This window comes from Streptomyces sp. F63 (assembly GCF_018070345.1).
In the GTDB taxonomy this organism is placed as follows: domain Bacteria; phylum Actinomycetota; class Actinomycetes; order Streptomycetales; family Streptomycetaceae; genus Streptomyces.
Genome location: NZ_JAGPXX010000043.1, coordinates 1 through 43922, shown reverse-complemented (window position 1 = coordinate 43922; position 43922 = coordinate 1). Strand labels below are relative to the sequence as shown.

Here is a 43922-nt window from a genome sequence, read left to right as displayed (position 1 = left end):
ATCGTGCGTGGCCCGACCCGCTGAGCCGGTACCGGCAACATCCCCTCACGGAACCAGCGATACGCGGTCTGCGGATGCACGCCCTGCGTCTTCGCCCATTCCGTCAGATTCACGCTCTGACAACGACACTCACTCATACATGGTTACGCTCACTTACCCGACTTCGAGGACCAGCAGATGGCGACCCCGGATAGGGGAGGAACGTCTGCATCCGGCACCTCGCCCGTCCCGCCGTGCCCCCTGCGGCGATCCTCCCAGCCCGCACCCCGTCCCGCACTTCGTCCCGCACCTCGTCCCGCACCCCGTCCCGCACCCCGTCCCGCGACCGCTCGCACCCGGCCCCGGGCGTGGTAACAAGAGCCATGCCGACCACACCGGACCCCACCGCACCGGACCCGGGCACCCCGGGGCCCACCGCCTCCTCCGGGGCCTTCCCCCTCTCCGGGCCCGCCGCCGCCCCGTCGTCCGCGCCGGTGCCTCCGGCCCGGGGCGCCTACGACGCCGTCATCGTCGGCGGCGGGCACAACGCCCTGGTGGCCGCCGCCTACCTCGCCCGCGCCGGCCGCAGCGTGCTGCTGCTGGAGCGGCTGGCCCAGGTCGGCGGCGCGGCCGTCTCCACCCGCCCGTTCGCCGGGATGGACGCCCGCCTCTCCCGCTACTCGTACCTCGTCAGCCTGCTCCCCGGGAAGATCGTCGAAGACCTCGGGCTGGACTTCGCGGTCCGCCGCCGCTCCGTGTCCTCGTACACCCCGACCGTCCGGGGCGGCCGCCCCACCGGGCTGCTCGTCGGGGGCGGCACCTCCCGCACCCGCGACTCGTTCGCCCGGCTCACCGGCTCCGACCGGGAGTTCGAGGCCTGGCAGCGCTTCTACGGCATGACGGGCCGGCTGGCCGGGCGGGTGTTTCCCACGCTCACCGAGCCGCTGCCCACGAAGGACGGATTGCGGGCCCGCGTCGACGACGAGGCTGCCTGGCGGGCGCTGTTCGAGCAGCCGCTCGGCGTGACGATCGAAGAGACCTTCGCCGACGACCTGGTGCGGGGCGTCGTCCTCACCGACGGCCTCATCGGCACCTTCGCCGACGCCCACGATCCGGGCCTGGCCCAGAACCGCTGCTTCCTCTACCACGTGATCGGCGGCGGCACCGGTGACTGGAACGTGCCCGTCGGCGGCATGGGCGCGCTCACCACCGCCCTGTCCGCCGCCGCCCGCGCGGCGGGCGCCGAGATCCGCACCGGACACGAGGTGACGCGCGTGGAGACGGACGGCATCCGCGCCGAGGTGACGTACCGCCACACGTCCGGAGAGGGCGCGGTGGCGGCAGGTCACGTCCTCGTCGGCGCCTCCCCCGAGGAACTGGCCCGGCTGCTCGGCGGGGAACCGCCCGCCGCGGACCGCGCGGAGGGCTGCCAGCTCAAGGTCAACATGCTGCTGCGCCGGCTGCCCCGGCTGCGGGATCCGCAGGCCGACCCGCGCGAGGCGTTCGCCGGGACGTTCCACATCGCCGAGGGCTACGGGCAACTGGCCGAGGCCCACCGGCAGGCGGCGGCGGGGGAGCTGCCCGGAGCGCCGCCCAGCGAGATCTACTGCCACTCCCTCACCGACCCGTCGATCCTCGGGCCGGACCTGGCGGAGAGCGGCCACCACACCCTCACCCTCTTCGGCCTGCACACCCCGGCCCGCCTCTTCGGCAGCGGCGGCCCGGCCGTGTCCGGCGGGGCCGGGGAATCCGTCCCGGACCGCCTGCTCGCGGCCACCCTCGCCCAGCTCGACGCCCACCTCGCCGAGCCGCTCGCCGACTGCCTCGCCACGGACGCCGAGGGACGGCCCTGTATCGAGGCGAAGACCCCGCTCGACCTCGACCGCGAACTCCGCCTGCCCCGGGGCCACATCTTCCACCGCGACCTGGCCTTCCCGTACGCCACGGAGACCACCGGCCGCTGGGGGGTCGAGACCCGGCACGCCAACGTGCTGCTGTGCGGGGCGGGCGCGGTGCGCGGCGGCGGTGTCAGCGGCATCCCGGGCCACAACGCGGCCATGGCGGCCCTGGGCCGCTGAACGGCGGCCCGCCGGCGGCCACGCCACCGCCCGGCGGCCGGCCGTCCCTGGGCGACGCCCGTCCGAAGCCTCTCCGGCGCACGGACGGCGAAGGAGGCGCACGGGTCCGGCCACGCTGCACCTTCCGTGCGTCCGTGCGCCGTTGACGCCTCCGGCGGCGCACGGAGGGGCATGGCCCGGCACGGCCGGGCGGAGACCTGCCGCCCGGCGAGGTCCGGCGCGGCCCGGTACGGCACCGCGCGGAAGCCGTCGGGGATTCCGCTTCCCGCCCCGGAGGGCGTCCGCCCGCGGTCCCGGCCCTCCCGTCCCGCGACTCCGGCCCGTTCATGACCTTCCGTGTTCAACTCGTCGCGTTCCGTTGGGGGTTCGGGGGGTTCACGCCCGGCCGGCACGGGCCCTTGCGTGCACCCCTCTGTGTGCGTGATCCCCCTGTGGACACTGCCGCCCGCGCGGTATCGGCCGTTCACTGGTAGCCAATGAGACGGCGGGCCGCACTCCGCCGGTGACCGAAGGGCAGGGCGATGAACTCGCGCGAGTTACGGGAGCCGCCGGTGTGCACGGCGCGGACGGCCTCCCCCGTATCCCGGGAGCCGCACGGCGCCCGGGCGGCCGTCCACCCGGCCGGGAGATGCCGGCGGATCGGCCTGGCGGCCGGTGCCCCGGAGTCGGTGGGGGCGGCGCGCCGGGCCGTGGCGGAGACGCTCCGGGCCTGGCACCTGTCGCCGCTGGCCGACGATGTGACGCTGTGTGTGTCCGAGCTGGTCGGCAACGCCGTGGAGCACGCCGCACCACGGGCCGGCTCCCCGGGGCCCGGACCGGGCGGGCACCCACCGGGCGCCGGCGGACACCACGGGATCGGCGTCACGCTGCGCGTCTGGCCGGAGTGGCTGTTCCTGGAGGTCTCCGACGGAGACCCCCGCCCGCCCGTCCCTCCCGCTGTCGCATGCACGCCGCACGACCTCCCCGCCGCACTGCCGGGCTTCCCGCTCGCCGACCGCGGCCGGGGACTGTTCATCGTCGGCACCCTCGCCGACGCCACCTGGTGGGCGCCCCGCGCGCGAGGCGGGAAGAGCGTCTTCTGCCGCTTCGATCTGCACGACAGGGCCGTCTGAGCGGCGGGCCCGGCCGGCGGGAACAGGAACCACCGCAGCGGTCCGGGCGGCCGGACAACTCCCGCGGCCGGATTCCCCGCGGCGGCGGGTCAGTCCGCCGAGAGGGTCCAGCCCACCGCCTCGATGCGTCCCGCGTCGGCCCGGCGGGAGCCGTCGAAGACGGCTCGCCCGCCGTCCGTCACCCGGATCCCGTCCGCGTAGACGCCGCGCCCCACGTACCGGGCGTCGGTCGCGCAGCGCCAGCGCAGTCGCACCGGGCCGCCCCGCCACTCCGCCAGGCCGGCCGACGCCCGGTGCCAGACCCGCCCCGACCAGCCGCCCACCGTGCCCTCCGGATGCTCCCGCGGGGCCCCGTCCCCGGGGCCCTCCGTGGTGAAGGGCACCGGCCGCCAGGTCTCGCCCCCGTCCGCCGACGCCTCCAGGTACAGCCGGTCGGCGTTCGGCTCGGTGTCCCACCACAGGGAGAAGGCGAGGCGGGGGGCGGAGCCGCCGAGCGTCAGCTCCGGCAGGGTGAGCGTGGTCGTCGCGCCGTTCTCCATGCCGGTGAACCACGCGGTGCGGCCCGCGGCGGGGCGCACGGGCACGGCCCGCGCCAGACGCGTCGCCGCCGCCACTCTCGGCGCGCTCCCGGAACGCCAGGTGCGCACCGGGTGCACGGAGTTGCCCAGCAGGACGAGGAAGGAGTCGGACACCGGGTCGAGCACGAGGGAGGTGCCGGTGAAGCCGGTGTGCCCGGCGCTGTGCGGGGTGGCCATCGCGCCCATGTACCAGTGCTGGTAGAGCTCGAAGCCGAGGCCGTGCTCGTCGCCGGGGAAACCGGTGTTGTAGTCGGTGAACATCAGCTCGACCGACTCCCGCTCCAGGATGCGGACATCGCCGTACGCGCCGCCGTTCAGCAGGGTGCGGCACAGCACGGCCAGATCCCAGGCGCAGGAGAACACCCCGGCGTGCCCGGCGACGCCGCCGAGGGACCAGGCGTTCTCGTCGTGCACCTCGCCCCAGACCAGTCCGCGGTCCAGGCCGCTCCACGGCGCCCGGGCGTCCTCCGTCGCGGCGATCCGCGGCCGCCAGGAGGCGGGAGGGTTGTAGCGGGTGCGGCGCATGCCCAGCGGGCCGGTGACGTCCCGCCGCAGCAGCGCGTCCAGCGGCCGGCCGGTGATCTCCTCCAGGACCAGCTGAAGGGAGATCAGGTTCAGGTCGGAGTAGGCGTAGGCGGTGCCCGGCGGCCGCACGGGCCGCTCGTCCCACAGCAGTTGAAGCCTTCCCTCCCGGGTGGGCTCCCGGTACAGGGGGATCCAGGGCCGCAGGCCGGAGGTGTGGGTGAGGAGCTGCCGCACCGTCACCTCCTCCTTGCCGCCGCCGGCGAACCGGGGCAGGTAGGAGGCGACGGGCGCCTCCAGTTCCAGCGCCCCGCGCTCGATCTGCCGCACCGCGAGGAGCGAGGTGAACAGTTTGGACAGGGAGGCCAGATCGAAGACGGTCCCGGCGGACATCGGGATCCGCTCGTCCGGGGGGAACTCCACCCCGGTGTCGGACTCCTCGTCGTACGCCGCGTAGCGGACCGCGTAGCCGACCGGCTCGTGCAGGGCGACCGTCCGGCCGCGCCCGGCGAGGACCACGGCCCCGGCGTACCACGGGTGCTCCGGGGACGGGCCGAGGAAGCCGCGGACGTCGTCCATCAGCCGGTCGAGGTGCGGCTGGAGCAGCCCCGCCCGCCGCGCGGGCCCCCGGCGCAGGACGGGGGCGTGGCGGCCGCCGGTGACGACGGGCGCGGCCTGGGCCGGTGCGGAGGCCAGTAACAGCGCCCCGCCGAGCGACAGCGCGCCACCCGCGAACCGCCGCCGGGAGAGCCCGCCGCCGTCCACCGTGTCGTCGGCCATCGCAGCTCCCTCTGGAAGAAATCTCCGGACAGTCCGCCACCGGGTGAAACTTTCTTCCCGTGTCCATGCCACTGTCAACCCCACCGGGAGCGCCCGCCGCGGAACGCGGGGCCGGCCCCGCCCCCATACTGGTGGCGACGGGGTCCCCCACGGGATCCCCGGGCGAGAGGGGAAAGGGCATGCCGCAGCCGGAGGGCGCTGAACTCCAAGCCATCCGAGACCGCCGTGAGGAACTGCGCAAACGCTGGCTGCGCGAGCCCGGCGACCGGCCGCGGGCCACGGCGCGCGGCATCCACCACGTGGCGTTCATCTGCCGCGACGTCGAGGAGACGATCCGCTTCCACCAGGAGTTCCTGGGCTTCCCCCTGGTCGAGATCGTGGAGAACCGCGACTACCGCGGCTCCACGCACTTCTTCTTCGACATCGGCCACGGCAATCTGCTGGGTTTCTTCGACTTCCCCGGCCACGAGCACCCGCCGGCCGCCGAGACCCTCGGCGGCATCCAGCACCTCGCCCTCTCCGTGGGCGACGAGCAGTTCGCGGCGGCCCGCGCGGCCCTGGACCGGGAGAACGTGGACTACGCGGGTCCCGACCGCGGTGTGGAGGAGAGCCTGTACTTCCGCGACCCCAACGGCGTCCCGATCGAGCTCTACCGGGAACGGCTCGGCGTCTTCGACGGCAAGCCGATCACCGGCCCGGGCGCGGTCTGAGCCCTCCGGCGGCGGCTGCGTCCTCACGTCCTCCCGCGGCTGTTTCGCCCGGATACGCCCGGGTACGCGGCGAGTGCACCACGCAACGCGACGCGATCATGCGAGAGGACGTGGAAAACGTGAAGGTTGCCTTCCTCGTGGCCACGGAGGGTGTCGAGCAGATCGAGCTGACGGAGCCGTGGCAGGCGGTGAAGGACGCCGGCTGGACACCGGAGCTGGTCTCCACCTCCTCCGGTGAGATCCAGGCGTTCAACCACCTGGACAAGGCCGACACCTTCCCCGTGGACAAGACCGTCTCGGACGCCTCGGCCGCCGACTACGCCGGCCTGGTGCTGCCGGGCGGTGTCGCCAACCCCGACTTCCTGCGGCTGGACCGGAAGGCCGTGGCCTTCGCCAAGAGCTTCTTCGACGCGGGCAAGCCGGTCGCGGTGATCTGCCACGGACCGTGGACCCTCGTCGAGGCCGGGGTGGTGCGCGGACGCACCCTCACCTCCTGGCCGAGCCTCAGGACGGACATCGAGAACGCGGGCGGCACCTGGGTCGACGAGCAACTCCAGGTCTGCTCCAACGGGCCGAACAAGCTGATCAGCAGCCGCAAGCCGGACGACCTCAAGGTGTTCTGCGAGGCGGTCGTCGACGAGTTCGGCAAGCCGGCGGACTGACCGGCGGCGGCCCCCGCCCCGTACACCGGTACGGACCGGCGGCCGCCGCAGCACCCCACCGCTGACCCCGGCGCCGGGCTGCCCCGCGGGCGGCCCGGCGCCACGGCGCGCGCTGTCCTCCGGTTCAGCGCCGGGCCCTGTCCGGCGCCGCCCGCCGTCGTTAGGCTGACCGGGTGAAACGGACCGGGAGGAGCAGGGGCATGGCGGACACCCCCACACGGCGGACGGCCGCGGAGCACCGGAAGCCCCCGCTCGACCTCGGCAACGCGGTCTGGCAGTCCAGCGGCCGGGGGACGGGCGATGTGCAGATCGCCTTCGTCGAGGGCTTCGTCGCGATGCGCGACCGCCGCAACACCGAGGGCCCGGCGCTCGTCTTCACCCCGGGGGAGTGGCGCGCCTTCGTCCTGGGCGCCCGCGACGGGGAGTTCGACCTCGGCTGAGAGCGGCGGGAACCGCCCCGGGCGGGCCCGGAGAGCGCCGTCCGGCCCCGCCGGGTGTCCACCCGCCGGTCCGCGGGGGAGCGGCGGGTCAGAGCAGGACCGCGCAGCCCCGCCCGGTGAGTTCCCGTACCACCGGGCTGCGCTCGTCGGCGCCGGTCCACCGCAGGTCCAGCTTCTCCAGGGACGGCAGACCGGTGAGCCACTCCGGCAGCTCGCGCAGCGGGTTCGAGCGCAGATCCAGCCGGCGCAACAGCGGCAGTCCCGCCATGCGGTCGGGGAGACCGGTGAGACGGTTCCCGCGCAGGTCGAGTTCCCGCAGTTCCTTCAAGCCGCCCAGGCTGCCCGGCAGTTCGGTGAGACGGTTTCCGCGGAGCCACAGCTCCCGCAGATTCCGCAGAGCCCCTGCCGATTCCGGAAATACCGTCAGCGCGCAGTGCTGTAGCCGCAGTTCGACCAGGCCGGTCAGGGAGCCGAGGTCCGGGGGGAGCGCGGTGAGGGGGTTCTCGCCGGCGTTGAGGTAGCGCAGCCGGGTCAGCCGGATCAGTGAACGGGGAAGCTCCGTCAGCCGGTTGTCGTGCAGGTACAGGAAGCGGGTCAGGCCGGTCAGCTCGCCGAGCTCCTCCGGCACGGCCGCGAGGGCGTTGTGCCCGAGGTCCAGGGTGTGCAGCCGGCGCAGTCCCGCGATCCGGGGAGAGAGCCCGGTCAGCCCGTTGCCGGCGAGGATCAGGACGCGCAACGCCGTACGGTCCCAGACCTCTTCCGGAACGGTGCCGAGTCCGCGGTTCCACAGGTTGAGCGACTCCGGGCCCCGTCCGGCCGGCTCCCCCACAGCCTCGGGCCCGGGGCGGGCAGCGGGCCGCCCCGGTGTCCAGCGGGTCGTCACACGCATCCTCCTGTTCCGGTGGCCACGGACACTACCGCCGGCCGCCACGGAGGATCAGCTCGTACCGGAGCCGCCGCCCGCCCCCGACACCTGCCGTCATCCGCCACCACGGGCACGTCGGCGCCGACGACCCGGGCACCCCCGGCGGCACCCCTGACGGCGCCCGTGACGCCGCGCCGGTCGGCTGCCGGAAGGCCGGAGGACCGGGTGCCGGGACCGGATGACGGCCGGCTCCCAGGGCGCGCGCCGGGTGACACGCGCCCCTCCGGACCGCCGCCCGCCTCCCGGCCCGGACCGCTGCCCCGCAGCCGCCGCCGCACCGCGCTGACAGCCGCCGCCGCGCCGCCCCGCGGTCAACACGGGGCCAACGCGCCGGGCCCGCACCGCCGCCCGGGCCGTGCATCATCCGTCCGGGCGGCGGGAGTGCGCCGGGGCGGCCGTCCGGGCCGTCCGCGGCGGCCGCATCCGGGCCGCCTGGCCCGTCCGGCGCGGCGGGTGGCCGGGCCGGCGGGCCCGCCCCCGGCACGCGGCGTCCGCCCCGGCCGCCCGCGCCGGGGCGGACGGCCGCCCCGTACCATGGCCGCATGTCCTTCCTCCGCCGCCGCAGCGCAGCCACGCCCACCGGACCGGACTTCGACGTCCTCGCGATGGATCCCGGTGACTGGCCGGGCAATCTCGGGGCCGGTCTGCTCCCGGCGCCGGACGGAAGCTGCCAGGGCGTCTTCCTCCGCTACGACCTGTTCGGCGGCCGCGGCCCGGCGATGATCATCGGAAACCTGCCGGAGGGATCCCCGGCCCGGGAGACGGGGGAGGACGAGGTGCCGTTCGAGGTGGTCCAGCTCCTTGAGGCGCTGGAGAACGACGAGCCCGTGCGGGTGACCGGCACCGAGGACACCCCGGTGATGCACGAGGACAACCTCCTCATCGTGCGCCGGCTCACGTTCTCCGAAAGCCGCATCTCCTGCGCGCAGTTCGACCGCAGCGACGGCGTGCTGGTCACCATCGCGAGCTGGGACCGGCCCATCACGGACGACCTCTACCGCCTCCTCAAGCCGCTGCCCGCGGAGATGTTCCAGACCGGCTGATCACGCCCCTCCGCGCCCCCGGTGTCCGCGGCTCCCGCCCAGGCGCGCGGGGCCGGACGCGTCGCGCGGACACCTCTCGCGGGCACCTCTCGCGGCCGCGGCCGCGCCCCGTCCGGCATCCGGCGCAGCGGTCCGCGGCGAGCGGCCGCACGGTCCCGGGAGCCGCGGCGCGAGGCCCGCCGGGCCGGCTGGCGCTCGGGTCGCCGCTCCGGGGCCGAGGGCGCGTGCCGGCGCACGCCGGGGGGACCGACGGGACGGCCGTCCGGCCCGCGCCGCGCGGCGGGGGCCCGCCCGCCCCGCCCCCGCTGCGCGCACTGTTGTCACCCACCACGCGGACCTCTAGCGTGGCCCGGCATGTCCCCAGGCGTGTTCCGGCCGCAGGGGCCCCAGGAGTCGCAGGAGCCCTCCGCCGCCCCAGGGGTCCCGGTCCGGCACGGCCCCGGCCCCGGCGGCCCCCGGGACCCGGCCGGGGACCCGGTCCTCCGGTACGACCGTCCCGCCGCCGACTGGGAGCGCGAGGCCCTGCCCATCGGCAACGGCGCGCTCGGGGCGATGGTGTTCGGAACCGTCCCCACCGAACGGCTGCAGTTCAACGAGAAGACGCTGTGGACCGGCGGCCCCGGTTCCCCCGAGGGCTACGACCACGGCAACGGGCCCCCACCGGGCCCCGGCGCGCTGGAGGACGTCCGGCGGCGGATCGAGGAGTCCGGCTCCCTCGGCCCCGAGGAGGCCGCGGCGCTCCTCGGCCGCCCCCGTCGCGGCTACGGGGCGTACCAGCCCTTCGGCGACCTCTGGATCGACCTGCCGCCCGGCGCGCACGGCACTCCGGACCACTACCGGCGCGCACTCGACCTCCGCACCGCCCTCGCCACCGTGCGCCACACCGACGACCGGGGCGTCACCCACCGGCGCGCGTTCTTCGCCTCCCACCCGGCCGGGGTGATCGTCGGACGGTTCGGCGCGGACCGGCCGGGCAGCACCCGCTTCACCCTGCGCCTCACCACACCGGGCGACGGCCGGGACGCCACCGTGGCCACCCGGGACGGGCGGATCACCGTACGGGGCACCCTCCGCGACAACGGCCTGCGGTTCGCGGCACAGCTCCGGGTGACCGCCGACGGCGGCACCCTCCGCGGCGGCGACGGCGGGCGGATCCGCGTCGAGGGCGCCGACAGCGCCTGGTTCGTCCTCGCCGCGGGCACCGACTACGCGGACGCCCACCCGCACTACCGGGGCGATGACCCGCACCCGCGGGTGACCGCTGCCGTCGACCGGGCGGCGCGGCGTTCTCCCGACGAGCTGCTCGCCGAACACATGGCCGACCACGGGCGGTTGTTCGACCGGGTGCGGCTCGACCTCGGCGGCCGGCTGCCGGAGGACGTGCCGACGGACCGGCTGCTCCGGGACTACACGGGCGGCCCCGGGACGGACTGCTCCCGCCCGCCCGCGGACGCGGGCCGGGCCGCCGGCGCCGCGGCGGCCCCCGTCCCGGCCGTCCGGCGCCCGCCGGCCCCGGGCGACGGCGGCCACGGCGCGGTCCACCGCGGCGCGACCGCCGGCGGTGCGACCCGGCCCGGCGCCACGGACGACGGCGGGAATCCGCACGGCCCGCACCGCCCCGGCCGGGACGGTCGCGGACCCGGTGGCGCTGCGGCCGACCGCCTCCATGCCGCCGAGGCCCCGGATGCGCAGCCCGGCGCCGTCCGCCCCGGCCCGGACCGCCCCGGAGCCGCCGGCGGCGAAGGGGCCGACCGCGCCGAGGCCGCAGCGGCCGACCGCGCGCTGGAGGCGCTCGCCTTCCACTACGGCCGCTATCTGCTCATCGCCTCCTCCCGCCCCGGCTCGCTGCCCGCCAACCTCCAGGGCGTGTGGAACGACAGCGCGGAACCGCCCTGGGCGGCCGACTACCACACCAACATCAATCTCCAGATGGCCTACTGGCCCGCGCACCCCGCCAACCTGTCGGAGACCGCCGAGCCGTACGAGCGCTTCGTGACCTCCCTGCTCCCGCCCGGCCGGTCCACGGCCCGGACGATGTTCGGCGCACCGGGCTGGGTGGTGCACAACGAGACCAACCCCTACGGCTTCACGGGCGTCCACGACTGGCCCACCGCCTTCTGGTTCCCCGAGGCCGCCGCCTGGCTCACCCAGCTCCTGTACGAGCGGTACCGCTACACCCCCGACACCCGGTACCTCCGCGACACCGCGTACCCGGCGCTCAAGGAGGCCGCCGTCTTCTGGCTGCACCAGCTGCGCACGGACCCCTCCGACGGCACGCTCGTCGTCTCGCCCGCCCACTCCCCGGAACACGGCCGCTTCACCGCGGGCACCGCGATGGCCCAGCAGATCATCCACGACCTGCTGTCGAACACCCTGGAGGCCGCCCGCGTCCTCGGCGACGACCCGGACTTCCGGGAGGACGTGCGGCGGGCCCTCGACCGCCTCGACCCCGGGCTGCGCACCGGCTCCTGGGGCCAGCTCCAGGAGTGGAAGGAGGACCTGGACGACCCGGAGGACCGCCACCGGCACGTCTCCCACCTCTTCGCCCTCCACCCCGGACAGCGGATCAGGCCCGGCAGCCGGTGGGCCGCGGCGGCCCGCACCTCGCTCGCGGCGCGCGGCGACGGCGGCACCGGCTGGAGCAGGGCCTGGAAGATCAACTTCTGGGCCCGGCTCCACGACGGCGACCGGGCCCACGCCCTCCTCGCCGGGCAGCTCCGGGAGTCCACCCTCCCCAACCTTCTCGGCACCCACCCGCCGTTCCAGCTCGACGGCAACCTCGGGGCCACCGCCGGCATCGCCGAGATGCTGCTGCAGAGCCACCACGGCGAGATCGAGCTGCTGCCCGCCCTCCCCGCCGCCTGGCCCGAGGGCTCCGTCCACGGCCTCCGCGCCCGCGGCGACGTCACGGTCGACCTGGCCTGGTCCGGCGGCAGGGCGCACACGGTCGTCGTGGCCGCCGGCCGCACCGGGGAGATCCCGCTCCGCGGCAGCCTCCTCGAAGGCCCCTGCACCGCCCGGGAATCGACCGGGAGAGGGGAGGCACAGACACGCCGGCGGGATGACGGGGCCACCCTGCTCCGGGCCCGCGCCGGACACCGTTACGTCATCACCGCACGGTGAAGCGGCCCCGCTGCCGGACGGCCGGCCGGGCGGCGGCTGTGCCCCGGAGACCCGTACCGCTCACCGGCCCGTCCCCACCAGTCCCGTGTCATAGGCGAGGATCACGAGCTGGACCCGGTCGCGGGCACCGAGCTTGGCGAGCAGCCGGGTCACATAGGTCTTGACGGTCGCTCCGCTGATGACCAGCCGCTCCGCGATCTCCCCGTTCGACAGGCCGCTGCCGATGAGCGTCAGGACCTCGCGCTCCCGCTGCGTGATGCCCGCGAGCGGGGACGGCACGGGCCCGCCGACGGCCCCGGGGGCGGGCGCGGGCCGGTCCGCGAACTCCCTGATCAGCCGCCGGGTGACACCCGGAGCGATCAGGCCGTCCCCGGCGGCGACGGCGCGTATCCCCGCGAGGATGTCGTCCAGCGCCATGTCCTTGACGAGGAAGCCCGACGCGCCGGCGCGCAGCGCCCCGTGGACGTACTCGTCGTCGTCGAAGGTGGTCAGCACGATGACACGGGCGCCGCCGGAGCCCGAAGTGATCAGCCGGGTGGCCTCGATGCCGTCCATGCCCGGCATCCGGATGTCCATGACGACGACGTGCGGGCGGAGTTCCGCCGCCAGCCGGACCGCCTCGGCACCGGTGCCCGCCTCCCCGGCCACCTCCAGATCCGGCGCGTCGGCGAGGACCATCCGCAGCGCCGTGCGGACGAGCGGCTGGTCGTCGGCGAGTACCACGCGGACCGTCACCGCGCCCCCGCCCGAACGGGCAGCCGGGCCGCCACCCGGAAACCACCGCCCGGGCGCGGCCCGGCGGCGAACTCGCCGTCCAGCAGCCGGACCCGCTCGCGCATCCCGGTCAGACCCCAGCCGGTGCCGCCCGCTTCCCCGGGGCGGCCCGCCCCGTCGTCGGTGACCTCGATGGACAGTCCGTCCGGCGCCCGGCCGACGGTCACCCGGCAGGAACCGGCGCCGGCGTGGCGGACGACGTTGGTCACCGCCTCCTGGACGATGCGGTACGCGGACCGGTCGATCTCCGGCGGCAGCGGGCCCGGCTCACCGCGCCACTCCACGTCCACCCGCACCCCTGCCGCCGTCGTGGCCGCGGCCAGCCGCCCGACGTCGGCGAGCCCCAGGCCGCCCGGCCCCAGCCCGGGGCCGGGCAGCGGCACGCGCGGCGCACCGGACCCGGGCTCGGACTGCCGGAGGGCCCCCATCATCCGGCGCAGCCCCGACAGCGTTTCCCGGCCGGAGGTCTCGATGGCGGCCAGCGCCTCCCGCGCGTCCGCCGGCCGGGTCTCGATGACCCGGCTCGCCGCGCCGGCCTGCAGAGCGACGATGCCGATGCTGTGAGCGACCATGTCGTGCAACTCCCGGGCGATACGGAGGCGTTCGGCGGTAATGGCCTGTTCGGCGGCCTGGGCGCGAACCCGGTCGGCGTGCTCCCGGGACTGGCGCGCCGCGTCACCGAGCAGCCAGGCCACGACGGCCGTCAGCGCCACGGACAGCTCCGCCGAGGTGCCCACCGACCAGCCGGACGACAACCGGACGGCCAGGTAGCCGGCCAGCACGCCCAGCGCCGTGCCGGTGGCCGCGATGCCGGTCCGGCGCGGCCGGGTCGCGGCGATGGCGTACAGCGCGACATCGACCGCGAGGAACTGTGCCAACGGGATCTCCGCCACGCTCAGTGCCGTGGACGCGATGACGGCCCCGGCAAGCATCAGCGCGAGCGCCACCGGGGGACGGCGGCGCAGCAGACCGGCGCCGGCCAGTGTCGCGGCGGTGGCCAGCGCCATCACCGTCAGGCCGTCCCAGCGGTAGAGGTAGACCCCGGGGTGGACGGTGGGCTCCGCCTCCCCGGGCAGCCGTACGCGGGACAGAAACGCGAAGGCCGTTCCCGCGCACCAGGCGAGAGCCGCCCAGGCGCCGGACGGCAGACGCCCCCAGCGGCGGAGGACCGGGGGGAGGAAGGCCCGGGCATGCGGGGTGCGGGAAGGCGGGACCGGCATGCGGGCGATGCTAACGACGGGGCCCCGGCCGGTCATCGGCCCGTGGTCGTACACCCGTGGCCGGCGTCCGCCGCGACGACTGTCCGCCCCGGGCCGACGACAGGCGCGGGTGCGCCCCGGCACCGTGGGCGAGGTGATCGAAGCCAATGAACTGACGAAGCGCTACGGCCGGACCACCGCCGTGGACGGCCTGGGTTTCACGGTGAGACCGGGGCGGGTCACCGGGTTCCTCGGCCCGAACGGCGCCGGGAAGAGCACCACGCTGCGGATGATCCTGGGACTGCACGAGCCGACCGGCGGGACCGTGACCGTCGGCGGCCGGCCCTTCCGGGACCGCCCTCGCGGCCTGCGCCACGTCGGCGCGCAGCTGGATGCGGGCGCCGCGCACGGCGGCCATCGCGCACGGGCGCATCTCGCCGTCCTGGCCCGGAGCAACGGCATCCCGCGCCGCCGGGTTGAGGCTGTACTGGAGCAGGCCGGACTCGCCGGTGCGGCACGGCGCCGCATCGGCGGGTTCTCGCTCGGCATGCGGCAGCGGCTCGGGATCGCCGCCGCGCTGCTCGGCGATCCACCGGTGCTGCTGTTCGACGAACCGCTCAACGGGCTCGACCCGGAAGGGGTGGCGTGGGTGCGCGGGCTGTTCCGCGAACTGGCCGCCGAAGGCCGCACCGTGTTCGTCTCCAGTCACCTGATGTCCGAGATGGAACACACCGCCGATGAACTGATCGTCATCGGCCGGGGCAAGTTGATCGCGGCGGAGGGCGTGCGGGACTTCGCGGCACGCGGCACCCGCCGGAGTGTGGTCGTGCGCAGCCCGGACCCGCGCGGGCTGGGAGCGTTACTGGCCGTCGAGGGAGCAGCCGTGCACCCGGAGGGCGGCGCGCTCACCGTGACCGGGATGACCGCGGAGCGGATCGGCGGGATCGCCTGCCGCCATGGCATCCCGCTGAGTGAACTGACCCCCCGGCAACCCTCGTTGGAGGACGCCTTCATGGAACTCACCGCCGATCACGTCGAATACCCCGCGCAGGAGAGCCGGTGACCACGGTGACCGGGACAGCCGCCGCCGGAACGCCGGAGACCGGGCCCCGCGGACGGTTCCGCGACCTCCTGGCCGCCGAGTGGCTCAAGCTGTGGTCGCTCCGCTCTACCCCGTGGAGCCTGCTCATCGGCGCGGTGGCCGTCACGGCGTTCAACGCGGGTGCCGCCTGGGACCATTACCGCTATTGGGACGTGTTGGACCCGGAGGCCCGCGCGGGCTTCGTGGCCGACGGCATACCGCTGCGCGACGCCTTCACCGCCAACGCCGCGCTGGTGCTGTTGCTGGCCGCCGGCGCCATCGGCGCCACCGCGGTCACCCGCGAGTACGGCACCGGAATGATCCGCGCCACCTTCGCGGCGGTCCCGGCCCGCCGCCCGCTCATGGCGGCCAAGGCGTGCGTCGTCACGGCGGTGGCCATCCTGTTCGGAGTGGTCGTCGCGGGAGGCTCGTTCCTCCTGACCCAGACGATCCTGGGCGCCCGGGACGCCGGGGTCTCCCTCGGTCACCCGGGTGCGCCGCGCGTCGTCGCGGCCTCCGCGCTGCTGGCACCGGTGGCCGCGCTCACGGGGCTGGCGCTCGGCGTCCTCATCCGGCACGGGGCCGCCACCACCGTCGCGTGTTTCGCGGTGCTTCTGCTGCTGCCCGCGGCCGTCCGGGAGAACCGCCACTGGGCGGCGGTTCTCGACCATGCGCTGCCCCTCGGCGCCTGGAACCGGCTGGCCGTCCCGGATGGCTTCCCGCCGGGCCCGTACCCCTGGACGGTGAGCGGGGCGTGGACCGTTTACGCCGCCTGGGCGCTCGCGGCGGCCGCCCTCACCGTCGCGGTGGTGCACCATCGCGACCAGTGACCAGTGACCAGTGACCAGTGACCAGTGACCCGTGACTCCTGGCGGGAATGGCGGGAAGCGGTGGCCACCGGGGCTCCCGTGACCACCGCGCACCGCACGGAGGCGCGGGCCGCGCGGTCAGCGTGCTCGTCCCCACCGTGCGGGGCGCGCCCGACCCCCAAGGGGGCGCGCCCCGCACGGCGCCCCTCAGCGGGTGCCCACCGCTGCCCGTACCGCCCGCCGGGCCATTCCGCAGTCGTCGTGGAGACGCCGCAGCAGCAGCCGCTGCGCCTCGCCGGGGGAGCCCGTGGCCCCGGGCAGGGCGGGACCGGGTTCGCGCATCATCCGCTGCACCGCGGTCTCGCAGGTGCGGATCTCCCGGGTGAGCACCAGCATGAGATTGACGAGGAACGCGTCCCGCGCGGCGGGCCCGGCCGCCTGCGCCAGCCGGCTGATCCGGCGGCGGGCGGCGGGCGCCTCGCCGAGGATCGTCCACAGCGTCGCCAGATCGTAGCCGGGGAGGTACCAGCCGGCGTGGTCCCAGTCGAGCAGCACCGGGCCGGCCGGGGAGAGCAGGACGTTGGAGAGCAGCGCGTCGCCGTGGCAGAACTGCCCCTGCCCCTGGCCGCCCTGCCGGGAGGCCGCGTGCGCCAGGCCGTGCAGCAGCTTCTGCAGGTCGCTGGTGTCCCGGTCGGTGAGCAGGCCCAGTTCGTGGTACCGGCTCAGCCGGCCCGCGTAGTCCAGCGGGACGCCGAACAGGCCGGGCGGCGGCCGCCACTGGTTGACCCGGCAGACCGCCTGCAGCACCGCCTTGATGTCGGCGCGCGGCGGGGCCTCCAGAGGGTGCCGCTGCAGGGCCGCCGGCCGCCCCGCCATCCGTTCCACGACGAGCGTGCAGTTGTCCGGGTCCGCCGCGACCAGCCGGGGCACCCGCACGGGCGGGCGGTGCCGGACGAACGCGCGGTACGCCGCTATTTCCTGCCGGGCCCGTTCCGTCCAGACGGGGGAGTGGTCCAGCAGGCACTTCGCCACGGCCGTGGCCCGGCCCGTGGTGCCGACGATCAGCACCGAGCGCCCGCTGCGGCGGAGCACCTGTACCGGGTGGAACTCCGGGCAGACGCGGTGCACCGCCGCGATGGCGGTGCGCAGCCGGGTGCCCTGCGGGCCGGACAAGTCGATCCTCCCGCTGAGCGTGGGGCCGCCCCCGGCCGCCGCGCGCTGCGGCCGTCCGCCGGCCGGCAGGACCGCCCCCGCGGGCGCGGCACCGGTGGCGTACGGCCTGCCGCCGCCCGCCTGCGGGCGGTACGGCGGAGGCGGGGCGGACACGGAGGACGGCGCTGCGTACATGGGCGGAACGGATCCCTTCGTGGGCCGACGGCATGCCTGCGCCCCCCGCCCGGGCCCGGACTCCGCACCCTGGGGAAATGCGGTCCGGTCACCGGGACGGGTGGCGCGGTTCCTACCCGACACCCGGACACGGGTGGCACACCACGTGGCGGACCCTGGCGAAGCCTGGCGAATGCCCCGCACCCCCCTGACGGGCCATTACTGTCAAGACAGCCGAGGAACCTGGGGGCTTGACGTGACCAAGGAACCCAACACCCGACTCGCGGACCTGTTCGGCCTCACCGGCTGGTCCAAGGGAGAGCTCGCGAGGCTGGTCAACCGGCAGGCGGCGGCCATGGGCCACCCCCAGCTGGCGACCGACACCTCGCGGGTGCGGCGTTGGATCGACACCGGCGAGGTGCCGCGCGATCCCGTGCCGAAGGTACTGGCGACCCTGTTCACCGAGCGTCTCGGCCGTGTCGTGACCATCGAGGACCTCGGACTCGGCCGGCGCGGGCGTGCGGGGAGGAAGTGGCAGTCCGACGACGGACTCCCCTGGGCGCCCGAGCGGACCGCCGAGGTTCTCACCGAATTCACGGGAATGGACCTCATGCTCAACCGACGCGGCTTGGTGGGCGCGGGCGCCGCGCTCACCACAGGATCAGCACTCGCCGTCGCCCTGCGCGACTGGCTGCACACCGACCCCGCGGGCGCCCTCCCCGGGCCCCGCCCCGGCAGCCCGGCGAGCGCCGGGATGGCCGACTTCGACCGGTTCGACGCCGCCCCCGTGGGAACCCAGGAGGTCGAGGCGCTGGAACGCTCGGTCGAGGTGTTCCGCGCGTGGGACGCGGCCCGCGGCGGCGGGCTGCAGCGCAAGGCCGTGGTCGGCCAGCTCAACGAAGTGGGCGGCATGCTCGCCTACCGCCACCCGGAACACCTCCAGCGGCGGCTGTGGGGCGTCGCGGCCAATCTCGCGGTGCTGGCCGGCTGGATGTCCCACGACGTCGGCCTGGAGCCGACCGCCCAGAAGTACTTCGTCATCGCCGCGCACGCGGCCCGCGAGGGCGGCGACCGGCCGCGCGCCGGCGAGGCGCTGTCCCGCGCCGCCCGGCAGATGGTCCACCTCGGCCGGCCCGACGAGGCACTGGACCTGATGAAGCTCGCCGCGTCCGGTTCCGGGGAGGAGACCCTGCCGCGGACCCGCGCCATGCTCTGCACGATCGAGGCATGGGCCCAGGCCTCGATGGGCCGCGGGCAGGCGATGCGCCGGACCCTCGGCCGGGCCGAGGACCTGTTCGCCTCGGACCGCGGCGACGTCCCGCCGCCCAGCTGGATGCAGATGTTCGACGAGGCGGATCTGCACGGGATGCAGGCCCTGGCGTTCCGCACCCTCGCCGACCACGACCCGTCGGCCGCCGTCACGGCCAAGCGCCACGCCAAGGAGGCCCTGCGGCTGCGCGCGCAGGGCCACCAGCGCTCGCAGATCTTCGACTACATCTCCCTCGCCTCGGCCTGCTTCATCGCCGACGACCCCGAACAGGCGGACCGCTACGCCCGGTTGGCGCTGGTGAGCATCGGGGAGACCTCCTCGCACCGGACCTGGGACCGGCTCCGCGAGATGTACCGGCTGACGGGGCAGTACGCCGGCCACGCCACCGTCGAGGACCTGCGCGCGGAGATCCAGGCGGCCCTGCCCAAGGCGCCGTCGTCCCGCGCCTCCGCGCGGGGGGCCGGGGGCCGGGTGTCCGGCGTGTAGCGCCGCTCCCCGCGTCCGGCTCCCGGCCGGGACCGGGCGCTCGGCGCGGACGGACGGGGCCGCGAGGGCTCGGCGCGGACGGACGGCCGCGAGGGCGCGGCGCGCCCGGCGCACCGGCCCGCCGTTACGGCACCGGGCGGGCCGGCTCCGGCCGCTCCGGCTCCGCCCCGCCGATCCTGGCGACGAGGACGCAGGCGTCGTCCTCGCGCTCCGTGCCGCCGAACTCCTCGACGACGACGCGTACGCACTCCCGTGCGCTGCGCGCCGCACAGAACCGGGGCGCCAGCTCCAGCAGCCGCCGGGCGCCGCCCGGTTCGCCGTCGGGCGAGTCGGTCAGCCCCGCGGCCCGGCGGGCGAGTCCGTCGGTGTGGAGGACGACCACGTCGCCGGGGAGCAGCGACTCCCGCGCCTGCCCGTAGACGGCTCCGCTGGTCGCCCCGAGGAGCACGCCGTCCGGCCGGGGGAGGGCGCGGCCGGTGCCGCCGCGGAAGAGCAGGGGCGCGGGGTGGCCGGCCTGGGCCCAGTCCAGGGTGCGGCCGGCCGGGTCGTAACGGCAGCACAGCGCGCTGCCCAGGGCCGGCTGGGCGGCGGTGTCCAGCAGGTGGTTGAGGCGCTCCATCAGCGCGCCGGGCTCCGCCCCGGTGAGCGCCATGCCGCGGAGCGCACCGAGCAGCATGGCCATGCCGGAGGTGGCGGTGACCCCGTGGCCGGTGAGGTCGCCGACGCTCAGCAGCAGGCCGCCGCCGGGCAGGTGGAGGGCGTCGTACCAGTCGCCGCCGATCAGGGCGCTGGTGGCCGAGGGCAGGTAGTGGGCGGCGAGATCCGGCACGGCGTCCGCGCCCGGCGGGCGGCGCAGGGTCTCGCGCCACGGCGGCAGCACGGCCTCCTGCAGTTCCACCGCCATGCGGTGCTCGGTGCGCGCGATCTGCCGCCGGCGCAGCAGCGCATCCCGGCGTTCACTCAGCTCCCGTTCGCTGCGGCGCAGTGCGGTGACGTCACGGAGGACCGCCCACATGGCGGCGGTCCGGCCGTCCGCGTCGAGGACGGGGCTGCCCATCATGTGGACCGTGCGCACGGCGCCGTCGGCGCGGACGATGCGGAACTCGCCCTCGATCGGCCGGCCGTCCACCAGGCAGTCGGTGACCATCGCGGTCAGCAGCGGCTGATCCTCCTCGACCAGCCAGGAGGGCAGCTCGTCCAGGGAGAGGGGGCCCTCCTCCGGCGAGCGGGCGAAGAGGCCGTAGAGCTCGCCGGACCAGTCGGCCTCGTCGGTGAGGAGGTTCCACTCCGCGCTGCCCGCCGAGCAGGCCGGGCGGGGGGCCGGCCCCTCGGGCGGGGCGGCCGGCAGCGCCACGCGGCCGGCGGCCCCGCCGGCGGCCGCGGCGGCGGCCGCGCCGACGGGATCGGGAGCCGGGCCGTCGCGCAGCTGCCCCAGCTGCCGGTCAAGATCGTCCAGATGGTGAACGGCGAGTTCGCAGAGCGCGCGCTGCCACCGCAGGCGCTCGTCCCCCGGTTCGGCGGCCGTGGTGCGCCGTACGGCGTCGACCTCTCCGCGCAGGCGCCGGGCCTGCGCGATCAGGGCTTCGACCGTGCCCGGTTCGGGCGGCTGGGCGGCCGGGTGCTCGGCGGACACATGGGACGGCATGACGGACTCCGATACGGGCGCGGCACGGACAGGTCTGGGGATCTGCCGGGAGGGCCGGTTACGACTGTTGCACAGGGAGCGACGGCCCGTAAGGGATTCGGCGATACCCGACCCGGTGGTGCGGACGGTACGGAGGCCGTACCGCGGGCGGCGCTCCCGGCCGGGCCGGGAGCAAGCGGGGAAGGGCACCGGCCGGGCCGTACGCGTCCCCGGGCCGCGCGGGACAGCGGGACCGCCCCGGACGGTGAGGACGGCTCATCGGGGCGGCAGGACCCGGCCCGCCCGAGGTGGTCGCCTCGGGCCGTTCCCCGGCCCCCGGAGCCCCCCGGAGACCCCCGCGGGACCGCCCGGACCCACCGATCCGGAGCGCGGCGATCCGGTCGGGCGCCGGACCGTCACGAGGGGAACGGTAGGCTGCGGCGCTCGGGACCCGGAATCCCCTCCCCCTGCCGGGCGTGGATGCCGCGGTCACCGGCAAGAATGCCGGTCAGCGGAAATATCCCGTTGCCAGCGAACCTCCCGCACCGGATGCTGACCTCATGTTCGATCCAGACATAGCGCCCAGCGGCACCCTGCTCGGCCTCCTGCAGCGAGGCCGCGGCGACGGGACCCTGCACGCCCTCGCGGCCCCCCGGGGCGAGGCGCTCGCCGCACTGCACCACTGCGTGGTGCGTGACCCCCGTCACGACTGGCAGCTGGAGAACCGCTCCCTCTATTACGCCCGGCTCCACCTCGCGCTCGACGGCGGCCTCGACGAGATCGAACAGCACCTCTTCGACGCCGACGACCTGATGGACACCGCCGAGGAACGCACCGGCCTCGCCCTCTCCTTCCTCGGCCACCTCGCCGGATACGGCCGCACCGACGCCGTGGACCTCCTCCGCCGCTACACCGCAGCCGGCACCAACTGGGCCTGGGCGCTGGACGAACTGGCACTGCGCGCCGACGACACCGTGCTGCGGTCGCTGGGCGCCCCCGTCCTCGCCCGCTTCCCGGCCGGCCCCGAGGGCGACGCCGCCCTCACCACCGCCGTGCGCGACGCCTGGGAACCCCGGCCCTGGCGGCTGTGGGCGGACGGCGCCGCCGGCCCCCGGGTCGCCGCCCGCGTCCGCGCCGCGCGGGACCGGAGCTCCTTCGACCGCTGGCAGCGGCAGCTCAGGCCCGCCGGGCCGAGCCCCGGCTGGAGCGTTCCCGAGGTCCTGGACTGGGCCCAGCGCCGTTATGAGGAGGAGCCCGGGCGGCCGCGGCACGAAGCCGCCGCCCGCTGCCTCGCCGCCGTCGCCGGCCCCGAGGACCGGCCGCTCCTCCTCGAAGCCGCCCGCCGCGGCCCCGAGGCCGCCCGCAGCGCCGCGCTCCACCACCTCGCCGACCGGCAGGACCCCGGCGTCCTCGACCTGCTGGACCTCGCCGCCTCCGAGCCGTCCGGCCCCTCCGGCCTCGTCGCCGAGACCGCCCTCGCCTCCTTCGAACGGATGCGGAGCATCGCCGCCCTCGAACGCGCCCGGGTCTGGGCGCACCGCGACGACGCCCTCGGCAACGCCGCGGCCGGGATGCTCGCCTGCCGCGGCGGCGCGCGGGACACCGGGCTCGTCCTCGCCGCGCTCCGCCGCACGGTGCGGAGCGGCGGAGCCGACGCCCGGGAGCTGTGGACCCTCGTGGACGGCACCGGCCGGCTGCGCATCGACAGCGCCGCCCCCGTCCTCCGGCACGTCTACCGCGAGACCTCCTCCTCCCAGCTGCGCGGCCGGGCCGCCCGCGCCCTCGCCGCCACCGACCCCTCCTTCGCCGCGGGCTTCGCCGTCGAATGCCTCTGGGACTGCGAGGAGTCCACCCGCGAACTGGCCGCCCGGCACGCCGCCATCGGGGACGCCCGGGTCGTCGAGCAGCTGCGCCGGCTGGCCGCCGACCCCGCCGAGGAGGCCGAGGTCCAGACGGCCGTCCGCAGCCGCATCGGGCCCGACGCCGGGTTCGCCGCCGGCGGGCGGTGAGCGGGCGGCGTCGCCCGCCGGCCGCCCTCGCACGGTGTCAGCGGCTGACCGGGACGAAGCGCAGCGGCGTACCCGGGACGGACTGGGCCGCCGCCCAGAGATGCTCCTCCGGGACGACGCCGACCACCGGGTAGCCGCCGGTCACGGGATGGTCGGCCAGGAAGACCACCGGGCGGCCGTCCGGCGGCACCTGCACCGCTCCGAGCACCATCCCCTCGCTGGGGAGTTCCCCCGTGCGGGAGCGCCGCAGCGGCGGGCCCTCGGTGCGCAGCCCGATCCGGTTGCTCGCGGGCGACACCGCGTACCGGGCCCGGGCCAGGGAGCGGAGCGCGTCCGGCGCGAACCAGTCGTGGCGCGGACCGGGCAGCACCGGCAGTACCAGCTCGGCCGGCGGGCCCGGGCACGGCACGGTGTCCACCGGGGCGGGCGGGCCGTGCGGTGGGCCGAGCGGGAGTTCGTCGCCGGCGGCCAGCGGGGGAGGGCCCAGCCCGGAGAGCAGATCGGCGGAGCGGCTGCCCAGCACCGGCTCGGCCGCCACCCCGCCCGCGAACGCGATGTACGAGCGGAGGCCGGCCGCCGCCGGGCCGACGTCGAGGACCGCACCGGCCGGCAGCCGCACCGGCGCTCCCCAGGGCGCGGGACGGCCGTCGACCCGCACCGCGCAGGGCGCGCCGGTCACGGCCGCCGTGACCGCCGTCCGGACGCGGAGCGCGGCGCCGCTCACGGTGGTCTCCAGGGTCGCGGCCCCCGGCGGATTGCCCACCAGGCGGTTGGCCAGCCGGTGCGCGGGGACGTCCAGGGCGCCGGACCGGGGCACCCCCAGATGGGCGTGGCCGGTGCGCCCCAGATCCTGCACGGTCGTCAGCGCCCCGGGCCGCTCGGCCCGGACCACGGCCCCCTGCGGCCCGGGTGCTCCGGACGGCCCGGGTGCCTTGGGCACCGCCGTGGCCGCGGCCACCGCCGTACGGCCGCCGCTCACCGGAGCCCCTCCCGCACGGCCGCCGGGCCGCCGTCCGGGACGAAGCGGACCTCCGTACCGGGAGCGAGCAGCGCCGCCGGTTCACGGGCCGGGTCCCACAGGACCTCGCCGGTGCTGCCGATCAGCTGCCAGCCACCCGGCGAGGAGCGCGGGTACACCCCGGCGTACTCCCCGGCGAGGGCCAGCGACCCCGCCGGCACGGACGTCCGGGGCGTCGCCCGGCGCGGCACCCGGTAGCGCTCCGGCAGCCCGGTCAGATAGCCGAAGCCCGGGGCGAAGCCGCAGAACGCCACCCGGAAGCGCACCCCGCCGACGATCTCCGGGACCGTCTCGGGAGGGACCCCCCACCGCCCGGCCACCTCCGCCAGGTCCGGACCGTCGTACCGGACCGGGATGCGCACCGCGCGGCCCGCCCCCGCGGACGGCGGGGGCACCTCCCAGCCGGCCAGTTCGGCGGCGAGGGCCCGCGGGTCGTCCAGGCCGTCGACGAGCACGGTGTGCGCGGCCGGGACGATCTCGCGTACCGGGGGCAGCTCCCCCGTCTCGCGGCGGCGCATGAGCTCGGCGTGGAGCGCGCTCGCCGCCTCCGGGCTGCCGGGCTCCACCAGCAGGGCGTGCCGCCCCACGCGCAGGACCCTCATGCGAACGGCTCCAGGGCCACCCCGTCGGCGGCCAGCGCCTCCCGGACCAGCACGGCCAGCGCGGCGGCTCCGGGGGTGTCGCCGTGCAGGCACAGGGAGCGGGCCCGCACGGTGATCTTCTCGCCCTCGATGGTCGCCACCCGGCGGTCCACGGCCATCAGCAGGGAGCGCGCCACGACCTCCTCCGGGTCCTCGACGACGGCGCCCGGCCGGCCGCGCGGCACCAGCGTGCCGTCCGCGGAATAGGCCCGGTCGGCGAACGCCTCCGCGACCGCCGGCAGCCCGGCCCGCTCCGCCGCCTCCAGCAGCCGCGAGCCCGGCAGCCCCAGCACGGGCAGCGGGCGGCCCCCCGCCGCGAGGAGGGTGCCCTCCACCACCGCGGCGGCCTGCTCCTCGTCGTGCACCGTCCGGTTGAACAGCGCGCCGTGCGGCTTGACGTAGGAAACGCGCGAACCGGCGGCGCGCGCGAAGACGTCCAGTGCCCCGATCTGGTAGGCGATCTCGTCGGTGAGCTCGCGCCGCGGCACGTCCATGGAGCGGCGGCCGAACCCCGCCAGGTCCCGGTACGCGACCTGGGCGCCGATGCGCACTCCGCGCTCGGCGGCCAGCGCGCACACCCGGCGCATCGTGGACGGGTCGCCGGCGTGGAAGCCGCAGGCCACGTTGGCGCTGGTGACGACCGACAGCAGGGCGTCGTCGTCGGTCAGGCTCCAGCGGCCGAACCCCTCGCCGAGATCGGCGTTGAGGTCGATGACGGGCGCGGACGGAGGTGCGGAAGCGGTCATCGGGCGGCCTTCCCCATCGTGTCCCTCATGGTGTCGAGAAGCATCTGCCGGGAGTCGGCGAGGGAGCTGTCCAGCTCCGCCTCGGCCACGTGCAGCGCACCGCGTTCGAGGAGATCCGTCAAGCGCCGGTTCCGGACGGGCGGCGGCTCGTGGAGCCAGCGGGCCCGGGGCAGCGCCAGGAGGGCGGGACGCAGTTCGGCGAGGATGCGGCTCAGGTACTCGTCGATCCGCGGGCTGCCCGCCAGCCCGCCCAGCGCCCGGTGGAAGCGCAGATCGGCGGTGCCCACGGCCCGCCAGTCACCGGCCCGCGCGGCGGCCTCGCCCCCCGCCACCGCCTGCGCCAGAGCGCCCAGCTGACTCGGGCGGGCCTGCGGTGCGGCGCGCAGGCCGGCCAGCTCCAGAGCCCGCCGGACCGTGAAGATGTCCATGACGTCGGCGCGGCTGAGCACCCGCACCCGGACCCCCCGGTTCACCTCGTGCACGACCAGCCGGCCGTGCGCCAGCAGCCGGAACGCCTCGCGCAGCGTGTTGCGGGAGACGCCGAGCGCGGCACCGAGGGCCTCCTCGGAGAGACGCGTGCCGGGCGGCAGCGTCCCCTCGGCTATCCGGTCGCGCAGGACGTCGGCGACGCGCTGCGCCGTACTGCCGCGGCCGAGCCGGTCGCGGTCGGCCGCGAGCGGCGCGAAGGGATCGGCGGCGGACGCGGCCTGCGGGTTGGTGCGGTCCATGGGCCCCCCGTGGGCAAGCGGAACACGGCGTGGATTGTTGAACAACAGTAGCCGCGGCGGCTCGCGGCCCGGCGCGGGGCGGACGGTCCCGGCCCCGGGGCCGGGACCCGGCCCGGCCGGGGGTGAGGACGCGGCGACACGAGAAGCATCCCACTGCCCACCGACACGGGTACTCGTACGCGGGTTCCGGCGGTCGTGGCTCCGCCACTGACCGACGCCCTGCTGGGCTGCCTCCGGGTTGTTCTGCTCGGCCGGCCCGGGGAACTGGCGCCGAGCCGGGGGCGGGTCCGCCCGCCCGCGGAGCGCTGCCGCCGGCCGCGGCGGCTCGGGGCCCGTTCACTGCCGCGGCCCGGCCTCTGCCGTGCCGCCGTACCGGCGTCCCCGCCGTACCGGCGGATGCACCCACCGGCGGAACGGGGCCCTCTGTCCCGTGGGCAGCGGCCCCGTCCGTGTCCGGGGGCGGGGGCCTCTCCGGCGCCGTGTCCGCCCCCGTCGAGCGGGGAGGCCACGGGGCCGCGCCGGAGTGTGCGGAACCCCTCCGGCCCGGTGTCCGCCGCGGGGCCCGGGACCCGGTTCCCGCCCCGCGCCCCCGGCGGCCCGCGCCCAAGGCCGGTCCCATCCGCGCCGTTTGGGAGGATGTCAGCGCGAGGACCTACTCTGTGCGTCGTGAAGTCGCACGTCTCGGATTCCGCTCCGCCGCAGTTCAGTGGGGTACAGCCCGGATCGGTGGCCCGGCCCGCCCCCGGGCCCGCCGCCGACGAGGGGCTGGCCCGCCGGCTGCGCGCCCTCGCCTGCACCGCGCCGCTCCACGACCTCGACGCGCGCAAGGCCAACCTCGCCGGCGAGTACACGGTCTACGCGATGGCGGAGACCGCGCTGGCCGCCATCGACCTCGTCACGCTGAACATGGACTTCGACACGGGCGCCGACCACGAGCAGGTCGTCTCCCGGCTGCTGCCCCGGGTCGCGGCCCAGGCCCCCGACCGCCCCGCCGCCGAGCACGACCGGGTCGCCCGCTGGGTCCTGGAGAACCTCATCAACGTCGGCAGCGTGGACCGCGGCTTCCGCGCCGTCTACGGCACCTTCGGCCCGGACGGCGCCTACGTCCGGCGGGACTACGACTTCAAGCTGATCGAGGAGGTCCCCGGCCCCGGGGGCGGCGTCTATCTGCGCACCACGGACGAGGCGGTCAACGTCCTGGTCGGCGCCCTCGACACGGACGTCACCAGCGCGCAGATCGCCGCCGAGGTGAAGCTGGAGGTGCTGATCAACCGGGGCCGGCTCGCCGACGCCCAGCTGGCGGCGGAACAGGCCCGTTACCGCACCGTGCAGTACGCCGAGACGCTGCGCCGCACCCTGGAGGCCACCCGCCGCAACGTCCGCGCCGTCGACTGGCTGAACCGGGTGCCCGACCTGATCGCCGAGGCCCTCGACCACGTCGCCGACCGCTACCGCCACGAGAACGCCATCCTGACCAACATCCGCCGGGCCCGCGACGAGGCGGAGGAACCCGAGCACAAGCGGCGCGCCGCCGAGCTGGTCGACATCGTCAAGGACTGCGTCCGGCGCCACACCCAGCTGCAGTCCCGGCTGCTGGAGGCCGGCCCGCTGTTCCGCGCCGAGCAGGACCGGCAGGCCTTCGCCGCGCCCTCCGCGCGGGCCGGGCTCGACCTGTACGGCCAGCTGCTGGCGCCCCTGCTGCCGCTGGCCGTGGAGCGGGCCCTGCCGGTCACCGACGCCTTCTTCCGCCGCGGCACCGGCCTGCGCACCCCCTCCGCCGTGCGCCTCGGCGACCTCACCGACCTGCTCCTCACCCCGCCCGCCGAACGGGAGCACCTCGGCGCGGAGATGCCCGAGCCGGATCTCGTCACCACGCCCGACGACAGCCGGTTCAGCGAGGAGCAGCTGGCCCGCGCCCTGGACCTGCTCGACCTTCCGCCCGACGCCCCGCGCCGGCTGTCCGGGCTGCTGGCGGAGGCCCGCCGGCAGGATCCGGAACTGCCGTATCTCGTCGCCCTGCTGGCGGTGCACGCCGCGAGCCCGCCGGTCGGCACCGCCTACCGCCAGGGTGAGCAGCGCCTGCTGTTCGCGGTGGACGACGGCGTCCAGCTCGACGACCCCGAGTACGGCGGCGCCGACCTGATCGTCGGCACCGCCCTGCTCGACGCGGCCGGCATGGCCGCGGACCGCAGCACGGAGGCGGCATGACGGCCCCGGGACGCCGGCCCCGGCCCGCCGCTCCGGCGCCGTCCCCGCAGCCCCCGGCGGCCGGGGCGCGTACGGGGACCACCCGGCGCGCACCCGTCCGCGACAGCGGTCGCCGCCCGGCCGGCGACGCGGCGGCCACGCCCGGTACGGCCACCGGCACGGCGGCCCGCCCGGGCGGCACCCCGGACCGGTGCCCGCCGCCCGCCGCCTCGCGGACCGGCCGTCCCCGCACGATCCGGACCGCCGTCCGGCCCCCCGCACCCGGCAAGGAGCGACAGCAGTGAACGAGTACGGCGTGGACGACGGCTTCCGCGGCGCACCGGGTGACGGCGCCCCACCGCCCGGCGAGCGGGAGGAGGCCGGGCCGCGCGCCGCGGCCGGCCCCGCCGGGATCACGCCCGCCGACGCGGCCGACGCCGCCCGCCTCGTCTCCTGCGGCCTCCAGCCCAAGCTGCTCCCCGCTCGCGACGCCGACTACGCCGAACTGCTGCGCCGGCACCGCGACGACCCGGCCTTCGCCCGGCTCGCCGACGCGGTCGCCACCGGGCTCGGCCTCGTCGTCCTGGAGGTGTCCCCGCGCGCCGGCATGGTGGTGACCGCCGCCGAGGACTCCGTCTTCGCGGTCCGCATGGGCGACTACGCCCGCCGCGCCGCCTCCGACACCACCGACCGCTTCCTGCACGGGCTGGCGCATCTCGCCGTCGCCGCCCTCGCCTTTCCCCGCCCCGAGGACCTGGCCGACGACGGGTACATCGGCCGGATCACCGTCAACGGCGTCGACGCCTTCGTCCGGCAGGCCTGCCGGCGGCTGGAGGAGCGCGCCGAGGCGGCGGGCGAGAACACCGATCCGGCCACCGGCGCCCCGGGGCTGGAGGCCGCCTGGCGGGTGTGGTCCCGGCGCAGCGCCACCGGCGCCACCAAGGACGCCCGCCGGCTGGCCGGTTCGACCACCGGCATCGTCGGCAAGGCCGTCGCGTTCCTCACCGACTCCGGCTTCCTCCAGCGCACCGGGGACGACGCCGGCGGCTCGTACCGCACCACTGCCCGCTACCAGCTCCAGGTCCGCGACATGGCCGGTTCCGCCGCCCTGGCCGAGCTGCTGGAGCTCGGCGTCGTGGCCGTCGGCGACGGCACCCCGACGCTGCTGCCCCCGGAGGAGAGCGACGCACTCGTCGCCGACGCCGGACTGCCCTTCCACTCCTGAGGGCCCGGCCCGGGCGCCCCGGAAGACCGTCCCCCACCCGAGGGGGACCCGGGACCGCCCCGGGCGCCCGCCGCCCGTCCGCCCGCCCCGCCCGTCCGCCCGCCCCGCCCGTCCGCATCACACCGAGAGTCCGCCGCCATGTACGAGCTGTCCCGGGTCCGCCTCTACTCCATCGGCCCCGCCGGCGCCCGCTACGCCGACACCGTGCTCGACCTGCGCGGCGTCGGCGACCCCGTGGCCGCCCCCGCGCCCGCCCAGGCGGACTTCTTCGAGGAGGAGCCCACCGGGCCGCCGCGCCGCCCGGCCCCCGCCGGAGTGCTCTTCCTGGAGAACGGCGGCGGCAAGTCCGTCCTGCTCAAACTGATCTTCTCCGTGATGCTGCCCGGCCACCGCAACACCCTCGGCGGCGCCAGCTCCGGCGTGCTCCGCAAGTTCCTCCTCGCCGACGACTGCGGGCACGTCGCCCTGGAGTGGATGCACACCCTCACCGGCGAGACCGTCGTCGTCGGCAAGGTCAGCGAGTGGCGCGGCCGCCAGGTCTCCTCCGACCCGCGGAAGTTCGCCGAGGCCTGGTACTCCTTCCGCCCCGGCCCGGGGATGAGCCTGGACTCCCTGCCGGTGGCCGAGTCCACCGCCGTCCGGGCCCCCGCCGAGGGCGTGTCGGGCGCCCGGGGCCGCCGCCGCACGATGAAGGGCTTCCGCGACGCCCTCACCGAGGCGGGCCGGGCCTACCCCAACCTCGACGTCGTCTGGGTGGAGATCCACGAGCGCTGGAACGAGCACCTCGGCGAACTCGGCCTCGACCCCGAACTCTTCCGCTACCAGCGGGAGATGAACGCCGACGAGGGCGAGGCCGCCGGCCTCTTCGCCGTCAGGAACGACGCCGACTTCGCCGACCTGCTCCTGCGCGCCGTGACGGACACCCGCGACACCGACGGCCTCGCCGACCTGGTGCACGGCTTCGCGCACAAGCTCGGCCGGCGCGCCGAACTCACCGCCGAACGGGACTTCACGGCCGGCTCCGTCGACCTGCTCGGCCGGATCACCGAGGCCGCGGCGGAACGGGAGCGCGCCCGCGAGGTGCACGCCGGGGCGGAGCGCCGCGCCCGCACCCTCGTCCGGCGGCTCTCCGCCCGCGCCCGCGAGGAGCGGGGCCGGGCCGCCGAACTGGCCGAGCAGGCCGGCGACGCGGAGCGGTCGGTCGCCGAGGCGGCGCGCGCCCGCGAGCACAGCTCCCTGATCGCCGCCGAACTCGCCTACCGGCACGCCTCCCTGGCCCTCGCCGCCGCCGGGAAGGCGGCGGCCGCGCAGAAGCGGGAACTGGGCGAGGCCCGCACCCTCCTCTCCGCGTGGCAGGCCGCGGAGGCCGTGCTGCGCCACCGGGCCGCCGCCGACCGCTCCGCGCGGGTCGCCGCCGCCATCCGCGAGGCCGAGCGCGACGCCGCCCCGGCTCTCGCGGCCCGGGCGGCCGCCGCCGCCGAACTGGCCGGCGCCCTGGACGCGGCCGTCGAGAGCAGCGAGCGGAACGCGGCCGAGGAGGAGGCCCGGTCGACCGCCCTCCAGAGCGAGGGCGAGACCGCCCACCGCGGCGCCACCGAGGCCGCGACCGCCGCCGAGCGCGCCCGCAGCGAGGCCGAGCATCTGCGGCAGCGGCTCGCCGAGGTCGAACAGGAGACGGCGGAGGCCGTCCGCGCCGGCTGGCTCGACGACGCCGCGCCCGACGCCGATCCGGCGCGCGCCGCGCTCGCCGCCGGAGAGGCCGTGCGCACCGCTGCCGCCGCCGCCGACGCGGCCCGGGACACGGCCCGGCAGGCCGCCGACCGGGCCCGGGAGGCCGCGGTCGAGGAGACCCGCGCCGACCTGGCCGCGTCCCGCGCCGGGGACGCCGCCCGCGCGGCGGAGACCGCGCACGCCGCCGAGCGCCGCACGGCCGCCGCCATCGCCGCGGAGCCCCGCCTCGCCGAACTGCTGAGCCTGCCGGGGCCCGGCCCGGCGCCCGTCCCGGACCCCGGCTCCGCGGCCGGCCGCACCCCGGGTGCGGCGGCCGGCGGCGGGCCCGGGGCGTCCGGCGGCGTGGGCCCGGCCGCCGTCCCCGCCCCGCGCGGCGCCGCCCCGGACCGCCCCGGCGCGGCCCACGCGGCCGGCGGCTCCCGCCCCGGCGCGCGTGCCCAGGCGGCCATCCCGCACCCGGGCGGCCCCGAGGACCCGCACCCGGGCACCGGGGACCGGGGACCGGTGCCCGGCGGCACGACCCGCTCCGAAGACCCCCGGGGCGTCAACCCGTCCGCGGCCGGGGCGAGTCCGGGTGAACCGGCGGACGGCGGCCGGGCCGTGGCGCCGGGCGGGGCCGGCCCGTCCGGCGGCAGGCCGCAGGGAGAGACGGCGGCCGGCGGCACGGCGGCATCCCGCCCCCCGGAGGACCCCGGGCAGGACCGGGAGACCGCCGCCGCGGCCGGGGCGGCCGGGCATCCGGCGGAAACCGGGACCGGCGGAACGGCCGCGGCGACGGGCACCGGCACGGAAACCGCGGCCACCACCGGTACCGGCAGCGACTCCGGTGCCGACTTCGGTGCCGACTCCGGTACCGACCTCGGCGCCGGGGAGGGCACGCGCCCCGCCCACCCCGCACCGCCCGCCGCCGACGGCCCCCTGACCGTCGAGGAACTGGACCGCTGCGCCGAGGCCCTGCGCGATCTGCTCGACCGCGGAGTCGCCTCCGCCGAGCGGCAGCTGTTCGAGCTGAGGACGGCCGCGGCCGACGACGCCCGCATCCTCGGCGCCCTCGGCGACGGCGGGCTCCTGCCGCCCGGCCCCGACGTTCTGGCCACCGTCGAGTACCTCGGTGAACACGGCATTCCCGCCCTGCCCGGCTGGCGCTACCTCGCCCGGGCCGTGGCTCCCGAGGACCACGCCACGGTGCTCGCGGCCCGCCCGGAGCTCGTCGACGGCGTCGTCATCACCGACCCCGCCACCCACGCCCGCGCCCGCGAGGTCCTCGCGGGCGCCGCGCTGCTGCCCCGCTCGGCCGTGGCCGTCGGCACCGCCGCCGCGCTGCTCGCCCCGCCCCCGCAGGGCGGGCCGGGGAGCGGGCCGGACGGGGAGGTCTTCCTCGTCCCGCCGAACCCGGCCATGCACGACGAGCACGCCGCCGACGACGAGCGCCGGGCCCGCCGGGCCCGCGCCGCCGCCCGCGACGAGGAGATCCGCACCCTGTCGGCCCGGCTGGCGGGGGACCGCGCGCTGGCCGCCCGGATCGCCGCCTGGCGCACCGACTGCCCGCCCGGCCGGCTCACCGAACTCGCGGACGCGGCCCGCTCGGCGCACGAGGCGGCCGGGGCCGCCCGCCGGCGGCTCGCCGAGGCCGGGACCGCGCGCGCCGAGGCGGAGGAGGCAGCCGCCGAGGCCGCCGCGGCGCGCGACGAACGGCAGGAGGCGGCGCAGCGCGCCCGCCGCACCGCCGACGCCCTGTCCGGTCTCGCCTTCCGGCTGCGGGAACGGGCGCGCTGGCAGAGCCGGCTGCGGGAGACGGCGGACGAGACCGCCGAGGCCGAGGCCCGCGCCACGGCGTGCTGGGAGCGTGCCCGGGCCGCGGACGAGGACCGCCGGGCCGCCCAGCGCGCCGCCGACGACGCCCGGCGCACCGCCCGCACCCTGCGCGCCGAGCGGTCCGAGATCGCCGGTGTCGCCGAGGACGCGGCCCGCGAGGGGCGGCGCGCCGCCGAGGCCCGCGGCACCGCCCTGCCCGATCTGCGCGAGGCGTACCGGGCCGCCTCCCGGCTCTACGAGAAGGTCGGTGTCGGTGCCGACCTCCGCGCCGAGCAGGCCCGCGCGGAGAGCGACGAGAGCGCGGCCCGCGCCGAACTCGACCGGCTCACCAACAAGGTCCGCAACCGCGCCGCCCAGCTCCTGGAGAGCACCGACGGCGCCGACGGACCGTCGCGCCAGGCGGCCGCCGCCCGGGCGGAGTCCCGGGTGCAGCTGCTGGAGTCGCGTGCCTCGGCCGCGAGCGAACAACTCGGCCGCTACCGGGGCGAGGCCGAGCGGCTCGCCCCGCCGCCGGGCCCCGGCGGGCAGCCCGGGGAGGCCTACACGGAGCTGCCCGCGGAGCTGGTCCCCGGCGACGCCGAGCAGGCCAAGGACCTGCTGCGCACCGCCACCGCCGAGCGCGCCGAGCGTGAGGACGCGTGGGAGACGGCCCGCGCCGCCCACGCCGGACTGCTGCGCGCGCACCGCTCCGCCGAGGAGGCGGCGAGCGGCTTCGACGACACGGCCGCGCTCCTGCGCGACCTGCTGCGCGAGCCGGACCGGGCGGGCGAGCAGGACGGCGGGGAACCGCCCGCGCCGTATCCGGGCGGCCCGGAGGAGGCCCGGCAGGCCGCCGCCGGGGCGCGGCGGTCGTTGCGCGGCTGTGCCGCCGACCTCTCCGCCGCCGAGGCCGCGGTCCGCGAGGCGAGCGACATCCTCGTGCGGCACGCCAACGCCGTCCGTTACGAGCAGGTCCGCACCCCCGCCCGCCAGCAGATCAGGGAGCTGCCCGCCGCCGCCCTCGCCGAGCACGCCGCGGCCTGGCGGGAGGCGTTCGCACCGCGGCTGCGGGTCCTCACCGACGAGCTGGAGCAGCTGGAGCGGAACCGGGACAGCATCGTCGACCGGCTGCGCGGCCTGGTGGAGGCCTCGCTGGCCACCCTGCGCTCGGCGCAGCGGCTGTCCAGGCTTCCCGGCGGGCTGGGGGAGTGGTCGGGCCAGGAGTTCCTCCGCATCCGGTTCGAGGAGCCCGATCAGGCGACGCTCAGCGAGCGGCTGGGCGAGGTGATCGACGAGGCCACCCGCGGCGCGGTGCGGAAGAACTCCGACCTGCGCCGGGACGGCATGACCCTGCTGCTGCGCGGGGTCGCGGCGGCCCTCCGGCCGCGCGGCGTCGCCGTGGAGATCCTCAAGCCGGACGCGGTGCTGCGGGCCGAGCGCGTCCCCGTGGGCCAGATGGGAGACGTCTTCTCCGGCGGCCAGCTGCTCACCGCCGCCATCGCGCTCTACTGCACGATGGCCGCCCTCCGCAGCAACGACCGCGGCCGCGACCGGCACCGGCACGCGGGCACGCTCTTCCTCGACAACCCGATCGGCCGGGCCAACGCCACCTATCTGCTGGAGCTGCAGCGGGCGGTGGCGGACGCCCTCGGGGTGCAGCTGCTCTACACCACCGGGCTGTTCGACACCACGGCGCTGGCGGAGTTCCCCCTGGTGATCCGGCTGCGGAACGACGCGGATCTGCGGGCCGGGCTGAAGTACATCCGGGTGGAGGAGCATCTGCGCCCCGGGCTGCCCCGGCAGGACGCCGACGGCGCGGTGCACGGGGAGATCAGCGCCACCCGGATGTTCCGCCGCCCGCCCGAGCCCGCGGGCGCGGGAGACGCGGGAGACGGGGAAGCGGAGGGGCCGGAACGGGCGCCGTCCGGGAACCGCGGCGGCCGGCCGGCCCGGGAGCAGCGGGAGTCCCTCCCCGAGACGTGACGGGGGCGGAGCGGCGGCCGCGCGCACGGCCGGGGCCGCGTGGGGGTCCGGCGGCTGCCGGGCGGTGCCGGGGAGGCCGGTGGGGGAGTGCGGACGGCGGCAGGGCCCTCCCGGGCCGGCCCGGAGACCGCCCCGGGAAGGTCAGACGGAGGACAGCCGGCGCCCGGCCGGCCGGGCGGAGCGGGCGGCCTTGCCGGAGTCCCGGGCCGCTTCCCGCGCGGCGGCCCGGGCCTCGCGCCGGGCCCGCCGCCGCTCGCGCCGCAGGGCCCGGGCGGTGCTGCTCGGCACGGACACGACCCCGTGCCGCTGGTTCCAGACCTGCCGGGTGATCCAGACGTCGAGGACGCTCCAGGTGGCGGCGATGGTCATGGCCACGGTGGCGAGGACGGCGGGCAGGGCCGCCCATACCGCCGCCATGGTGCAGAAGAAGGCGATCATGGCCGCGATCAGGGTCACGGCCACGATGATGCCCGCCCGTACCGCGGCCCTCCGGACCGGTCCGGGCAGCGGGGGGCGGATTGCCGGTTCGACCGTCCAGAGCGTGCCGGCGCCGGGCGCGTCGAAGGACGCCTCCGCCGGGATGACGTGATCCCGCGCCTCATGCGGAGGTTCCGTGCTGCCCTCGGTCGGATGGTGTGCCTGCGTGTCCATCAAATCTTCACTTCCCCGCGGGTGTCCGTGCCGGGCCGGGGACGGGAGTCCCGGCATCGGTCGGCTGCCCGCCGTGCGCCGTTCCGAAAACCGGAGTGGGGGAGAAATCCGCTTCCGCCCCACCCCCGGATCACGACCGGGGCGGGGCGGAGGTTCCCGGGCTCATCGCTTTCCGGCCAACATGTTCCCGTTGGGCGGGTGTTGGCCGCTGTTGCCTGCGTGGACGCCCGCTGTGTGATGTCCTGGAATCGTCCGACAGTTCCGGGCCGGGCCGTGATCGGTACGCGCGCGGATCCCCGGACTGGTCTTCGAGTTGTCACCCTCGCAGTAGTAGGCTCACGCCGTTTGCGGACGGAATACGGAACAGCACCTCCGGCGAGCCGGGGTTGACAAATGGGGGAGGCCATGCGCTTTCGCGGGACATCGATCCGCAGGAAGATCGTGGCGCTGCTGCTGGTGCCATTGGTGTCCCTGGTGTCGGCCTGGGCCCTGGCCACGGTATTCACCGCCGGCCAGGCCAAGCGCCTGCTGGACCTCAGCCCGCTGACGGGCACGGTCGGCGTCCCCGCCGAGCAGCTCGCGCAGGAGCTGCAGCGGGAGCGCCGGCAGACCCTCGTCTACCTCGCCGACCCGCGCAGCGCCGACACCCTGGCCCGGTTGCACAGTTCGGAGAGCGCCACCGACGAGGCGCTGAACACCTTCCGCGGCGTCCTGGTCACCGAAGGCGTGCACGAGAAGATCGGCGACAACGCCGGGGCCCGGGACCGGCTGCACGACCTGGAGGACGAGCTGGAAGGTCTCGACAGCGTCCGGCGCAGGGCCCAGGAGGGCACGCTCGCCCCCGCCGAGGCCTTCGCCACGTACAACGAACTCGTCGACTCCTGCCACGAACTGCTGCTCACCCTGAACCCCTACGCCTTCAACGAGCCGGAGCTCGACCAGGAGGGAGGCGCCAACGTCGGCACCATCCGCGCCCGCGAGGCCCTGGCCCGCGAGGACTCGCTGCTCGCGGCCGCGCTCGCCGCCGGCACCCTGTCCGAGGGCGATCTGCGGATGTTCGCCGACCGCGTGGCCGACCGGAAGCTCCTCTACCGCCTCCACCTCCCGCAGCTTCCCGCCGCGGAGCGCGAGCGCTACGAGAAGTTCTGGACCGGTTCCGAGACCGCCGAACTGCGCGCCACCGAGGAGAAACTGATCGCCGAGGGCCCGGAGGGGCTGGAGAACGTCAACGCCGAACGGTGGCAGTCCGCCGCCGAGACCGCACTGGCCGATCTCGCCGGGATGGGCATCGAGGCCATCGGCCGCTACCAGGAGCGGGTCGAGCCGCACGGCACCCGCTTCCTGCTGCAGGCGGCGTCGGTGGCCGTGCTCGGCTTCCTGCTGGTGGTCGCCTCCATCGCCATCTCCTTCCGCATCGGCCGCAGCCTCGCCCACGACCTCAGCAGGCTCCGCAAGGACGCCCACGAGATGTCCGGCGTCCGGCTGCCCGCCGTCATGCGCCGGCTCGCTGCCGGGGAGCACGTCGACGTCGAGGCCGAGGCGCCCCGGCGGGAATACGGCCAGGACGAGATCGGGCAGGTCGGCCAGGCCCTCAACACCCTGCAGCGGGCCGCCGTCGAGGCGGCCGTCAGACAGTCCGACATGCGCCGCGGCGTCTCCGAGGTCTTCGTCAACCTCGCCCGCCGCAGCCAGGTGCTGCTCCACCGGCAGCTCAGCCTGCTCGACACCATGGAGCGCCGCACCCAGGACGCCGACGAGCTCGCCGACCTGTTCAAACTCGACCACCTCACCACCCGCATGCGCCGCCACGCCGAGGGCCTCGTCATCCTCTCCGGGGCCGCCTCCTCCCGGCAGTGGCGCAGGCCCGTCCAGCTCATGGACGTGGTCCGGGCGGCCGTCGCGGAGGTCGAGGACTACGAGCGCATCGAGGTGCGCCGGCTGCCGCGGCTGGCGGTCGCCGGCCCGGCGGTCGCCGACCTCACGCACCTCGTCGCCGAACTGCTGGAGAACGCCACGGTGTTCTCGCCCCCGCACACCGCCGTCCAGGTGCACGGCGAGCGGGTCGCCAACGGCTTCACTCTGGAGATCCACGACCGCGGTCTCGGCATGACACCGGAGGCGCTGCTCGACGCCAACCTCCGCCTGGCCGAGACCCCCGAGTTCGAGCTGTCGGACACCGACCGCCTCGGTCTCTTCGTCGTCAGCCGGCTCGCCCAGCGGCAGGGGGTCCGGGTCTCCCTCCAGACCTCCCCGTACGGCGGCACCACGGCGGTCGTGTTCATTCCGGCCACCCTGCTCACCGAGAAGGCGCCCGAGGGCCGGGGCGGTTCGGAGGACACCGCCGAGGTCGCGGCCCCGGGCGGCAGGCTCGCGGCTCTCGCGCAGGTGCCCGTCCCCCTGGGCGGTCCCTCGCGGCGCGGCATGCCGGCCCTGGACGGCCCCGTCGAACTGGAGGGTCCGGACGCCGCGGAGGACGAGACCGACCACGAGGGGCTGCTCTTCCGCGCCCGCCGGCACGGCGGCCGGGAGGGTTCCGCCGGCCGCGCGGACCACGGCGGGAGGGACCGGTCCGGTTCCGCCGCCCCGGCCGCGGAGCAGCACCAGCAGGCGCGCGACGGCGACACCGCGGGCCCGGAGACCACCCGTTCCGTGCCGCGGCCCCGCCGCGGCACCCCGGTCCTGGTCTCCGACCACGGACAGCCCGTCGACGCCGCCCGCCGCACCCCGCCCCCGGACGGGGAGGACGGGCCCGGTGCCCGGGCCGGCGGCCCCGGCGGACTGCCCCGGCGTGTCCGGCAGGCGAGCCTCGCACCCCAGCTCAAGGCGGAGCACGGACCCCGGTCCGAGCCGCCGGAGACAGCGGACCCGGAGCCCGACCGCGACGCCGAGGAGGTGCGGGCCCGGATGGCCTCGCTCCAGCGCGGCTGGCAGCGCGGCCGGGAGCACCACGGTGACGACACCGGCACCGGAACCACCGGGGACACAGCACCAGGAACGACACATGAGGGGAACGGTCGATGACCTCACCGCAGGCCATGGGACGCAACGGCGCACGGGGCGGAGCGGGCGAGCTGAGCTGGCTCCTCGACGAGCTGGTGGAGCGCGTCGGCAGCATCCGGAAGGCCCTGGTGCTGTCCCGTGACGGACTGCCGACCGGTACCTCCCAGGACCTGAGCCGCGAGGACGGCGAGCACCTGGCGGCCGTCGCCTCCGGGTTCCACAGCCTGGCCAGGGGTGTGGGCCGGCACTTCGAGGCGGGCCGGGTCCGGCAGACCGTCGTCGAGCTGGACGGTGCCTTCCTCTTCGTCACCGCGGCGGGCGACGGCAGTTGCCTCGCGGTGCTGGCGGACGCGGACTCCGATGTGGGCCAGATCGCATACGAGATGACTCTGCTGGTCAAGCGGGTGGGCGCGCACCTCGGTACCGCCCCGCGCGAAGACCTGGCCGGCGGAGGGTGACGGGGGGTGGCATGAGCGAAGACGGCCAGGGGGAAGGGCACTGGTTCGACGACGAGGCCGGACCGGTCGTACGGCCGTACGCGATGACCCGCGGACGCACCCGCAGCGCGGCGGAGGACAAGCTCGACCTGATCGCCGTCGTCGTCGCCCGGGACCGGGGGGCGGCGGACCTCTACGCGGGTCACTCCGCCGTCGACCACACGCTCTCACCCGAGCACATCGACATCGTCGAACGGTGCCGGGAGGTCCCGCAGTCCGTGGCCGAGCTCTCCGCCGATCTCGACCTGCCGGTGGGGGTCGTACGGGTGCTCATCGGCGACCTCATCGACGGGGACCTGGTCCGGGTGTCCCGCCCGGTGCCCCCGGCGGAGCTGCCGGACGAGAGCATCCTGCGCGACGTGATCGCCGGCCTCCGGGCCCTCTGACACCGGCCCGCCGCCGGCCCCTCCGCGCGGAGCGGGGGGCCGGCGGCCGGCCCGCGGCCCTCCGGGGCCGGCCGCGCCGCCGTCGTCAGTCGTGCGGCACCACGGCGACCGGCGCGGACACGTGGTGCAGCACCGCGTGGGCCACCGAACCGAGCCGCGGCCCGATGTGCAGCGCGGAGGTGCGCCGCCGGCCGACCACGACCAGACTCGCGTCCGCGGCCGCCTCGACCAGCTCCCGCCCGGCGCTCCCCATCGGCACGCCCGGCACGACCTCGACGCCGGGGTGCGCCTCCCGCCACGGCCGGAGCAGGGCGTCCAGCGTCTCGGACCGCTCCCGGGCCAGCTCCTCGGGGCTGGGCTCCAGGTTCATCCCGGCCGCGGCCGTCGGCTCGTACCGGAGAGCGGGGGCCGGGGCCCAGGCGCTCACCACGCGCAGCGGGACGCCGCGCCGCTCGGCGGCGTCGAAGGCGAACTCCACCAGGGCGTCGTCCGGGTGCCGGACGTCCCAGCCCAGCACCACCTCGCGGCCCTCGGGTGCCGGCGCGGCCGCCCCCGGGGCACCGGTGCCGGACGCGGCGGCCCGTACCAGCACCACCGGCTTCGCGGCCCGCGCGACGGTGGCCATGGCGACGGAGCCGAGGAGGAAGCCGGCCATGCCGCTCAGCCCGCGGGATCCCAGGACCAGCAGGCCGGCCTCGTCGCAGGCGCCCAGCAGGGCGTGTACCGGGTCCTGGTCCACGATGTGCCCGGTGGTCACCGGCAGTCCGGGGTGGCGCTGCTCCAGGGCCTCCCGGCTCTCCCGGAGCAGCTTCTCCTCCCAGTGGTGGGCGTCGACACCGCCGGGCGGGGCCGGCGGCGCCGGCGGCCGGACGTGGACCAGCCGCAGCGGCAGCTTCCGCCGGAGCGCTTCTCCGGCGGCCCATTCGGCGGCGGCGAGGCTCTCGGGCGAACCGTCGAGTCCGACCGTGACGGGGTGGTTCATGCCGACTCCTCCAGAGGATCCGTGTGGGGCGCCGCGGGCGCCGGCGGGGCCGGGGGGTCCCGGCTCCGTGTGATCAGTTTCCGGCGGGCGGGAGCCGCCCGAACAGGGACTGTGGTCCCGTCCTGCGGCCGGAGGGTCCCGGACGACGGCCCTGCTCGCGGCCGGTGAACCGGGTACCGCCCGCCGGCCCGCCGGACGGCGGAAGCCCGCCGTCCGGGGGAGCGTACCCCGCCGGACGGCGCCGCTCACGGGAACGCCCGGGTGTCCCCGTCCGCGCGGGGGGCCGTTCCCGTTCCCCGCCGTCCCGGCCGTCCGCACGTTTCGCCGGCGGTGCCCGGGGCGGACCCGGCCGGAGGTGTGATCCCCGCCCGGGGCCGGTTACACCGTCCGGATCGGGGGACTCGTCGGGCCGGACCCGGCCGCCCCCGGTTCCGCGGGCCGTACCGCTCACCTTCCGGAGGTCCCATGAACGGCATCGTCACCGCGGGCCTCGACGGTTCCCCCGAGAGCGCCGCCGCCGCCGAATGGGCGGCCCGCGAGGCGCTGCTCCGCGGGGTGCCGCTGCGGCTGGTGCACGCCCGGGAGAAGGAGCCGCACCTCGTCCAGGCCCCCTTCGTCGGCACCGAGACCCAGCACGAGTGGACCGGCGGCATCCCGGACGAGGCGGTCACCGCGCTCCGGGAGCGCCACCCCGGCCTGGAGATCACCGCCGAGGACGTCACCGGCCGGCCGAGGGAGGTGCTGCAGGGCATCGCGCGCTCCGCGGACCTGCTGGTCCTGGGCTCCCGGGGGCTCGGCGGCGTCGCCGGGTTCCTGGTCGGCTCCGTGGCGCTGGCCACCGTGGCGCACGCCACCCGGCCCACCGTGCTCGTGCGGGCCGGGGAGGCGGCGGGGGACGGCCACCGGGCCGGTCCGGACGGCCACTCCGCGACCCCGGCCCCGTTCCGGGACGTGGTCCTCGGCCTGGACCTCCACCAGCCCTGCGACGCTCTGATCCGCTTCGCCTTCGAGGCCGCCGCCCGGCGCGCCGCCCGGCTCCGGGTCGTGCACAGCTACCGGCTGCCGCCTGCCGAGACCTGGGGCAGCAGGCCGGCCGCCGGCGCCTACCCGCCCACCACGGCCGACCTCGTGCCCACCGCGGCGGACTTCTCCCGGTATGAGGAACGGGCGCTGACCGCCGCCCTGGCCCCCTGGCGGGCCGACTTCCCCGAGGTGGAGGTGGCCGAGGAGTGCGGGGTGGGGGGCGCCGCCCACCATCTGACGCAGGCGTCGGCCGAGGCCTCACTGGTCGTCGTCGGCCGCCGGATACGGCGCTCCCCGCTGGGTACCCACATCGGGGCCGTGGCCCACGCGCTGCTGCACCATTCGGCGGCACCCGTCGCCGTCGTCCCGCACGACTGAGGCGCGCGGGCCCGCCCCGGACCGTGCACGGCCTTCCCCATCTCTGACGCGCCGTCATGGTGCGGGCGCGGATGCGCCGGCGGCCGGACCGGGACCATCGGTCCCGGCCATGCACCGCTCGGCACTGGGCCCCGTCCCCGCGGGTCCCCGATGCTGGACGTACGACGGCGGAGGAACCCATCATGCGAGCACGCGTCTTCCACGGTCCCGGCCGTTCCTCCGGGGAGACCGGCCCGGGCCCGGCATCCAGCAGGCGCGTGATCCCCGAGACCGGAGCCCCGAAGGCCGTCATCAACCGGAGCTGACGGCGACGGCCCTGGACCGCGCCGCCCCGCCCCGCGCCCGCCCCCGCCTCACCGCAGAGGAGAGCACCATGCCCACCGAGACCCCCCACATCGTGAGCGATGTGATGACACAGACGGTCGTCGCCATCGGCCGCGGCGCCTCCTTCAAGGAGATCGTCCGGATGCTGACGGAGTGGAAGGTCAGTGCCATGCCGGTGCTCGCGGGCGAGTCGCGGGTCGTCGGCGTGGTCTCGGAGGCGGACCTCCTGCCCAAGGAGGAGTTCCGGGACAGCGACCCCAGCCGGCGGGAGCAGATGCGGCGTCTGCCCGACCTCGCCAAGGCCGGGGCGACGACCGCCGAGGAGCTGATGAGCGCGCCGCCCGTCACCGTACGGGCGGACGCCACGCTCTCCGAGGCGGCGCGCGTCATGGCCGTCGAGCACGTCAAGCGGCTGCCCGTGGTGGACGCCGACGGGCGGCTGCAGGGCCTGGTGAGCCGGGCCGATCTGCTGAAGGTGTTCCTGCGGAAGGACGAGGACATCGAGGAGGAGGTGCGGCGCACCGTCACCTCGTACCTCTTCCCGGACCCCGAGGCGCCGGTGCGGGTCTCGGTGAAGGACGGCGTGGTCACCCTCAGCGGCAGGATCAAGGACACCTCGCTGGTGCCGGTGGCCGCGCGGCTGGCCCGTGCGGTGGAGGGGGTCGTCGGGGTCGAGTGCGAGCTGATCCGGGCGGTCGGCGGCCCCGCGGACTGAACCGCCGCCCCGGCACGGGGCCGGGAGGACCGGAGACACGGCCGGGGCGCCGCACGGGGCCCCGCTGCGGCACCCCGTCACCGGCTCCGGCGCCCCGCCGCACGGCCGTGCCCCGGCTCTGGGCCGCACCGGGCGCGGCCGGACCCGTCGCACCGGGCCCGCCGTGCCGGGCCCGTGGCCGGAATTCCGTGCGCCGCGCGGTGGTCCCCTGGGACGGCCGGGGGCGGGGGTGGCAGGGTGGCCGCGAGGGACGGAACCGGGCGAGGGAGGGAAAAGATGATGGACCGTCATGTGGTGGCCGGGATCGACGGTTCGCGGCCGGGCCTGGCGGCGGCCGAGTGGGCCGCGGCCGAGGCGGAGGCGCGGGGGACCGCACTCCGCCTCGTCCACGTGGCACCGCCGGAACCGGTGGGACGGCCGGCGCCGCGCGGCGCGGACGCCTGGCGGCTGGGCGCGGAGCGCATGGTGCGCGGGGCGGTCGCGGAGATCACCCGGCGCCGCCCGGACCTGGACGTCGTCGGTGAACAGGCCACCGGCGCCCCCGCCGCCGCCCTGGCCGCCGCCTGCGCGTCCGCCGCGCCGCTGGTACTCGGCACGCGCGGACTGGGCGGGTTCGAGGGGCTGGCGCTCGGATCGGTGGCCCTGGAACTGGCCGGCCGGGCACCCTGCCCGGTGGTGCTCGTGCCCGCGGCACGGGCCGGTGAGGAGAAGGAACCCGAGGTCGTCCTCGGCCTCGACGCGCGCCGGCCCGCCGCCGGCGCCCTGCGCTACGCCTTCGAGACGGCGCGGCGGCGCGGCGCCCGGCTGCGCGCGGTGCACGCCTGGAGCCTGCCCGCGCCGTACGCGGCGCCCTGGGCCCCGTACGAGGTGCTGGAGGAAGAGCGAGGGGCCTGGGAGGACCAGGAGGTGCAGCTTCTCGACGACGCGCTGCACCGCTGGCGGGAGGAGTACCCCGCGGTGCCCGTCCTCGCGGACGTGCGGCTGTTCTCCCCGGCCGAAGCCCTGGTGAAGGCGTCGGCGGGGGCCGGGCTGGTGGTTGCCGGACGCGGCGGCGGACCGGGCGTGGCGCTGGGCGGCGTGCCGCACGCGGTCGCCCACCACGCCCGCTGCCCCGTCGCCCTGGTGCCGGACAGCTGACCCACGGGCCCCGTGCCCCGGTACCCGCGCCCCTCACGGACGCGCCGACGCGGCGGACCGGCCGCCGGGGCCGGGCCTCCGCGGAGTGCGGGCCGAGCACATCCCCGCCCGGGCCCGCACGCCGGGTGCGGTGCCCCGGCCGGCCGACGGGGAGCCCGGCCGAAGCCCGGCGGGCCGGTGCCGCGCCGGCGAGGTCGCACGGGACCACGGAGGCGGGGGGGGGGCGCCCCCGCCCCCCCCCCCCCC

Annotated in this window: 32 protein-coding genes and 1 pseudogene; 20 read left to right on the top strand and 13 right to left on the bottom strand. The window is 76.9% G+C overall.

Annotation, left to right across the window (positions count from 1 at the left end):
* Nucleotides 1-113: pseudogene (locus KBZ10_RS30405) on the bottom strand (IS607 family transposase); the annotation flags it as partial.
* Nucleotides 114-362: 249 nt separating this feature from the next.
* Here KBZ10_RS30405 and KBZ10_RS27270 point away from each other — a divergent pair.
* Nucleotides 363-2057 carry an NAD(P)/FAD-dependent oxidoreductase gene (locus KBZ10_RS27270; RefSeq protein ID WP_210990402.1) on the top strand — a complete coding sequence of 565 codons (1695 nt, stop codon included), beginning with the start codon at nt 363-365 and terminating at the stop codon, nt 2055-2057.
* A gap of 521 nt (nt 2058-2578) precedes the next feature.
* On the top strand, nt 2579-3169 hold the full coding sequence (locus tag KBZ10_RS27265) for an ATP-binding protein (RefSeq protein ID WP_210990401.1): 591 nt from the start codon (nt 2579-2581) through the stop codon (nt 3167-3169).
* An 89-nt stretch (nt 3170-3258) separates the two neighbouring features.
* On the opposite strand, the gene KBZ10_RS27260 is transcribed toward KBZ10_RS27265, so the two are convergent.
* Nucleotides 3259-5049 (bottom strand): serine hydrolase domain-containing protein, encoded by a 1791-nt coding sequence (locus tag KBZ10_RS27260; RefSeq protein ID WP_210990400.1) that lies wholly within the window; start codon nt 5047-5049, stop codon nt 3259-3261.
* A 179-nt stretch (nt 5050-5228) separates the two neighbouring features.
* Here KBZ10_RS27260 and KBZ10_RS27255 point away from each other — a divergent pair, with 179 nt between their 5' ends.
* The 3 genes from KBZ10_RS27255 to KBZ10_RS27245 all read left to right on the top strand — a co-directional run bounded on the left by KBZ10_RS27255 (nt 5229) and on the right by KBZ10_RS27245 (nt 6861).
* On the top strand, nt 5229-5759 hold the full coding sequence (locus KBZ10_RS27255) for a VOC family protein (RefSeq protein ID WP_210990399.1): 531 nt from the start codon (nt 5229-5231) through the stop codon (nt 5757-5759).
* A gap of 119 nt (nt 5760-5878) precedes the next feature.
* Nucleotides 5879-6421, top strand: coding sequence for a type 1 glutamine amidotransferase domain-containing protein (locus KBZ10_RS27250; RefSeq protein ID WP_307847626.1), 543 nt, complete (start codon nt 5879-5881; stop codon nt 6419-6421).
* 200 nt (nt 6422-6621) lie between these two features.
* Nucleotides 6622-6861, top strand: coding sequence for a DUF397 domain-containing protein (locus tag KBZ10_RS27245; RefSeq protein WP_210990397.1), 240 nt, complete (start codon nt 6622-6624; stop codon nt 6859-6861).
* A gap of 88 nt (nt 6862-6949) precedes the next feature.
* On the opposite strand, the gene KBZ10_RS27240 is transcribed toward KBZ10_RS27245, so the two are convergent.
* Nucleotides 6950-7690: a leucine-rich repeat domain-containing protein gene (locus KBZ10_RS27240; protein WP_307847625.1), complete on the bottom strand. Its 741-nt coding sequence runs from the start codon at nt 7688-7690 to the stop codon at nt 6950-6952.
* A 638-nt stretch (nt 7691-8328) separates the two neighbouring features.
* Here KBZ10_RS27240 and KBZ10_RS27235 point away from each other — a divergent pair.
* Nucleotides 8329-8829, top strand: coding sequence for a hypothetical protein (locus KBZ10_RS27235; RefSeq protein WP_210990395.1), 501 nt, complete (start codon nt 8329-8331; stop codon nt 8827-8829).
* 354 nt (nt 8830-9183) lie between these two features.
* The gene (locus KBZ10_RS29900; RefSeq protein WP_247703066.1) at nt 9184-11952 is read left to right on the top strand and encodes a glycoside hydrolase N-terminal domain-containing protein; all 2769 of its coding nucleotides are present in this window, start codon (nt 9184-9186) and stop codon (nt 11950-11952) included.
* Between the two features lie 60 nt (nt 11953-12012).
* Here the strand turns inward: KBZ10_RS29900 and KBZ10_RS27220 are convergent, their stop codons facing one another.
* Nucleotides 12013-12687: a response regulator transcription factor gene (locus tag KBZ10_RS27220; RefSeq protein WP_210990394.1), complete on the bottom strand. Its 675-nt coding sequence runs from the start codon at nt 12685-12687 to the stop codon at nt 12013-12015.
* Entirely contained in the window at nt 12684-13946 is a 1263-nt protein-coding gene (locus KBZ10_RS27215; protein WP_210990393.1) for a sensor histidine kinase, read from the bottom strand. Before KBZ10_RS27215 ends, KBZ10_RS27220 begins: the two co-directional genes overlap by 4 nt.
* A 133-nt stretch (nt 13947-14079) precedes the next feature.
* Here KBZ10_RS27215 and KBZ10_RS27210 point away from each other — a divergent pair, with 133 nt between their 5' ends.
* Entirely contained in the window at nt 14080-14988 is a 909-nt protein-coding gene (locus KBZ10_RS27210; RefSeq protein ID WP_210990392.1) for an ABC transporter ATP-binding protein, read from the top strand.
* Complete coding sequence (locus KBZ10_RS27205; protein ID WP_307847623.1) at nt 14985-15836, top strand: ABC transporter permease; 852 nt, start codon at nt 14985-14987, stop codon at nt 15834-15836. Before KBZ10_RS27210 ends, KBZ10_RS27205 begins: the two co-directional genes overlap by 4 nt.
* Before the next feature lie 186 nt (nt 15837-16022).
* Here the strand turns inward: KBZ10_RS27205 and KBZ10_RS27200 are convergent, their stop codons facing one another.
* Nucleotides 16023-17162 carry an aminoglycoside phosphotransferase family protein gene (locus KBZ10_RS27200; protein WP_210990391.1) on the bottom strand — a complete coding sequence of 380 codons (1140 nt, stop codon included), beginning with the start codon at nt 17160-17162 and terminating at the stop codon, nt 16023-16025.
* Nucleotides 17163-17397: 235 nt separating this feature from the next.
* Between KBZ10_RS27200 and KBZ10_RS27195 the strand changes: the two genes are divergently transcribed.
* Nucleotides 17398-18897, top strand: coding sequence for a hypothetical protein (locus KBZ10_RS27195; RefSeq protein ID WP_210990390.1), 1500 nt, complete (start codon nt 17398-17400; stop codon nt 18895-18897).
* A gap of 124 nt (nt 18898-19021) precedes the next feature.
* Here the strand turns inward: KBZ10_RS27195 and KBZ10_RS27190 are convergent, their stop codons facing one another.
* Nucleotides 19022-20542, bottom strand: coding sequence for a PP2C family protein-serine/threonine phosphatase (locus tag KBZ10_RS27190; RefSeq protein ID WP_210990389.1), 1521 nt, complete (start codon nt 20540-20542; stop codon nt 19022-19024).
* Nucleotides 20543-21081: 539 nt separating this feature from the next.
* On the opposite strand from KBZ10_RS27190, the gene KBZ10_RS27185 reads away from it, so the two are divergent.
* On the top strand, nt 21082-22530 hold the full coding sequence (locus KBZ10_RS27185; protein WP_210990388.1) for a HEAT repeat domain-containing protein: 1449 nt from the start codon (nt 21082-21084) through the stop codon (nt 22528-22530).
* Between the two features lie 37 nt (nt 22531-22567).
* On the opposite strand, the gene KBZ10_RS27180 is transcribed toward KBZ10_RS27185, so the two are convergent.
* The 4 genes from KBZ10_RS27180 to KBZ10_RS27165 form a co-directional block, all read right to left on the bottom strand.
* Nucleotides 22568-23422 carry a biotin-dependent carboxyltransferase family protein gene (locus KBZ10_RS27180; protein WP_307847624.1) on the bottom strand — a complete coding sequence of 285 codons (855 nt, stop codon included), beginning with the start codon at nt 23420-23422 and terminating at the stop codon, nt 22568-22570.
* Between the two features lie 83 nt (nt 23423-23505).
* Entirely contained in the window at nt 23506-24150 is a 645-nt protein-coding gene (locus tag KBZ10_RS27175; protein ID WP_210990387.1) for an allophanate hydrolase subunit 1, read from the bottom strand.
* Entirely contained in the window at nt 24147-24935 is a 789-nt protein-coding gene (locus tag KBZ10_RS27170) for a LamB/YcsF family protein (protein ID WP_210990386.1), read from the bottom strand. The genes KBZ10_RS27175 and KBZ10_RS27170 overlap by 4 nt, the downstream gene beginning before the upstream one ends.
* On the bottom strand, nt 24932-25663 hold the full coding sequence (locus tag KBZ10_RS27165) for a GntR family transcriptional regulator (protein WP_210990385.1): 732 nt from the start codon (nt 25661-25663) through the stop codon (nt 24932-24934). The genes KBZ10_RS27170 and KBZ10_RS27165 overlap by 4 nt, the downstream gene beginning before the upstream one ends.
* 636 nt (nt 25664-26299) lie before the next feature.
* Between KBZ10_RS27165 and KBZ10_RS27160 the strand changes: the two genes are divergently transcribed.
* The 3 genes from KBZ10_RS27160 to KBZ10_RS27150 all read left to right on the top strand — a co-directional run bounded on the left by KBZ10_RS27160 (nt 26300) and on the right by KBZ10_RS27150 (nt 34583).
* A complete protein-coding gene (locus tag KBZ10_RS27160) occupies nt 26300-27871 on the top strand; it encodes a hypothetical protein (RefSeq protein ID WP_247703064.1) in 1572 nt (523 codons plus the stop codon).
* 391 nt (nt 27872-28262) lie between these two features.
* Entirely contained in the window at nt 28263-29075 is an 813-nt protein-coding gene (locus KBZ10_RS27155; RefSeq protein WP_210990404.1) for a hypothetical protein, read from the top strand.
* A gap of 138 nt (nt 29076-29213) precedes the next feature.
* A complete protein-coding gene (locus tag KBZ10_RS27150) occupies nt 29214-34583 on the top strand; it encodes a hypothetical protein (protein ID WP_247703063.1) in 5370 nt (1789 codons plus the stop codon).
* Nucleotides 34584-34724: 141 nt separating this feature from the next.
* Here the strand turns inward: KBZ10_RS27150 and KBZ10_RS29895 are convergent, their stop codons facing one another.
* The gene (locus tag KBZ10_RS29895) at nt 34725-35234 is read right to left on the bottom strand and encodes a hypothetical protein (protein WP_247703062.1); all 510 of its coding nucleotides are present in this window, start codon (nt 35232-35234) and stop codon (nt 34725-34727) included.
* Between the two features lie 405 nt (nt 35235-35639).
* Between KBZ10_RS29895 and KBZ10_RS27140 the strand changes: the two genes are divergently transcribed.
* The 3 genes from KBZ10_RS27140 to KBZ10_RS27130 are packed head-to-tail and all read left to right on the top strand — an operon-like array spanning nt 35640 to nt 39117.
* Complete coding sequence (locus KBZ10_RS27140; RefSeq protein WP_210990384.1) at nt 35640-38255, top strand: nitrate- and nitrite sensing domain-containing protein; 2616 nt, start codon at nt 35640-35642, stop codon at nt 38253-38255.
* Nucleotides 38252-38692 carry a roadblock/LC7 domain-containing protein gene (locus KBZ10_RS27135; RefSeq protein WP_210990383.1) on the top strand — a complete coding sequence of 147 codons (441 nt, stop codon included), beginning with the start codon at nt 38252-38254 and terminating at the stop codon, nt 38690-38692. Before KBZ10_RS27140 ends, KBZ10_RS27135 begins: the two co-directional genes overlap by 4 nt.
* An 11-nt stretch (nt 38693-38703) precedes the next feature.
* On the top strand, nt 38704-39117 hold the full coding sequence (locus KBZ10_RS27130; protein WP_210990382.1) for a DUF742 domain-containing protein: 414 nt from the start codon (nt 38704-38706) through the stop codon (nt 39115-39117).
* An 85-nt stretch (nt 39118-39202) separates the two neighbouring features.
* Here the strand turns inward: KBZ10_RS27130 and KBZ10_RS27125 are convergent, their stop codons facing one another.
* A complete protein-coding gene (locus tag KBZ10_RS27125) occupies nt 39203-40099 on the bottom strand; it encodes a universal stress protein (protein ID WP_210990381.1) in 897 nt (298 codons plus the stop codon).
* A 465-nt stretch (nt 40100-40564) separates the two neighbouring features.
* Between KBZ10_RS27125 and KBZ10_RS27120 the strand changes: the two genes are divergently transcribed.
* The 3 genes from KBZ10_RS27120 to KBZ10_RS27110 all read left to right on the top strand — a co-directional run bounded on the left by KBZ10_RS27120 (nt 40565) and on the right by KBZ10_RS27110 (nt 43676).
* The gene (locus KBZ10_RS27120) at nt 40565-41500 is read left to right on the top strand and encodes a universal stress protein (RefSeq protein WP_210990380.1); all 936 of its coding nucleotides are present in this window, start codon (nt 40565-40567) and stop codon (nt 41498-41500) included.
* A gap of 373 nt (nt 41501-41873) precedes the next feature.
* Nucleotides 41874-42539 (top strand): CBS domain-containing protein, encoded by a 666-nt coding sequence (locus tag KBZ10_RS27115; RefSeq protein WP_210990379.1) that lies wholly within the window; start codon nt 41874-41876, stop codon nt 42537-42539.
* A 276-nt stretch (nt 42540-42815) separates the two neighbouring features.
* On the top strand, nt 42816-43676 hold the full coding sequence (locus KBZ10_RS27110) for a universal stress protein (RefSeq protein WP_247703061.1): 861 nt from the start codon (nt 42816-42818) through the stop codon (nt 43674-43676).
* Nucleotides 43677-43922 lie beyond the last annotated feature (246 nt).

Excerpts from the sequence above, each read along its gene's own strand:
- KBZ10_RS27270 (WP_210990402.1), top strand. The coding sequence starts at position 363 with ATGCCGACCACACCGGACCCCACCGCACCGGACCCGGGCACCCCGGGG.
- KBZ10_RS27265 (WP_210990401.1), top strand. The coding sequence starts at position 2,579 with ATGAACTCGCGCGAGTTACGGGAGCCGCCGGTGTGCACGGCGCGGACG.
- KBZ10_RS27260 (WP_210990400.1), bottom strand. The coding sequence starts at position 5,049 with ATGGCCGACGACACGGTGGACGGCGGCGGGCTCTCCCGGCGGCGGTTC.
- KBZ10_RS27255 (WP_210990399.1), top strand. The coding sequence starts at position 5,229 with ATGCCGCAGCCGGAGGGCGCTGAACTCCAAGCCATCCGAGACCGCCGT.
- KBZ10_RS27245 (WP_210990397.1), top strand. The coding sequence starts at position 6,622 with ATGGCGGACACCCCCACACGGCGGACGGCCGCGGAGCACCGGAAGCCC.
- KBZ10_RS27235 (WP_210990395.1), top strand. The coding sequence starts at position 8,329 with ATGTCCTTCCTCCGCCGCCGCAGCGCAGCCACGCCCACCGGACCGGAC.
- KBZ10_RS29900 (WP_247703066.1), top strand. The coding sequence starts at position 9,184 with ATGTCCCCAGGCGTGTTCCGGCCGCAGGGGCCCCAGGAGTCGCAGGAG.
- KBZ10_RS27215 (WP_210990393.1), bottom strand. The coding sequence starts at position 13,946 with ATGCCGGTCCCGCCTTCCCGCACCCCGCATGCCCGGGCCTTCCTCCCC.
- KBZ10_RS27200 (WP_210990391.1), bottom strand. The coding sequence starts at position 17,162 with ATGTACGCAGCGCCGTCCTCCGTGTCCGCCCCGCCTCCGCCGTACCGC.
- KBZ10_RS27190 (WP_210990389.1), bottom strand. The coding sequence starts at position 20,542 with ATGCCGTCCCATGTGTCCGCCGAGCACCCGGCCGCCCAGCCGCCCGAA.
- KBZ10_RS27185 (WP_210990388.1), top strand. The coding sequence starts at position 21,082 with ATGTTCGATCCAGACATAGCGCCCAGCGGCACCCTGCTCGGCCTCCTG.
- KBZ10_RS27175 (WP_210990387.1), bottom strand. The coding sequence starts at position 24,150 with ATGAGGGTCCTGCGCGTGGGGCGGCACGCCCTGCTGGTGGAGCCCGGC.
- KBZ10_RS27170 (WP_210990386.1), bottom strand. The coding sequence starts at position 24,935 with ATGACCGCTTCCGCACCTCCGTCCGCGCCCGTCATCGACCTCAACGCC.
- KBZ10_RS27165 (WP_210990385.1), bottom strand. The coding sequence starts at position 25,663 with ATGGACCGCACCAACCCGCAGGCCGCGTCCGCCGCCGATCCCTTCGCG.
- KBZ10_RS27160 (WP_247703064.1), top strand. The coding sequence starts at position 26,300 with ATGTCAGCGCGAGGACCTACTCTGTGCGTCGTGAAGTCGCACGTCTCG.
- KBZ10_RS27150 (WP_247703063.1), top strand. The coding sequence starts at position 29,214 with ATGTACGAGCTGTCCCGGGTCCGCCTCTACTCCATCGGCCCCGCCGGC.
- KBZ10_RS29895 (WP_247703062.1), bottom strand. The coding sequence starts at position 35,234 with ATGGACACGCAGGCACACCATCCGACCGAGGGCAGCACGGAACCTCCG.
- KBZ10_RS27140 (WP_210990384.1), top strand. The coding sequence starts at position 35,640 with ATGCGCTTTCGCGGGACATCGATCCGCAGGAAGATCGTGGCGCTGCTG.
- KBZ10_RS27135 (WP_210990383.1), top strand. The coding sequence starts at position 38,252 with ATGACCTCACCGCAGGCCATGGGACGCAACGGCGCACGGGGCGGAGCG.
- KBZ10_RS27130 (WP_210990382.1), top strand. The coding sequence starts at position 38,704 with ATGAGCGAAGACGGCCAGGGGGAAGGGCACTGGTTCGACGACGAGGCC.
- KBZ10_RS27125 (WP_210990381.1), bottom strand. The coding sequence starts at position 40,099 with ATGAACCACCCCGTCACGGTCGGACTCGACGGTTCGCCCGAGAGCCTC.
- KBZ10_RS27120 (WP_210990380.1), top strand. The coding sequence starts at position 40,565 with ATGAACGGCATCGTCACCGCGGGCCTCGACGGTTCCCCCGAGAGCGCC.
- KBZ10_RS27115 (WP_210990379.1), top strand. The coding sequence starts at position 41,874 with ATGCCCACCGAGACCCCCCACATCGTGAGCGATGTGATGACACAGACG.
- KBZ10_RS27110 (WP_247703061.1), top strand. The coding sequence starts at position 42,816 with ATGATGGACCGTCATGTGGTGGCCGGGATCGACGGTTCGCGGCCGGGC.